This is a genomic window from Actinoplanes sp. NPDC024001 (genome assembly GCF_040638955.1).
GTDB lineage: Bacteria > Actinomycetota > Actinomycetes > Mycobacteriales > Micromonosporaceae > Actinoplanes.
Genome location: NZ_JBEZZB010000095.1, coordinates 1 through 40,761 on the forward strand (window position 1 = coordinate 1; position 40,761 = coordinate 40,761).

A 40,761-nucleotide genomic window follows, 5' to 3' on the forward strand; every position below is an offset into this window, starting at 1 on the left:
GCGCTGGCGACGGCGGCGGCGAGCGGCGGGAAGGGGTGGTCGGCGGGCAGGCCGGTGCGCTGCGCGACGGCCTCGGCCAGCCGCTGCTCGGCGGTGGCGGCCGCGGCGATCAGCAGGGGCAGCAGCTGCGGGTTGTCGTTGATCACCCGCATCCGGAGGAGCCAGAGCTCGCGGTCCTCCTGGATCTGGGTCATCGCCGGGCCGAGCGCGGTCAGCAGGGCGTCCAGCACGGGGGTGCCGGGCGGCATGGCCGGGAGCAGCTCCGCGGGGTCGGTGCGGCCCTCCAGGGGGTCGCCGACGAGGGCGTCCTCCTTGGTCGGGAAGTAGTTGAAGAACGTGCGCGGGGACACCTCGGCCAGCGCGCTGATCTCGTCGACGGTCACCCGGTCGGCGCCGCCGCGCTCGTCCACCAGGTGCAGCGCGGCGGTGATCAGAGCGAGGCGGGTCTGCCTGCGCTTGGTCTCGCGCAGGCCGGCCGGGCGTTCGGGTGAGGAGGGCACCCGGCGAGGCTACGCGGGATCTTGCAGTTCCTGCAAAGTTTTAATCGTTGAGCTGGCTGCGCTCGATCTCGGCGAGCGCCGCGGTCAGCCAGGGCGCGACCGGGCGGCCGGCCAGCAGGTCGGCGATCAGCACGGCGGCCTGCCGGGCCAGGACGTCCGGTTTCGGCGCCGGGGCGCCGTCCTCCTCCAGCACGCCCAGCGCGCCGGCCAGCAGCCAGAGCACCACCTGCGGATCGGCGGCCGGCCACGACCGTACGCAACTGGCGAGCGCCGCCCGTACGTCGTCGGCGGTCAGACCGTCGGGGTGACCGTCCTCCAGCAGCAGCCGGACCGCCGTGCCCAGGATGAGCCCGGTCGGGGCCGGGTCGAGCGCCGCCAGGCGCTCGGTGGCGTCGTCGAGCGCGGCCGCGTTGCCGGCCCGGACGGCCTCGACGGCGGCGGTCGCCGCGGCCGCGATCGGCCGGGCCGGAGCGGGCAGGTGACGCCAGGTTTCGGTCATGCCGACGACCTTAGGCCCGGTTGCTGGCAGGGTGGGTGCAGGGGAGGACGACGAGAGGAATCGCGATGACGAGCCTGGACGCGGTGACGGCCTGGGTGGACAACTACCGGAAGGCGTGGGAGTCCAACGACCCCGACGACGTCCGGAACCTCTTCGCCGACGACGCCGCCTACTTCACCGAGCCGTACGCGAAGCCCTGGGTGGGCCGCGAGGCGATCGTGACGGGCTGGCTGGAGCGCCAGGACGAGCCGGGCACCACGGCCTTCTCCTGGCACCCGCTGATCGTCACCGACGAACTCGCCGTGATCGAGGCGACCACCACCTACCCGGACCGGGTCTACCGCAACATGTGGGTGCTGCGGCTGGACCACACCGGGCAGGCCCGCCAGTTCACCGAGTGGTGGATGCGCGAACCGGACTAGCTCGCCACCGGCAGCAGCAGGTGCGAGCCGGCGAGGTGCAGGGTGTGCAGCGAGGGCGCGAGATGCCGACCGGTCGCCGGATCGCCCGGGGTGCCCAGGTTGCGGGCGAAGCGGGGGAAGGCCCCGCCGGAGACCTGCAGGCGCAGCCGGTGACCGGCCGGCAGCCGGTGGAAGCACTGGTCCAGGGTCAGCGTGAGGCGCTGCACCTGACCGGCCGGCACCTGCGGGTCGAGCCGGACGTGCTGGTCGGAGAAGTTGCGGGAGTGACCGCGCCGGTCCACGTCGCAGAGCCGCACGAAGACGTCCGCGTGCGGGTTGTCGACGTCGACGGCCAGTTCCAGGACCGGTGCGCCGACCACGTCCACGGCGGTGGGCAGCGGGTCGGTGGTGAAGGTGACCACGTCCGCGCGGGACTCCAGCGTGCGGTTGTCGCGCACGCCCATCGAGCCGGTCAGGGTGCGGCCGCCCACCGACGGGGTCGGGTCGGCGGGGTCGTACCGGAAGCCGGTGTTGCCCTCCGGGCGGGCCGGCGCGGCGGTGGTCAGCGAGCGGTCCGCCCGCAGGTGGAAGGTGACCGGCTCGGTCGGCGGCGGCCAGGACGGCAGCTCGTGCCAGGCGCCCTCGCCGGTGCGGTGGACCCGGACCGGCTGCTTGCGGGCCGACGGGCCGCCGGCCAGGTGCTGGTCCAGCCAGGCGACGCTCTCCCGGGCGACCTGCCCGGCAGCCCGGGTGGCGACCTGCAGGTGCGTCCACGGGCCGACGGTCAGCGCCACGTCGACACCGCGCGCCTCCAGCGCCGCGTACTGCTGGAGGGTCTGGTCCAGGAAGAGGTTCTGCCAGCCGCTGATCAGCAGCACCGGGACCGAGGCGCGCTGCAGAGCCGAGCCGGCCCGGTACGGCTCCCACCACGGGTCGTCGCCGTCCGGGTGGGCGAGCCACTCCCGGTACCACGGGGCGCGGCCGCGCAGCACCGGCACGGCGGCGGTGGGCAGCGGCAGCCCGGTCAGGCCCGGCGCGATCCGGCGCCGGGCGGTGGCCATGCTGAGCAGCCGGCGCAGCCCGCCACCGTCCTCCTGGTGGGCCATCTGGTCGCTCCAGCCGAGGAAGTCGCCGAGGGTGAACGCGCCGGTGCCGAAGACCGCCTCGCGGAAGTCGTGCGGCCCGACGTAGATCACCGCGGCGCGCAGCTCCGGCGGTGGATCCTGCATCAGCGTCCACTGTGCCCAGCCGAGGTAGGAGGCGCCGAGCGTGGCGAGCCGCCCGTCGAACCACGGCTGGTCGCGCAGCCAGGCCACGGTGTCCCGGCCGTCCTCGGTCTCCTGGGCCATCGGCCGGAAGGTCCCGCCCGAGCCGAACGTGCCGCGCACGCTCTGCAGCAGCACGTGATAGCCGCGGGCCGCCAGGAGCCGGCCGTTCAGGGCCGAGGTGGGCAGACCCCGCCCGTACGGCGTGCGGATCAGCACCGTGCCGCGCGGCTGGTCACTCTCGGGGATGAAATGGTCACCGACCAGTTCGATTCCGTCCCGCATCGGGGTGCGGACCGATTCGACCCCATACGACGTCAATGCGGGGGTCTGGCCGAGCAGTCTGCTGAGCACCCGGTCGGCCACCCGCTGTCGTTTCGAGATCGGCATTCAACTCGCCCCCTGCCAGGTCGACGGCGGATCTGGCGACGATATCCGGGTGCCCGTGGAATATGAAAGATGAATGGCATTCGGCCCGGCCCGGATGTGCGATTCCCCGAGCATTTCGGCAGACTGCCTCGGGTGGAGGCGGAGCGCAAACTCGGCGGTCGCTACCGGCTGGAGAACGAGCTCGGCCGCGGCGGCATGGCGGTGGTCTGGCGGGCCCGCGACGAGGTGCTCGACCGGCCGGTCGCGGTGAAGGTGCTGGCCGGGCACTATGCCGGCGAGGACCGGTTCCGTGCCCGCATCCTGCACGAGGCGCGGGCGGCGGCGACCCTCTCGCATCCGAACATCGCGCAGATCTACGACTTCGGGGAATCCGAGGAGGACGGCCGGCGGGTTCCGTACGTGGTCATGGAATTGATCAACGGGCCGACCCTGCAACAGCGGGTGAAACGCGGCCGCATTCCGCCGCGCACGGTCTTCCGGATCTGCGGCGAGGTCGCCACCGCACTCGCCGTGGCGCACGAGGAGGGTCTCGTGCACCGCGACATCAAACTGGCCAACGTCATGGTCACCACGGGCGGGGCGAAGGTGGTGGACTTCGGCATCGCCGCGGTGGCCGGGCCGGCCTCGCCCGAGGACGCCCTGCTCGGCACCCCGGCCTACCTCGCTCCCGAACGGCTCACCGGCGGCGCGATCGAGCCCGCCTCCGACGTCTACGCCCTCGGTGTGCTGCTCTACCGCCTGCTCGCCGGGATGGCGCCGTGGAGCGTCGAGACCACCACCCAGATGCTCAGCGCGCACATCTACCTGGAACCGGAGCCGATGCCGCCGCTGCCGGGCGTGCCCGTCGAGGTCGCCGACCTGGTGGAACGCTGCCTGGCCAAGGATCCGGCCGGCCGGCCGGACGCGATCGAGGTGGCCGAACTGCTCGGCGACGCGGCCGAGGCCGCCAGTGTGGACGACCCCGATGAGGTACGGATGACCGGCCGCGACCGTCGATCCCGGGTGGTCGACGCGCTCACGGGGCCACCGACCGTCCTCGCCACGGCGCCGGAACCGTTGGAGGCCCCGGCCACGGGTACGCCTTCGTCCGGCGTACCCCGCTGGTGGAAGCGCAAGAAGGTGCTGGCCGGCGCCGGGCTGGCGGCCGTGCTCGTCGCACTGCCGTTCCTCTGGCCCGGCCGGGACAGCGACCGCGGCGGCGTGCCGGGGATCGCGGCGCCGCCGGCTTCGTCACCGAAGGTGACCAGGAAGGGGAACGGCGACGCGCCGGCCGTCACCCGCTCCGCCACCGGGACCACCCGGCCGGATCGCGCGCCCGGCCCGAGCGCCGGCGTCTCGGCCCTCCCCGCCCCGATGCCCTCGCTCTCGCTGCCGTCGCTGCCCGCCGAGAGCGAGCCGGGACCGAGCACCGCTCCCAGCGATCCGGCCGCCTCCGCGGTCCCGGAGGGCCGGCGGCTGGAGTCGCCGGGCGGTTCGGTGCTGGCCCGGTGTGCCGACGGCAAGGCCGAGCTGATCTCCTGGGAGCCACGCCCGGGCTTCACCGTGGAGCAGGTCGATCCCGGCCCGGCGCTGGCCCCGGCGGTGGTCTTCAGAGGACCCGTGGCGCGGTACCGGATGACCGTGACCTGCATCGGCACGCGTCCGTCCGCTGTGGTGCTGCCGTTGTGAGCGTCTCGCAGCGTTGAGGCCTCGCTAGACTGCCCCGGATGTTCAGGACCAGACTGGCCCGGATCCGGGCCGCGGCGACGGAGCGGTTGCGGACCGCGCCGCAACCCGCGACCCCGTCGGCGCCGACGGTGATCAACCTGGCGCCGGATCCCGGCTTCCGGGGCGCGCTGGACCGGCCGTTCGAGGCCGGCGGTGTGCATGTGCACGCCCACAACTCGTGCGAGGTGGCCGAGGTCCCCGGTCGGTCCGGGGTGTCCGGCGTCCGGGTCGAGGGGGTCGGGCGCACCAACGACACCTTCGTCTCGCCCGGCGGTCACGAGGCGCCCGGCGCGATGCGCCTCGGCATGCGCGCCGGCGCGACCTACACCGCGAGCGTCTCGGTCTTCCTGTCCGCGCCGCTGACCGGCGCGCTGCACCCGACCGCGTTGCGGCTGGTGCCGGGTTGCGTGGCCGGCCAGGCCGGCCGGCGCACGCTCAAGCCGTCGCCGCCGGCCCGCAACGAGTTCGGCCATCACCGGATCAGCGTCACCTTCACCGTCCCGGCCAAGGCCACCAGCGCCTGGATCAGCCTGCACAGCGGCATGGCCCGCGGCGGTGGCGTGGTGCACTGGTACGACTTCGCGCTCACCGAGACCGGTGCGCCGGTCGAGCACTTCGACGGCGACACCCCCGACGACCTGTTCCACACCTACGAGTGGACCGGCGAGCCGAACGCCTCACCGTCCCGCCGCACGCTGCGGGTGTCCGCCTCCGCCGACCCGGCCGCGATCGCGGCCGAGGCGGTCCGCCAGGCCCGCGCAGGCGCCGTCGAAGAGGTTCGTCACCTGCAGAAACACGTCGCCGGTGACCGGTTGGCCGCGGCCCGGGTCGCGCTCGCCGAGGGGCAGGAGGCGGCCGCGGTCAAGGTGCTGCGCCGGATCGTCAAGGCCGGCGACCCGGACGGCTCGGCGGCGTACGAACTGGGCCGCCTCGCCCTGGCCGAGGGAAAGTGGGAGACGGCCGAGAGGCTGCTGCGCGATGCGGTGGCCCGTCAACCGGAGGCGTACGAGCGGGGTTACGCCCTGGCCTCCGCCTACGACCGGCTGAAGCGCCGTGAGGACAGCAAACGGGTCGCGGCCGCCGCCCTGGAGAACGACACCAAACTGCCCTTCGACGGCCTGGCCGTGCTCGACCTCGACGTCCGCTTCTTCGGCGCCCGGCGCGAGCTCGGCGTCTTCGTGGCCGAGCACCTGGACCAGATCCGCCGGCAGGCCGCGCAGCGCCTGGCCGCCCCGATCACCAGCACGTTCGACCAGCCGATCTTCATCTACTGGGCGCAGGGCTTCGCGTCCGCCCCGCCCGTGGTGCAGGCCTGCCTGGCCGCGCTGAAGGCCGGTAACCTCGGCGTGCACGAGCTGTCCGACGCGAACATCAGCGCCTACGTCGACGTGCCGGAGGACGTGCGCCTGCGGCTCGGCGGCGACCGGGCTCGCTTCTCCGACCTGCTGCGGCTGATGCTGCTGGAGAAGTTCGGCGGCGTCTGGGTGGAGGCGTCCTGCTACGTCACCGAGCCGCTGCGCCCGCACATCGACGCGGCGCTGGCCCAGGGCGGCACGTTCGCCTTCAACTACACCGGGCCGTTCATCTCCAACTGGTTCCTGGCGGCCCGCCCGGACAGTTACGTGGTGCACCTGTGGCGCGCGGCGGCGCTGCTCTGGTGGGAGCTGCGCGGCGAGCTGATCGACGACTTCCTGCACCACCACCTCTTCGAGATGCTGCACCACCTGGACGACCGGTTCCGGGCGGAGTGGGACGCGGGGAAGCGGCTGAACGCGAAACCGCCGCACGCGTTGCAGGCGGTGATGTTCGAGCCGTACGACCCGGACATGTTCCAGACGATCCGGGAGGGGGCGTTCGCGCACAAGCTTCGGTATCGCTGTCCGGAGTCGCAGTCGTACAGCGAGTCGTACGCGTCCCGCATCATCCGCGGCGACCTGCCGTGACGCCCCGGTGACCCAGCGCTGTCCATACGGGACTACTGGCTGGTGCACAGTGGCATTACCGTGGGAAGCGTGCGCGAACTGATCGACGTTTCCCACTCTCTCGACCGGCCCGGGTAACCCGGGATGGCGGCGGTCGACCAGCTGACCAAGCTGATGAAGGACTGCCTGGTGATGATCTCCGGGCAGAGCGACGGGAGCGGCTTCTTCATCGCTCCCGGGACGATCCTCACGTGCGCGCACGTCGCTGGACCGATCGGGGCCGAGGTCGAGGTGACCTGGCGCGAGCACACCCGGTCAGGAGTCGTCCGGTGGGCCTCGGAGGTGAGCGAGTCCGGCACCGTGCCCTACCCCGACCTGGCCGTCGTCGAGCTGGGGTCGCCGCCCGGTCATCCGATGGTCTGGCTGGACGACCGGCTGCCGTCGCTGAAGGACGACGTGGTGATCTTCGGCCACGCCCGGATCTATCACGACGAGCCCGACCAGGCCTCCGGCCAGTTCCGCGTCGGCGGGGAGTACGGCGAGATGATCCGGGTCATCGCCGACGAGCTCGTGCCCGGCATGTCCGGCGCCCCGGTGCTCAACGCCACCACCGGCGGTGTCTGCGCCGTCACCAAGGCGACCCGGGGGCGCGGGCATCCCGCCGGCGGGGTGGTGATCCCGTTGCGGGCCCTGCGGCTGGTGATGGAGCCGGCGGCCTACCAGCGGGCGCGGCGGGCCAACCACCTCTACCACCAGGGCAACCCGCAGTGGGACATGATGCTCGACGACGTGCCCGGTGCGGCCGGCCCGCTCAGCCGGGACGCCGACGCCGAGCTGCGCCTGCTGCTCGGCCAGTTGCCGGAGGTCGAGCCCGCCCGGCACCTGGCCACCTTCAAGGCGGTGGTGGGCGAGTTCGCGGTCGAGCCGCGCCACCCGATGTACGACTACGGCGACGTGCTCGTCGAGCTGTCCGAGATGGTGCCGCCGGTGAACCGGTTCCCCCGCGCGCTGGCCTACGTGATCGCGCTGTCCCGGACCCCGTCGCCGGTCGCCGAGCGGCTGCGGCAGTGGGCCCGGGACTTCGCGCCGAGGGAGCACAAGGCCGAGGTGGTGACCCGGCTCGGCGAGGCGCGGGCCGGCACCCGGCCGGACCGGGCCGCCGCCCGGCCGTCGGTGATCGTCTGCGTGCGCCACTTCGGGGTCGACCGGCGGCGCTACCAGTGCGAGCTGTGGCAGTTCTCGGACCAGATCCGCTCGCTGGAGAGCGACGACAAGGACCGCTCGCTGGACGAGCTGCGGGAGTACCTGCAGGACCGGTTGCCGGCCCTGATCCGGGGTCTGCCGGCCGACCAGCATCCGATGATCGAGCTGGTCCTCCCGGTCGAGTTGCTGGACGTCGACGTCGAGCAGTGGCCGGCCGCACCCGGCCGCAACGACTGGGCGGTTCTCGGGCACACCAGCCCGGTCGTGGTGCGTGAGGTCGAGCGGTTCGACGACGAGGAGGGCTACCACCTCCCGGACTGGGCGCGACGCTGGGCGCAACTCGACGGCCGGGACATGAACACCGTGCTGACCACTGTGGAATGCACCGAGCGGCGTACCTCGCGGTCCTGGCACGCCTGGTTCCAGGACGCCGCGACGACCAACGTGGTGGTCCTGCCCCGCTCGCCGCAGGACGCGCTCAGCGACGCCGTGCTCGAGGTCGCGGTCTCCTGCGGCATCCCGGTGATGATCTGGCGACGCCGCGGATGCGTCTCCGGCGCCGCGCGGGAGCCGCACGACTGCCCGGGCAAGCGGCTCTCGGCGGCGGTGACCGAGCAGCTGGCCGGCGCCACCCGGGAAGAGGTCCCGGAACGGATCCGGCAGATGCGCTACCGCGCCGAGGCCGGCAGCGGCCCGGAGAGCGGGATGGACGTGGTGCTGCTCTGGGACGATCCGGGCCGCCGGCCGCCGCGGCCCCTGCTGCTGCCACCGACGGGGGAGCCGCATGCCGACCGATGACGCCGCGCCCGGCCTGGCCGCCCTTGCGGAGAGTGGGCGGCTGCGGCACGCGCTGCGCCGGCTCCCCGGGCGCCCGCCGGCGGATCGCCGGCTGCACCTGACCCTGGTGCTGGACCAGAGTTCGGGCGGCGGGATCTGGAACCAGCTCGGCCAGGAGGTCCGGGCGATGCTCCAGCGGCTCGGCGCGTTCCGGACGATCCGGGTGGTCAACCTGGCGGTGCGGTCCGACGGCACCGTCGGCGTGCTGCGGTTGAACCGCCGGTTCTCCCCGCGATCCCTGACGAAGCTCGCCGACCGGACCGGGGACCATCTGATCCTGGTGCTCAGCGACGGGGTGAGCGGGCCGTGGCGCGACGGGCAGATGTCCGCCCTGCTCGGGCACTGGGCGCGGCGTGCGCCGGTCGCGATCCTACAGCCGTTGCCGGAACGCCTCTGGCGGCGTACCGGTCTGGCTCCGCTGCCCGGCCGGCTCTCCTCACCCCGGCCCGGCGCGGCCACCGCCGAGTACGGCTTCGTCTCCGCCCTGCGGCGCCGGACCCTGCCGGAGGGCGCCGTCCCGGTGCCGATCCTGGAGATCGAACCGCGCTGGCTGCGGTCCTGGGCGAGCCTGGTCGCCGGCCGGGCGCCCGACGGCATCGATGCGATCGTCATGCCGGCCGGCGCGGCGAACGGCCGCGTTGCGACCCCGACAGCTGACGTCACCGCCGATCCGGCCGACCGGCTGCTCAGCCGGTTCCGCGGCGCGGCGTCGGTGCCGGCCTACCGGCTGGCCCGTTACCTGTCCGCGGCGGTGCCGCTCAACCTGGCCGTGATGCGGATCGTGCAGGCCCGGATGCTGCCCCAATCCCGTCGCGCGCACCTCGCCGAGGTGCTGTACGGCGGACTGCTCGAACCGGTGCCCGCGGACGCCGTCGGGGGCGCCGAACAGCACTTCGAGTTCCGTCCGGGCGTCCGTGACGTGCTGTTGAGCACGCTGACCCTGGCCGAGGCGGGCCGGGTGGTCACCGAGGTCACCGGCTACATCGCGCGGCATCTGGAGCAGACCGGCGCGTCCTTCACCGCCGTGGCGTCCGCCCCCGTGAGCAGCCTGCACGCCACCCTGTTGCGGCCGCCCTTCGCCCAGGTGCAGGCCGAGGTGCTGCGCCGCGTGGCCACCGACCCGGAGCCGGCCGTCGACCGGGACACCTCGGCGCGGGCCCGCCGCCGGCGCGCACCCGCCGGTGAGGCGTCCACCGGCCGGCTCATCGTGCTGCTTCTCACCGGGCTCGCCGGCGCCACCAGGGAAACCATCGACGAGATCGTGGCCCGCTGCCGCCGGGACGAGATCACCCCGGACCTGATCGCCGTGCCGGGCGGCGCCGCCTCGCGGGCCACCACGGCGGAGTACCAGGCGGCCTACCGGACCCTGGAGGATCTGCGGGCCGACCTGGACGTGCCGGCGGGGCGGACCATCACGGTCCCCGGCATGTCCGACGTGAACCTGGTGGACTGTGAGTTGTACTTCCTGACCAGTGCGGCCGAGGGCGCCGCGCCGACCTGGCCGTACTGGCCGAAGTGGGAGCCGTACGCCGCACTGACCGCCCAGCTTCCCGGCGCCACCGCCTTCCTGCCCCACCAGCCCTGGCAGCTGATGCCGATCCCGGAACTGCGGACGGTCGTCGCCGCGCTGAACTCGACGATGCCGGTGAGCCACCGCGACGGCGACGCCTACGGTGACCTCGGTGACCAGCAGATCGAGTGGTTCAGCGACCAGCTCAGCGAGTACGAGCAGGGCGGCTGGCTGCGTGTCGGCCTGCTCCACCACGACCCGGCCGGGGACGGCCGCACCGGGCTCCGGCATGCCGACGACTTCGCCCACCGGCTGATCCCGCACCTGGACGTCGTGCTGCACGGCACCGGCGCGGGGGTCCACGAGATCGGCTACACCGGGGTCCCGGGAGTCGGGCCGCATGCCGGATTCCAGGTGGTCGACCTGCGGCCGGGCACGGTGCGGGTGCTGGCGGACACGGCGGAGTCCTACGCGTTCGGCGAGCACTGGTGGCCCGCCGGTCAGCCGGCCCCGGCCGCCGCCGCGATCCCCACCGGGGAACAGCCCACCGACCTGGTGTCGCGGGCCGCCCGGGCCTACCGGGCGCGTTACCGGGAACGGACGATCGACGAGCATCCGCTGCCGCGACCGCTTCCCGGCGATCCGGTGGCCGGCTATCTCGCCGTCGCGCCGGCCGGGGAGACGCCGTTCCGGATCGGCGTCTGCGACGCGGAGCCGAGCCCGGAGGTGGTGCACTGGTTCAGGGAGAACGTGGTCCGGCCGGGATTCCCGGACCGGGACACCATCCTGATCTGCCGCACCCCACCGGGCGACCCCGCGCTGCGGGAACAGGCCCGCAGGCAGGGCGTCGAGCTCCTCGGCTTCGCCGACTTCCAGATCGGCAGCAGGCTGCGCCGCTTCGCCGCGCAGGAGGCGGCCAAGCTGGCCGAGGACGTCGCCTATCCGGCGGCACACTACGCGCCGCAGCCGTACGCCGTACTGCCCCCGGGCGAGGGCAGCGCCTGGTCACCGGAGCCGTCCGCACCCGGCACGGGACTGCTGAACCGGCTCCGGGAGTGGATGAGCGCACCCGAGGGGCAGATGATCGGCGTGGTCGGCGCCGCCGGCATGGGCAAGACCTTCCTGCTCCGGGAGCTCGCCCGCAGCCTGCACGACGACCGCGGCCCGCTGCTGCCGATCCTGGTCCGGCTGCAGGACCTGGACTGGCGGGAGGGGCTCGACCAGCTCGTCGCCTACCACCTGTACCAGGGCGGCGGCGCGCCGGGGATGGACCTGGAATGGAGCCGGTACCTGCTGCGTGAGGGCCGGGTGGCGCTGCTCTGCGACGGGCTCGACGACATGGCCGCCAGCACCACCCGGGACGAACCACGACGGTGGGTGGACGGCTGGGAGGCGGGGGCGAGGGTCGGACCCGGACGGGCGAAGGTGGTGCTGGTCAGCCGGGACGAGACCCTGCTGAAGGACGCGCTGCGGCCGTACGCTGCCGGGGCCGTGCACTGGGCGAAACTGACCAGCCTGCAGCGCGGGGACATGCTGGTCTTCCTGACGCGCAAGCTCGGGGACGCCCGGCGGGCCGAGCGGCGGCTGGCCCTGATGCGGCAGGTCGGCGGCCTGATGGGGCCGGCCCGCAACCCCCGGATGCTCGCCTTCATCGCCGAGATCGAGGAGGACGACCTGCGGACCGCCGCGGTCGGTGACGAGACCGACAACGTGGCGAAGCTCTACCTCCGCATGATCACCAAGTGGCTGGACGGCATCCGCGGCTTCGACGGGATCAACCCGGAGGACAAGGCCCAGGTGGTCGGGCAGGCGGTGTCCTTCCTGGCCCGGCGGCTGTGGGAGTCGGGCGAGCCGGCGCTCGGCGCCGACGCGCTCGGCGCCGCGGCCGACGTGCTGGCCCGTCTCGCCGGCGCCGCGGCGCCGAGCCGGCGGGAGACCGCACGGCTGCTCGGCGCCGGCACCCTTCTGGTACGCGACGAGGAGTACCGCTTCCAGTTCGTCGACCGGTCGATCCTGGAATGGCTGGTGGCCAAGGAGATCGCGGAGCAGCTGGACCCGCAGCGGATCACCGGGCGACTGCGCGGACTGCTGCGCCGTGAGCTGACGCCGCTGGTGGTGGAGTTCCTCTGCCACCTGGTCGGTCCCGCCACCGCGCGCCGGTGGGCGCAGACCGTGCTCCGGCGCGCCGACCTGGAAAACCTGCCCCTGGGCGTCGTCGGGGCGGCCAGCCAGGTGCTGAAACACCTCGACCGCCACCCGGAGCGCTCACCAGAGTCGCGCCCCCGGCGGGACCCGGGCCAGCTCGGATAGGTACGGGTCCAACTCGCCCGGCTCGAACCGGCACATGCCGATGGTGTACCAGTACTCGTCGCTGGTCTGCTCCGGTTTCAGCACGTAACGCCCGTTGTCCAGCAGCACGGCCGAGCCGCCGGCGGACAGCGGGATCAGCACCGCACGGAGCTCATGGTGCAGGGTGTCCCAGAGCCGGACCGCCCGATCGTCGCCGGTGCTGGCCAGCCGCCGCCCGTCCGGGCTGAAGCTCAGCGAGTGGATCCACCCGGAGCGGCCGGGCAGCGTGGCGACCAGCTCGCCGGTGTCGGCCGTCCAGATCTGGATGGTGCCGTCGGTGCCGGCCGAGGCCAGGTGACTGCCGTCCGGCGCGAAGGCGAGGGCGTTGACCGCTCCACTGTGCCCACTGAGCACGTGCTGGGCGTCGCCCGCGACCGTGCTCCGGATCTTGATGGTCCCGTCCCGGTCGGCGCTGGCCAGATAGCGGCCGTCCGGCGAGAACGCGATCGCCCGGACCTTGCTGGGGTGCCGGATGGCGATCTGTTTGGTGCCGGGGCCGAGCGGCCAGACGCGGACCGTGCCGTCGTTGCCGCCGCTGGCGAGATGCTTGCCGTCCGGGGTGAAGGCGATCGACGTGATCGCATCGGGCTGCGCGGCGAAGGCCTTCGCCGCACCCGCCCGGCGGACGTCCCAGAGCCGGATCGTGCCGTCGGTGCCCCCGCTGGCGAGCAGGCGCCCGTCCGGCGTGAAGGCGATCGCACGGACCGGGCCGACGTGCCCGGTCAGCGGCGGACCGGCCATCGTGGCCGTGGTGAGGTCCCAGATCCGGATCGCGCCGTCCTCGCCGGAACCGGCCAGGTAGTGCGCGTCCGCGGAGACCGCGAGGGCACGGACCGCCGACTCCGGATCGCCGCCCTCGCTGAGCAGCCGCGGTGGGTTGCCGGCCACCCGGGTCCAGATCCGCACCGAGCCGTCGTCGGAACCGACCGCCAACCACGGGTCGTCCCGCCGGGGTGAGAAACAGAGCGCCCGCGAGTCGCCGGCGCTGTGCCGGACGGTGCGGGACAGCCGGCCGGCGACCGAGTCCCAGATCTGCACCGTCCGGTCGGATCCGCTGCTCGCCAGCAGCGGGCCGTCCTGGAAGAACGCGATGGAGTAGACGTTGGTGCTGTGCGCGGCCAGCCGGTCCTGCTCCTGACCGGTCTCGTTGTCCCAGATCCGGATGCTGCCGTCGTCGTCGCCGCTGGCCAGCCGCCGGCCGTCGGCCGAGTAGGCGACGGTCCGGATCCAGCCGTTGTGGCCGGTCAGGGTCCGGACCACCTGCTGGCGGGCCACGTCCCAGATGTGGATCTGCCGGTCGTCGCTGGCGCTGGCGACCTGCTCGCCGTTCGGCGCGTAGGCGATCGCGTGCACCGTGCCGATGTGCCCGATCAGGGTGTGCACGGTACGGCCGCTGACGGTGTCCCAGATCCGGACCGTCTCGTCGTCGCCGGCGCTGGCCAGCATCCGCCCGTCCCGCGGCCGGTAGGCGATGCCCCGGATGCCCCCGTAGTGCCCGCTGAGGGTGTGCACGGTACGGCCGCTGACGGTGTCCCAGATCCGGATCATCTCGTCGTCCCCGGCCCCGGCCAGGTGCCGCCCGTCCGGGCTGTAGGCGAGGCTGCGGATGCGGTCGATGTGACCGGTGAAGGTCTGCACGGTGTGGCCGGTGGCGATGTCCCACACCCGGACCTCCGGGTCGTCGCCGGCACTGGCGAGGAACCGGCCGTCCGTGGTGAAGGTGACCGCGCGGACCGGCCCGGTGTGCCCGGGAAGCATCCGCAGCGGGGTTCCCGTGGTGGTGTCCCAGAGCCGGACCACACCGTCCTCGCCGCCGCCGGCGAGCAGTCGTAGCCCGTGGCAGACCGCCACCGCGTTGACGGTCGAGGAGGAGGCGATCTGCGGTTCGGCGGTGGCGGCGTCGGGCAGGGCGGCGCCGAGGGTGTCCGCGGCCCGCAACTCGTCGAGGTCGGTCCCGGTGGCCGCCACCATCGCCGCGCGCCGGAGCCGGACCCGGGTCAGCGTGGCACCGGTCAGGTCGGCGCCGAGCAGTTTCGCCCCGGTCAGGTCCGCGCCGTACAGCTTGACGCCGCGCAGCGAGGCCGCGTCCAGCCGGGCCCCGGTCAGGTTCGCCTCGGTCAGGTCCGCCCCGTCCAGGGTGGCGCCGACCAGCGGGACCCCGGCCAGAATGCTGCCGATCATCTCCGCGTACGCGAGGTTGCTGCCGGTGAAGTCCTTGCCGCGCAGGTCGGCGCCGGACATGCGGAGCCGCTCGAACGGTGCCCGCAGATAGTTGATGATCTCCAGGGCGTTCTGCGCGATGCCGGTGGCGTGCGACTCGTTGGACAGCACGCGTTTCGCCCAGTCCTCCATGAAGTCGTGGCCGGCCATCTGGCAGAGGAACTCGATCATGAGCCGGGGCATCGAGTGGCCGATCATGCCGGAGGGCGAGCCGCCCAGCGGGAGGTCGTCGGCGAGGCTGCGGGCGATCAGCCACTCCCGGATCGAGTGGTGCACGAAGGTGAACCGGCCCTCCCCGGCCCGGACCAGCAGCGTGCTGGAGCCGAGCAGATGGGCGCTCTCCTGCGGTTCCAGGCCGGCCGACGCGCCGGGCGGGGCGGCGGCCACCTGAGCGATCGCGGCCGCGGTGGCGTCCAGGTCCCGCAGGCTCAGGCTGTCCTCCGGCGAGTCCCACAGGCGGAACGCCAGGCGGGTCACGGCGGTCAGCAGTTGTGGCCGGCGCGGTGAGTTGACGCCGAGCCTGGTGAGCCGTTCCGACTCGTGGTCCAGCCAGCGTTCGATCACCCGCTGGTAGAGGCCGGCCGGGGTGAGCGGGAGCGGGCCGCTCTCCGCCGTGCCCAGCGCCTCGTCACCGAGTTCCGTGATGAAGCTGAGCATCCGTGGATTGCGGGAGAGGCTGAGCAGATCCTTGACGCTGCGCAGATGGCTGAGCCGGGTCTGGGCGCTGCTCTCGTCGTGCAGCTGCCGGGTGAGGTAGTCGAGGATCTGGGCATCGTCGAAGGCGGTCAGCCGGACCACCTGGTGCTCCGCGCCGAACTGTGGACCCAGCTCCCGAAACACGTCGTTGTCGGTGAGGAAATGCTGGTCGCGGCTGGTCAGGATGACTTTCGCGTGGCCCTCGGCCGCCTGCACGATGGTGTCCAGATGGGTCGTTGCCCGGTCGTAGCTCACCCGGGCGGCCAGCTCGTCGAAGCCGTCGAAGAGCAGCGCGACCCGGCCCTCCCGCCACAGATAGCGCAACGCGTCCAGGTCGATCTTCCGCTGACCGTGCCGGGAGAACTGGATGGCGACCAGCGCGTCCAGGCTCATCGCCCGCTCGAATCCGCGCAGGTCGATCAGCACCGGAATGGTCCGGGAGCCGTCCGCGTGCATCCGCCGGGCCAGCTCCCGCAGCAGGAACGTCTTGCCGTGGCCGAACGTGCCCAGCACCACCACCAGCCGTCCGCGTGGGGCGTCGACCCATTGGCGGAGCCAGGTCAGCAGGTCGTCGGCGGGTAGCGCGCTGGAGTGCCCCCGCGGACCGCGCAGCAACTCGGTGTAGCGCTGCGGCACGTAGGACGTGGAGGGGTAGACGCGGTCGCGGGCGAGCCAGGCCGCCTGGCTCGCGGCGAACCGCTTGAGGGTGTCGCCGACCTGGTAATCGGCGAAGGTGCGCAGCACGACACCACGCTCGTCCGCCGCCCACTTCACGAGATCCTCGCCGGCCGCCGGCCCGGTGTGCACCAGCACCGCCTGGCGCACCGCGCCCCCGCTGCGGAAACGCGCCAGCACGCCGGCGAACCACTCGATGTCCTCCGCGGTCGGCGTGGCCACGCAGATCCCGACCGGATGCTGCTCGACCGGGCCGCGGTCGCTGCTGGCCGGATCCGGTGTGATGCGCAGATAGGCCACCCGGGTCGCGCCCGGCTGCGCGACCAGGGTCACGTCGTCGTCCGGGAACCGCAGCCGGCACACCTTCTCCACCTGGCCGGTCAGGTGGCGCAGAACGGGGGACAGCGCGGGCGCGGGGAGCCGGCCCGCCGGAGCCGTCCGCGACGGGGGGTGCGGCAGCGGAAAGGCCTCGGTGGCCGGGAGCACCCCGGAGCCCAGGTCGTGCACCAGAACGCGCCCCGGGTACGCCTCCAGGAGCCGCCAGGCTGTGCCGCCGCCGAGAACCGGGGCTCCGGTGCCGGCCAGCAGTGAGGTGGCCGGGTCGTCCGCCCGCCCGTGCAGCACCACGTCGAGGTGGGGCAGCAGGGTGTCGGTGAAATCCTCCGCGTCGGTGAGCCGGCCGGTCTGCGGCCCGTCCGGCCGGTGGTGCACCGCGCCGATCCGCAACCAGTCGCGGCGCGGCCCGGCGCTCAGCCGGTCGGCGAACCAGTTGATCTGCTCCGCGCCGAGGTGCCCGTGCCGTTGCTGGGGCAGATGTGTCATGGCGACCGTCGAATTGAGACCGGCGACCATTATCCGCAGGTCCGGGTATTCGATGAGTGACCAGGGCTGGTCCTTGGGCAGTTCGGAGCTGTGGAATCGGCGGATCATGGTGGCGAACGCCAGCCATTTCTCCCAGTACGGCGGCGCCGGCGCCACGAGGTCCGCCTTGCACCGCAGGAAGTACGCCTCGCAATTCAGCTGATTGACGTCATCGGTGCCGGGGACCACCACGATGCGCTGGCGCTCCAGCCGTAGCGCGTCGCACAGTGCGGTGAGGAACTCCTGGGCGAACTCGTACTCCGCCGTGCGGGCGTGGGCGGCGACGTTGCCGGTGAGCACCACCAGGTCGGGTGCCCGGGGAGCGGCGGACGCGTCGATCCGGTCGAGCAGCTCGGCGATCAGCTCGGTGACCGGCCGGAACTCACCGTCCACCGTTCGTGTCGCGGCGGAGAAGTCGGGGCAGTGCAGGATCATCGCCAGTGGAGTGGCGTTAACCGGCGGTCCTCCCACGTGCGGGCGCCTTCCCCTGGTGCGGCGGCGGGCGGCGGCGCGGTCCGATGACCATGCGCGGTGCCGAGCTTACCAATTGTCGAAGATCCATGACCCGGGCATTCCCTTATGCGGGTGAATCTCGGCAATGTCCTAAATGTACGGGCTGTCGGGTGAAGGGCCGGCGGGATATGCTACGCCGCAGCAGAACAGGGCTATTCCTGAGGGTCGGCCGTTGCGATCTTGGTTGCCTTCGGCTGTTTACCAGGGGGAATTCGAACGGTGGTCGCTGCCCGATGAGACTTCAGCCTCGCCAGGAACTTCTGTCGGTGTGGAAAGCGATATCCAGGTGGTGCGACCCGTCCAGGGAATTCGACTGGAAGGACCGTTCCGGGCGCAATTCCATCAGCGACGCCGAGCTGCTTCTCTGCCTCCTGGTCCCACCGCAGAAGCTGGACGGCATCCGCTTCGACCGGCCGGACGAGACCAAGCCCGACGTCTGCGCGGCGCTCTCGCCGTTCGGTGGCGCCGTCGAGATCCCGCAGCGGATCGTGCAGCTCCTCGGGGAATACCTGGAGGAGTACACCGACCCCGCCACCGGTCTGCCGGTGTTCAGCGGCGGCAGCTACCTGACGCCCGCCCCCGAGGACGGCCGTGAGCTCGAGCCGGAGCAACTGGCCCTCGAGGTGGTGGACTCGTTCGCCACCTCCGTCGTGTTCTCCACGGCCGCCATCCGGTTCCTCCGGGCGTACCGGCCGCAGGTGCAGCGCCGGTCGCACCAGGAGGAGATCGACCGGGTCGAGACCGAGGCGAAGAAACGCCTCACCGCGGCGATGGCCGCGCTCCAGCGCAGCTTCAGCCTCAGCGTGTTCCGCGGCGACAGCCGCGAGGGCAAGGCGATGTGTGCGACGGCCGCGGGGTCCGACAGTTACTCCGCCAACCTGGTGAGCCAGCTGCGGACCGCCCTCAGCGACGTCATGGCCGGCCTGCGGGAGCTGGGCACCGAGCCGGAGCAGGTCGCCGCCCTGCTGGAGAACCGGGACCTGCTCTTCGAGTGCGGCTGGTCCTGGGGCATCGTGCAGGGCGCCGAGCCGGTCAAGACCGCGACGACGGAGTACGCCCAGCCCGGCTGGGCCGAGTCCGCTCCCTACCTCTACTTCACCGTGGTGGCGGTCGACGGCATCCGTGACCTCTTCTCCCGCGAGTCCCGGCTGGCCGGCCTGCTCGACGAGGAGCAGCAGAACCTCGCCCGCACCCTCAACCTCCAGCTGGACCTGGCCCAGCGGTACTGGTCGACGGTCGCGACCTACGGCGGCGACCGCTGGCCGGTGGAGGACCTGCCCTGGCGGACCACCGACGAGGAGGAGAGCGACTACTACAGCCTCCTGGTCGTCTCCCTGGTCCGGCACGCGCTGAACGACCGCGGTGCGCCGGACACCGACCTGGCCCGGATCGCCCGTGTCCTGGAGGACCTGGCCGACCGGGGCCGGATCCGGCGCCGCCCGCTCTCCGACGACTCGGCCATCCGGCTGCACCACCCGGGCGCCTGGGTGCGCCTGGTCGGCGCCGAGAAGGTGGTCGCCGGAGCCCCCGAGGTCGGCTGGCGGCTGGGCGAGCTGCCCACGCTGCTGCTGGGCCGCTCCCTGGCCGTGGCGGGACAGGCCAACGACCACGAGTTGCGGGCCCGGCTGTTGCGTCTCGCCGACGAGGCCTGGCGGCATCTGGAGCGGCGCCGGCTGCGGGACGGCCGCGGCGCCGGCCTCTGGGACGACCCGCACAACGTGTTCCCCTCGCTGCCCCGCCGCACCGAGCCGAGCTGGTACCACACGACGCGCGTGGTGCAGTGCATGGGCACCGCGGCGGACCTGATCAGCGGCAAGCCGCCCCCCGGTCAGGCGCTCTCGGCCGCGGCCGAGCAACTCCTGGTCGAGGCCGAGGACGTCTTCGACGAGGAGCAGTTGCGAGGGTCCGGTGAGGGCGGCCCCGCGCTCAAGGACAGCCTGAACCGTGCCGGCATCAACCTGCGGCGGGCCCGCGGGCTGCTGCCGACGCGCCCCGGCACCGCGGCTGCCCTCCTGGTCGACGTCCTACGCGAGCTGGACAAGCTCGCCGCGGCTCGGGAACACGAGACTGGAGACTAGAGTGCTGGTCTTCGCGGCGTCCGACAAAGGCGGCACCGGAAGGTCGGTCACGAGCTGCAATGTCGTCTACCGGCGTGCACTCGCCGGCGCCGAGGTCTGCTACCTCGACTTCGACTTCGGCTCGCCCACGGCCGGATCGATCTTCCAGATCGCCGACGCGGCTCGGGGCGTCCGCGGCGGCGGCGGGATGCACTCGTTCCTGATGGAGCAGGACCCGGAGCTGATGGTCGAGGAGCCCCGGCGCATCGACGTGTGGAGCGAGTCCGGCCGGGCCAGTCTGCGGCAGCGCCCACCGGGCGCCGGCCAGCTCATGCTGTTCCCCGGCGACCAGGACGGCGGCGAGTTCCGGCACGACAAGGAGGCCCTGCGCCGCTGCGTCCAGCTGCTCCTGGCGCTGGACGAGGAATTCGAGATGTGCCTGATCGACCTCAGCGCCGGCCGGTCGTACGCGACACAGCTGGTGCTGGAGGCGACGGCGCACGAGAAGCTGCGCGACGTGGTCTCCCGTTGGCTGGTCTTCCACCGATGGACCAGGCAGCACATCCCTGCAGCGGCCGGCCTGGTCTACGGCAAGGACGGCATTCTCGACGTCGGGGAGCGGGCCGGGCACGACCGGGAGCGGCTCACCGAATCGATCAAGTTCGTGCGGACCGCGGTGGTCGACCCCGACTCGGCGGAGCTGCGCGGGCTGCGCCCGGCGCAGGTCGCCTGGCTGCGGCATTGTGATCAGGATCTGCGGCGCCTGGCCGCCCGGCACCGGGTGGGCCGGCTGGCGCTGCTCGGCTCGGTACCACTCGATCCGGTGTTGCAGTGGCGGGAACAGCTGATTTCCGACAACGATGTCGTTGCACGGGAAATCGCCAATCTGCAGACCGTGGCCGCGTTCGATCATCTGGCCAGTGGTTTGGTGGACGATGACGTTTGGGCCGACAGATGAAAGCTGATGCCGAGTTCTTCGAGTCGACCGCCGACTCGCGGGTGGAGTCCGTCCCGCTGTCGCATCTCTCGGTCGAGCTGGGTCACTTCTATTCGCCGGATCTCGGCCGGGACGCCGACTTCTTCGTCGACCATTTCCGGAGGATCAACCGGTGGTACTCCGCAGCGCGGGATGCGCTGCAGGACACCTTTCCGGTGCGCAGCCCGCGCATCAGCACGTGCATCCTGATCGACGATTACTTCGGCCGGCTGGAATCGCCGCAGAAGCTCATTCCCAAACTGCTCGGCGCGGCTGCGGAGGGCGGGATCGTCATCGACTACCTGGCCCGGGAGTCCGGCTGTGCCGACTGGGCCGTGCCGATCGACATCGACCCGCCCGATCCGGGCGAGGACCTGCCGCCGGGCCGGTCACTCGCCGAGCTGGTGGAGGCGCGCCTGGTCGAGGACCCGCCGCCGGACACCACCGGGGCGCGCCCGCCGGTGCAGCAGACCGGCTGGCTGTGCAACGGACAGCGGTCCCCGTCGACCGATCACCATGAAGCGATGAAACGGCCCACCGGCTGGGTGCCGCCGGCCGAGAACGCGGCCATGAACCACTCGATCTTCGCGGACATCGAGCTGTGGAACGAGGGCCCCAACGGCCGTGTCTGGTCCTGCGCGATGCTGGCCGCGGTGTGGCAGCTGCTCAGGTTCGGCGCCCTGCGGGACAACGGCCGCCGGGTGGCGGTGCCCCAGCGGCTGCCCGACGACCTGCCGGCCGACTGGCGTGAGCTTCCGGCCGTGTCGCAGGTCGGCGAGCGGGCAGCGCCCTTCAGCGCCTACCGGACGCTGACCGTCTGCGCCCCGTTGTTCCAGCCGATCGAGAACGCGGTCCGCACGATCCTCCAGCAGGTGGCGGTGGAACCGGCCGTGCTCGATCAGATCCAGGCCCGAGCGAGCGACGAGGGACTGATCCTGGCGCCAGCGGTGGTCGATCGCATCGAATACCTCTTCGTGAACACCGGACCGGTGCGTGGTGTTGGTCCTCGGTGAGGTGCAGACCGCCGCGCTGCAGCACTCCGGCAGCGTGTCCCGCGACGTGGCGGAGAGCGCACTGGGGCTGCTGCCGGGCGAGCGGGTCCGGGTCTCCGAGCGGCCGATCGGGTACGCGGTCAGCCCTCAGGTCCTGGCCGGAGTGGACTGCCGGGTGGCCGGCCGCTCGGGTGTCCGGCTGCGGGGGGTGGGCACGCTCACCGGCCGGGCCTGCCTGATCGGGGGCCGCGTGCTGCAGGGGTCCGTGCTGGCCCGGATCGAGCCGGCCGCGGTCAGCCACCGGCAGGTCTGGTCGCACTACCTCTCGCGGCCCGGCGTGGTGGAGACGATCGGGCGGACCGACCTGTCCGCGGTCGCGACCGCGCATCTCGCCCCGGAACGGCGGGCGCTCTCGACGATGGGGATGGGCGCGTTCGGCGCGCGGATCATCGCCGAGGTCCAGGGCTCGGCGGTGCTCGACCGGCGGACGCCGGTTCGCGCCCGGCGTACGGTGCTGCGCTGGGCGGCGCTGATCGACGAGGAGGTCGAGGGGGTCCGGATCCGGTTCACCGTGCGCGACGACGGCCTGCGGACCGTGGAACTGGCGCTCGGGCAGGGCGAGATCGCCGACGTGGTCGACCTCTGTGAGGACCTGGCCATGCACGACTGGTTGCTGACCGCCCTGGTGTCGGTTATCGAACAGAGCCAGATCGGTGTGGAGCAGCCCGCGCAGAGCGTGCAACGGCTCCGGCCGGCAGTCGATCATCTCTTGCATCTCTGGATGCCCGCGGCGCGTCTCGGCGGCTTCGCGCTGTCGGTCTGGGACGCGCTGGAGGGCCGGCCCGGCCTGTCCCGGCAGTGGGACGCGTCGGTGCGGCGCATCCGGGACCAGATGGCGATGGCGGCCGCCCTGGTGAACCGCCCTGCCGAGGCGGCTCCGCTCTTTCCCTGAGCCCGGCATGCCCGGCGTGGTTCACCGGTTTGCCGAGCGGGTACCGACCATGGGAAACGAACACAGTGAGCCGGTAATCGGTACGGTCCGGCGGCATTACCTCGTTCGGGGCATTCCGGCTTTTTCCCGCCTGGCCCGCCGATCGCTGTCAAGATCAAATTGTGGGCTGCTCGATCTTCCCGGGCAGCAGCGTTGTGATGTTGTCACTGTCCGAAGAAGAGGGCCGGGCGAATGGCGGCGCTACGCTACTTGGAGTGCCGTCCGTCATGGCGTAAGGTCGGGCCTCGTTTCCGGGTCTGGAAAACCCAGAATCGGATCTTGGCCATGGCCCCCGGCTCGACAAAGAGCCGCGCTGTGCGTATTCGGCGCGTGAACGGTAGGTAGCATTGAAGAATGCCGGAGGTGCCGTGGTTGACCGGCCGTCCGTGGGGGGCGTGAGCGCCGATTCGGCGGGCTCACCGGACAGTCGTGGTCACCGGCTGCCGGACCCCGGTCCAGAAGTGATCATGCTGGAGACCGGGGATCAGCTGGACTCCGCGGCGAAGCTGCTGTGGGCGGTCTGGGACGCCGCGACCGACGCCGAGCGCAGCGAGGTGATCAGCGCGAGCATGCTGCGCACGCTCGCCCACGCCGGCAACTACGTCGCCGGCGCCTATCTGGACGGCGAGTTGGTCGGGTGCACGGTCGGTCTGTTCGGCCGGCGCGGCAAGGGCGCTGATTACCTGCACTCGCACATCACCGGCGTCCATCAACCCGAACGTAATCGTGGCACCGGTTTCGCGTTGAAACGGCACCAGCGGCTGTGGGCCCTGGAGTGTGGTTATGACACCGTTACCTGGACTTTCGATCCGTTGGTGTCACGCAATGGATACTTCAATTTCTGCAAGCTCGGCGCTACCGTTTCTGAATATGTGAAAGATTTCTACGGTCAGATCAATGACGGCGCCAACAATGGTGATCACACCGACCGATTGATCGTGAATTGGTCACTGCGTTCGGAACGTGTCGAGCAGGCCATGCGAGACGAGCCGGGCTGGCCGAAACACGCCAGGGTGGTGCCCGGCGCGGAGGTGGTCGCCGTTCCGAAGGACATCAGGGCGCTCCGGGACGCCGATCCCCGGCGGGCCTCCGCCGCGCGATTGGAAACGCGCGAGCGATTCCTGCGACTGCTCGACGCCGGCTATCAGATCGTCGGCATGAGCCGGGGCCACGACTACGTCCTGCTTCCGGCGGGGATGACCCCGGAGTACGAGTCGTGAAGGTCGACCGCATCGAGCTCCACCACGTGCGGCTGCCGCTGGTGGCACCCTTCCAGACGTCCTTCGCCACCGAGCACGACCGCGACGCCCTGCTGGTCATGGTCCGTACCCCGGACGGCGACGGCTGGGGTGAGTGCGTGGCGATGCAGACCCCCTGCTACTCCGCGGAATACCTGGACGGCACCGTGCACGTCCTGCGGGAGTTCCTCATCCCGCTGCTGCGGAAACTGCCGGTCCTCTCCGCCGAGGCGGCCGGTGAGGCCTTCACCGAGGTGAAGGGCCACCCCATGGCGAAGGCCGCGCTGGAGACCGCGATCCTCGACGCGCAGCTGCAGACGTCCGGCACCTCGCTGGCCGACTATCTGGCCGGCGGCAAGGAGCACCGGGAGCGGGTTCCGGCGGGGGTCTCCGTCGGCATCATGCCGTCCCTGCGTCAGCTCCTCGAGGCGGTCGACGGCTACCTGGCCGCCGGATACCAGCGCATCAAACTGAAGATCCAGCCGGGCTGGGACGTGGAGCCGGTCCGCGCGGTGCGCGAGAAGTTCGGCGCCGTCCCGCTCCAGGTCGACGCCAACGGGGCGTACACGAAAGTGGACGCCGCCGCGGCGCTCAAGCCGCTGGACGAGTTCGACCTTCTGATGGTCGAGCAGCCGCTGGCCGACGACGACCTGTGGGGCCACGCCGAGCTGGCCCGCCGGCTGAACACCAGGATCTGCCTGGACGAGTCGATCACCTCGCCCGCCGACGCGGTCACGGCGATCCGGATGCGGGCCGCGGCCATCATCAACATCAAGCCCGGCCGGGTCGGTGGCTATCTGCAGGCGAAGCGGATCCACGACATCTGCCGGCAGAACGACGTACCGGTCTGGGTGGGCGGCATGCTGGAGACCGGCGTGGGCCGCGCCGCCAATCTCGCCCTCGCCTCCCTGCCGAACTTCCGCCTGGTCGGCGACCTGTCCGCCTCGGACCGCTTCTTCGAGCGCGACATCACCCCACCGTTCGTGATGACCGACGGCCACATCAACGTCCCCACCGCCCCCGGCATCGGCGTCAAGCCGTTCGAGTCAGTAACCCAAGACTCCACCCCCGTGGTAATCCGCTTCTAACCCCCGACAAGAGCCCACCCGGCCCACCCCGGAGGGCTAGGGGCTAGGACCGAGGCTAGAAGCGCGACTGGCGCCGGCTACCGCTCTCCATGACCCGTCGCTGAGCGACCGGCCCGCCGGACGTCTCCACGTGCCCACCGACGGGGTTCCGCGTATCCCGGTGCTTGAAGCGCGATCAGCGCCGTTTCGCACTCACCATGATCCGTCGCTGAGCGACCGGCCCGCCGAACCTCTCCACGCGCCCACCCGACGGGGCTCCGGGGTATCCCCGGCGTGGGGTCTGGGGCTCGTGCCCCAGGCAGAAAAAGCACGATGGGCACCAGGTTCGCGCTTACCGCGAACACAGGTGCCCTGCTAATCGTGCCCCCGGCAGGATTCGAACCTGCGCTTTCGCCTCCGGAGGGCGACGCTCTATCCCCTGAGCTACGGGGGCCCAGTGGTTCAGAAGCCTAGCAGGCCCGCCGGAGCCCTCGCCAACCGGTTCCGGCGGTGTCGCCCGTCAGCTCTGCTGAACCTGCTTGAGCAGGGAGTCGATCAGCTGGATCTCGCCCTGCTGGGCGGTGACCATGCTCTGCGCGATCCAGTCCACGTTCTCTTCGTCGGAGAGTTCCACGGCCTCCTGGGCCATGTGCACGCCGCCGAGGTGGTGTGCCCGCATCAGGGTGAGGAACTGGACGTCCAGATCCTTGCCGGTGGCCTTGCGCAGCGCCGCCATCTGTTCGCTGGTGGCCATGCCGGGCATCAGGCCGTTGACGATCGAGCCTTCCGCGTCGGGCATCCACGCCATCGGCTCGTCGCTGCCGGTCGGGCCGAGGTCCCAGTCGCGCAGCCAGGACTGCATGTAGCCGATCTGCGCCTGCTGGGTGGTGGCGATGTCCGCGGAGAGGGTGACGATCTGCGGGGTGTCCGAGCCGGCGTGGGCGATCATCGCCATTTCGACGGCCTGGGCGTGGTGGGTGGACATGTCCCGCAGGAAGCCGGCCTCCACCGAGTCGTCGCCGGGCTGGGTGAGCCGGGGCAGGACGAGACCGCCAGCGACGCCGAGGAGCAGGCCGACGAGGAGCAGTGCGACACCGAGGTAGCCGAACCGGCTCCCGGAGGGTGCCGCCTCCCCGGGCGCGGTGCGCGCGCCCGAGGAGGTGACGTCAGTGCTCATCCGGCCGGCTGCTCCATGGTCCCGCCGTTGGCGGCGCCGGCCGTGATCGGGCCGGTGGTGGTGTTGCCGCTGGAGCAGGCCGCGCCCGGCTCCATCGAGGCCTTCACCCGGCCCGCCTTGATGAAGGTGTCGATGCGCTCGTCGTTCGCGTCGTCGACCTTGAGCTGGTAGCCCCAGACCTGCACCGAGACGTTCTTGTCGAGATTGGCGACCGGGGACATGAACATGTAGTCCTGGCCCTGGACCTTCGCCTGCAGCGCCTGCACCTGGTCGGCGGCGAGGCCCTGCTTGTAGGTGATCCAGACGGCGCCGTGCTCGAGGCTGTGCACCGCGTACTCGTTGGCGATGGGCTCGCTGTAGATGTCGCCCATGCAGTTCTGCCAGGCCTGGTTGTGCGCGCCACCGACCGGCGGGTTGGTCACGTAGGTCTGCGCGCCGTCCTTGTGGGTCCGGTCGTCGATCTGCGGGTTCTTCTGCGACCGGTAGTCGACGACACCCTTGATCTCGGCGACCTGCTCGTCCCACGGGCGGGAGCCCTTGACCGAGGCGAAGACGCCGTAGCCGATGATGCCCACGGCGATCAGCACCACCACACCGGCGACCATGATCGGTCCCCAGTTGCGTCCGCCGGCCACCTTGACCGGGGTGACAGGCTTGCGGCCCTTGCCGCCCGGGCGGTTGCCGCCCGGCCGGTTACCTCCGGACTTGCCCGCCGGTGGCTTGCCCTGGCCGGTGGTCTTGCCGACCTTGACCGTGGACGGGACCCGTTCGGGACCCGGCGTGCTCATACTCATCGCGCCTCGTCGATTCTTGAAGATAGGAAGGGGCGGGGCTCGGGTGGCCGCCGAACGCCGAAGTCTACCCCCGATAGCATGGCCGGGTGACTCCCGCCAACCTTGCTGACACCGTTCTCTCAGCTGCTCGTGCCGTATTCGAGACGCGTGGACTCGACGTCGCGGCGCTGCCCGCCACGACGGCGGTGGAGCGACCGCGTAACCCCGAGCACGGCGACTACGCCTCCACGCTGGCCCTGCAACTGGGCAAGAAGGTCGGTGTGGCCCCGCGTGAGCTGGCCTCCGCGCTCGCCGAGGAGCTGGGCCGGCGCGACGGGATCAAGTCGGTGGAGATCGCCGGTCCGGGCTTCCTGAACATCCGGCTGGACGCGGCGGCCGCCGGTGTGCTGGCGCGCGACATCGTGCTCGCCGGTTCAGCTTACGGCCGGACCGACCGCCTCGCCGGGGAGCGGATCAATCTGGAGTTCGTCTCGGCGAACCCGACCGGCCCGGTGCACATTGGCGGGGTCCGGTGGGCCGCGGTCGGCGACGCCCTGTCGCGCCTGCTGCGCACCGCCGGCGCGGACGTCGGTACGGAGTACTACTTCAACGACGCCGGCTCGCAGATCGACCGGTTCGCGCGGTCGCTGCTGGCCAGCGCGAAGGGTGAGCCGGCCCCGGAGGACGGTTACGGCGGGGCGTACATCGCGGAGATCGCCTCCGACGTGGTCAAGCGCTCCCCGGAGGTGCTGGCCCAGCCGGACGAGCAGGCGCAGGAGACGTTCCGCCGGGTCGGCGTCGAGCTGATGTTCGCCGAGATCAAGAAGTCGCTCGCCGAGTTCGGGGTGGACTTCGACACCTACTTCAACGAGAAGGACCTGCACGACCGGGGTGAGCTGCAGGAGGCTCTGGACCGGCTGCGCGAGCAGGGGCACGTCTTCGAGTCCGACGGCGCGACCTGGTTGCGTACCACTGATTTCGGTGACGACAAGGACCGCGTGCTGCGCAAGTCCGACGGCGACTGGACCTATTTCGCCGCCGACTGCGCCTACTACCTGGACAAGCGCAAGCGCGGCTTCGACCGGGTCGTGATCATGCTGGGCGCCGACCACCACGGTTACATCGGCCGGATGAAGGCGATGGCGGCGTGCTTCGGCGACGACCCCGCGAAGAACCTGGAGATCCTGATCGGCCAGTTGGTCAACCTGGTCCGTGACGGCGAGCCGGTGCGGATGAGCAAGCGGGCCGGCACGGTGGTCACCCTGGAGGACTTCGTCGACGCTTTAGGGGTCGACGCGACCCGGTACGCGTTGGCACGGTACTCGAGTGACTCCCCGATCGACATCGACATCGATCTGTGGACCAGCGCGAGCCGGGAGAACCCGGTCTACTACGTGCAGTACGTGGCGGCCCGGACCGCCAGCGTGTCCCGCAACGCCGCCGAGGTCGGGCTGACCCGCGGTGAGCCGGACGAGTTCCGGCCGGAGCTGCTCAGCAACGAGAAGGAGAACGAGCTTCTCAAGGCCCTGGGCGAGTACCCGGAGACGGTCGCGTTCGCGGCGCAGCACCGCGAGCCGCACCACGTCGCCCGGCTGCTGGAGAAGATCGCCGGCGCCTTCCACCGGTTCTACGACGAGCCGGCCTGCCGGATCCTGCCGAAGGGCGAGGAGCCGATCGGTGACGGCAACCGCGCACGGCTCTGGCTCAACGACGCCACCCGTACGGTGATCGCGAACGGTTTGAGCCTGCTCGGCGTCTCGGCCCCGGAGAGGATGTAGGCATGCGCGCACACGAGGCCGGGGCCCTGCACGGTGACCTCGGTAGCCGGGGGCCGGCCTGGCTGCGTACGCCGGAGGACGTGAACGCCCTGGTGCCGCAACTGTGGCCGCGGACCGTGACCAGGAGCGAGGCCGGCGCTCTGGAGATCGGCGGCGTGGGCGTCGCCGAGCTGGCGGCCGACTACGGCACCCCGGCCTACCTGCTCGACGAGGACGACCTGCGGGCCCGGTGCCGGGACTTCGCGGCCGCCTTCGCCGGCGCCGACGTCTATTACGCGGGCAAGTCGTTCCTCTGCAAGGCGGTGGTCCGGGTGGTCGAGGAGGAGGGCCTCTTCCTCGACGTCTGCTCCGGCGGCGAGCTGGCGGTGGCGCTGGCGGCCGGGTTCCCGCCCGAGCGGCTCGGTTTCCACGGCAACAACAAGTCGGTGTCCGAGCTGTCCCGCGCGCTGGAGGCGGGCGTCGGCCGGATCATCGTCGACTCGTTCCACGAGATCGACCGCCTGACCGAGCTGGCGCAGCAGTCGGGCAAGCGGCCGGGCGTGCTGATCCGGGTCACGGTCGGTGTCGAGGCGCACACCCACGAGTTCATCGCCACCGCGCACGAGGACCAGAAGTTCGGCTTCTCCCTCGCCGGCGGCGCCGCCTTCGCCGCGGCCGCGAAGATCATCGACGAGGGCGTGCTCGACCTGCGCGGCCTGCACTCGCACATCGGCTCGCAGATCTTCGACACCAGCGGGTTCGAGGTGGCCGCCCGCCGGGTCCTGGAGCTGCAGGCGCAGATCCGCGACGCCCGGGGCGTCGAGCTGCCGGAACTGGATCTCGGCGGCGGCTTCGGTATCGCGTACACCACCCAGGACGACCCGTCCACGCCCGGCGATCTGGCGAAGCGGATCAACAAGATCGTCGAGTCGGAGTGCGAGCTGGCGTCGCTGCGCGTGCCGAAGCTCTCCATCGAGCCGGGCCGGGCCATCGTCGGGCCTGCCGTGCTCACTCTCTACGAGGTGGGCACGGTCAAGGACGTCGACGGCATCCGGACGTATGTGAGCGTCGACGGCGGCATGAGCGACAACATCCGGACCGCCCTCTACGACGCCTCCTACTCGGCCACGGTGGCGAACCGGCGCAGCGACGCGGAGCCGATGCTCGCCCGCGTTGTGGGAAAACATTGTGAGTCGGGGGACATCGTCGTGAAGGATGAATTCCTGCCCGCCGACGTGCAGCCCGGAGATCTTCTTGCGGTGCCGGGCACCGGTGCCTACTGCCGGAGCATGGCCAGCAACTACAACCACGTTCCTCGGCCGCCCGTGGTGGCGGTGCGCGACGGCGCCGCCCGCGTCATCGTGCGGCGCGAGACCGAGGACGACCTGCTTGCATTGGATGTTGGATGAGCCCAGTGAGATCGGTCCGCCTCGCCCTGCTCGGCTGCGGCACCGTCGGTACTGAAGTGGTCCGGCTGCTGCACGAGCAGGCCGACGACCTGACCGCACGGATCGGCGCCCCGCTGGAGCTGGCCGGCATCGCGGTGCGCCGGCCGGGCCGCGAGCGCGGCGACCTGCCGGTCGACCCGTCGCTGTTCACCACGGACGCGCTCGGCCTGGTCAAGCGGGACGACGTGGACGTGGTGATCGAGGTCGTCGGCGGCATCGAGCCGGCCCGGAGCTGGCTGATCGAGGCGCTGCGGGCGGGCAAGAGCGTGGTCACGGCGAACAAGGCCCTGCTCGCCGAGGACGGCGGCACGCTGCACGACGCCGCCACCGAGGGCAACGCCGACCTCTACTACGAGGCGTCGGTGGCCGGGGCCATCCCGCTGCTGCGACCGCTGCGCGAGTCGCTGCACGGTGACCGCGTGGCCGCGGTCACCGGCATCGTGAACGGCACCACCAACTTCATCCTCTCCTCCATGGCGGCCACCGGCGCGGGCTTCGACGAAGCCCTCCAGGAGGCCACCGAGCTGGGGTACGCGGAAGCCGACCCGACCGCCGACGTGGAGGGGTTCGACGCCGCCGCGAAGGCCGCGATCCTCGCCTCGCTCGCCTTCCACACCCGGGTCACCGCCGCCGACGTGTTCCGCGAGGGCATGACCGGGGTGACCGCCGGCGACATGGCCAGCGCCAAGGAGATGGGCTGCACGATCAAGCTGCTCTGCATCGCGCAGCGCGGCGCGGGCCCGGACGGCGCGGAGACGGTCTCGGTGCGGGTGCACCCGGCGATGATTCCGCTCAGCCACCCGCTCGCCGGCGTGGGCGACGCCTTCAACGCGGTCTTCGTGGAGGCGGAGGCGGCCGGCCCGCTGATGTTCTACGGCCGGGGCGCCGGTGGCCGGCCGACTGCCAGCGCGGTGCTCGGTGACATCGTCGCGGCCGCGCGGAACAAGCTGACCGGCACCCGCGCGCCCAGCGAGAGCAACTACGCCCGGCTGACGGTGCGCCCGATCGGCGAGTCGCTGACCCGCTACCACATCAGCCTGGACGTGGCCGAGCGGCCGGGCGTGCTGGCGAAGGTGGCCGGGGTCTTCGCCGACCACGAGGTCTCCATCGCGACGGTCCGGCAGTCGGGTCGTGAGGATGACGCGAAATTGGTCATCGTCACCCACAGTGCTCCGGACGCGGCTCTGGCGGCTACCGTCGAGGCACTGTCCGGGCTGGACATCGTCCGGTCGATCGCCAGCGTGCTGCGCGTCGAGGGAGGAGCCGGTTAGTGCTGGACCACGTGGGGTTCCAATGTGCTGACCTGGAGCGCAGTGCGGCGTTCTACGACGCCGTGCTGGCTCCGCTGGGTGGCCGCCGGCTGCTCGACTTCAAGGTCGCGATCGGCTACGGGACCGACCACGCGGACTTCTGGATCGGCGAGTTCAACTCCGGTGCGGGCTTCCGTGAGTCCCACATCGCGTTCGCCGCGGCCGACCGGGCCGCGGTGGACGCCTTCTTCCGGGCCGCGGTCGCCGCCGGCGCCGAGGTGTTGCACGAGCCGGGCCTGCACCCGGAGTACCACGAGCACTATTACGGCGCGTTCGTGCGCGATCCGGACGGCAACAACGTCGAGGCCGTCTGTCACCGTCCCGAATAATGGGCAGACGGTCTCAAGAAACGGATGGTTGAGGCACGCTGTGCCGGACCAGCGAGTGAGGAGTGGACCATGTGGCGGGGCTTGATTGAGGCGTACCGGGACCGGCTGCCGGTCACCGACGCCACGCCGGTGGTCTCGCTGCACGAGGGGAACACGCCGCTCGTGCCGGCGCCGGTGCTGTCCCAGCGGGTCGGCGCCGACGTCTACCTCAAGGTCGAGGGCGCCAACCCGACCGGCTCGTTCAAGGACCGCGGCATGACCATGGCCGTGTCGAAGGCGGTCGAGGAGGGCGCGAAAGCGATCATCTGCGCCTCGACCGGCAACACCAGCGCGTCCGCCGCGGCCTACGCGGCCCGGGCCGGGATCACCTGCGCGGTCCTGGTGCCGCAGGGCAAGATCGCGCTCGGCAAGCTGGCCCAGGCGCTGGTGCACGGCGCCCGCCTGCTCCAGGTCGACGGCAACTTCGACGACTGCCTCGCGCTCGCCTCGAAACTCTCCCAGGACTACCCGGTGGCCCTGGTCAACTCGGTGAACATCTTCCGCCTGCACGGGCAGAAGACCGCCTCCTTCGAGATCGTCGAGGCGCTCGGCGACGCTCCGGACATCCACTGCCTGCCGGTCGGCAACGCCGGCAACATCTCGGCGTACTGGATGGGTTACCAGGAGGACCGGGCGGCCGGCAACGCCACCCGGCTGCCGAAGATGTTCGGTTTCCAGGCCTCCGGCGCCGCCCCGATCGTGAACGGTCAGGTCGTCGAGAACCCGTCGACGATCGCCACCGCGATCCGGATCGGCAACCCGGCCAGCTGGACCAAGGCCCTCGACGCGCGCGACGCGTCCGGTGGCCTGATCTCCGCGGTCACCGACCGGGACATCCTGAACGCCTACCGCCTGCTGGCCCGTGAGGTCGGCGTCTTCGTCGAGCTGGGCAGCGCGGCCAGTGTCGCCGGGCTGCTCCAGCAGGCCGCCGCGGGGAAGATCCCGGCCGGTTCCCGGGTGGTCTGCACGGTGACCGGCCACGGTCTCAAGGACCCGGAGTGGGCCATCTCCACCGCGCCCTCGCCGACCATCATCGCCAACGACGCCCTGCTCGCCGCGAAGGCGCTCGACCTCGCCTGACCCGGCGAGGCGGCGCGTAGCGTCGACGGAAACGGATCGTCTACCCTCTTGCGGGTGATTGACGCTCCCGCTGTGTCGCCGGCCACGCCGGTCGCCGCCGAAGCTCCCGTACGGAAAGCCCGCCAGTGGGAGTTCGACGCCCTGCGCGTGGTCGCCATCAGCGGTGTCGTCGCCATCCACGTGGTCGGCCTGTTCCTGGCCAACCGAGAGCTGCGGGGCACCCTGCGGTGGTGGATCGCGGCCGTCATCGACATCGGCGCGATCTGGGCCGTCCCGGCCTTCGTGATGCTCAGCGGGGCGCTCGTGCTGGCGCCGGCGGCCCACGCGGCCGGGCCGCGGGCGTTCTACCGCAAGCGGTTCGTCCGGATCCTGCCGGCCATGATCGTGTGGCACCTGATCTACCTGTTCGTGGTGCGGATCTGGCTGAACGAGCAGGCGCTCACCGTCAAGGGCGTGGCGATCCTGGTGATCGACGCCCGGGTCTACACAGCGCTGTACTTCCTCTGGCTGATCGCCGGGCTCTACCTGGTCGCGCCGGTGCTGGTGCCGTTCCTGCAGGCGGGCGGCCCGCGGCGGGCCTATCTCACGGCGGCCGCGATCCTCGGCTGGACCCTCGTCGTGTGGATCATTCCGCCGGTCTCCGGCCTGCTCGGTGTCGCGCGGCCGATCACCCTGGGCGCCTGGACGATGTGGTGCTCGTACGTCGGCTACTTCGTCGCCGGTTACGCGCTGCGCAACCTGGTGCTGCGCGGGCGTGCGCTGGCCGCGGTGGCGCTCCTCGGCGCGGTCGCGCTCGCCGAGGTGATCTGGCACTACGGCAACCGGGGCCGGTTCCCCGTGCTGGACGCGCTCCTGCCGGTCTCCGCCTTCGGCGCCGCGGTGGCCACGTCGGCGATCTGCATCTTCCTGGTGGCGGCCGGGATCGGCGGGCTGTGGACCCCGGCCGAGCCGGTGCAGCGCGTCTTCAAGCAGCTCTCCGACGCCTCGTTCGGCGTCTTCCTGGTGCACCTGCTCATCCTGGCGCTGGTGCAGCGGGCCGTCCCGGTGATCAAGGCGGGTGACGACCTGACCGCCCTGCTGATCGCCTATGCCGGGATCCTGGTGGCGTCCTTCGCGGTCTCGATGGGCGCGGCCCGCGTGCCCTACCTACGTTCGATCTTCTGAGGCGGCGCGCAGCAGGATCTGCATCGCGTCCGCCACGGTGGCGAGCTCCTCGGCTGAGAGCCGGCTGAGGAGCTCACGCTGATGCGCCGCCCCGGCGGTGATGATGCCGTCGATGACCTCGGTGCCCGCTTTCGTGAGGCCGATCCGGCGGACCCGCCGATCGCGCTGGTCCTCGGTGCGCGTGATCAGCTCCTGCACCGCCAGCCGGTCGACCATGCCGCTGAGTGCCGCGGCGCCGACGCCCAGCATCCGGGCCAGCTCGCCGCCGGAGACGGTGCCGTGCCGGGAGAGCAACAAAAGGATCTTCAGCTGCGACATGGTCAGGTGGGTCTCGACCAGCGGACCTGACCGGTCATCGGCAAACAGGTGCTGCAGCCGGATCTGCGCGCCCATGATGTCTGCGATGAGCTTCTCTTTCTCGCTCAGCGCTTGCTCCTTTGATGACGTGCTGATGGCCGGGGTGCGTCCACCTGATGACGGACGCTACCAGGGGGACCCGATCGAAAACCATTTGTTCGCGTCAGGCAAAATATCAGCATCGACCGAACTTTTCTCGGGGGAGTGCCCATGTCAGCTCTGACACGGCTCAGCCTTGCCAACCGAGGTCTGGTGGCGCTGATCGCGATAGTGATCAGCGGCTTCGGCCTCTATGCGATCCCGTCTCTCAAGCAGCAACTGTTCCCCTCGATCGAGCTGCCCGCCGCGTTCGTCAGCGCGGCGCTGCCCGGCGCCTCTCCGGAGGCCGTCGAGGAGCAGGTGACCAAGCCGATCGAGGACGCGGTCAAGGGCATCGACGGCATCGACAGCGTGACCTCGACCTCCCGGGAGAACGTGTCCAGTGTCGTCGTGCTCTTCGAGTTCGGCACGGACATCGAGTCCGCGGTCAACCAGGTCACCACGTCGGTCAACCGGATCCAGTCCCAGCTGCCGGAGAACGTCGACCCGCAGGTCTTCGCCGGCGGCACCGACGACATCCCGGCGATCGTGCTGGCCGCCTCCGGCGGTGACGGCGAGGCCGACCTGCTCAACCGCCTCAACGAGACCGTGGTGCCGGAGCTGAACGCCATCGAGGGCGTGCGCGACACCCAGGTCACCGGCGCCCGGGCCGAGCAGGTGGTGATCACCCCCGACCTGGCGAAGATGGGCGCGGCCGGTGTCGACCCCACGTCGCTCACCCAGGTGCTGCAGGCCAACGGCATCTCCATCCCGGCCGGCGCGGTCGTCGAGGGCGACAAGTCGCTGACCGTGCAGGTGGGCACCCCGATCACGACGGTCGACCAGCTCAAGGCCGTCTACGTGACCGGCTCGCGCGGGCCGGTGAAGCTCGGTGACATCGCCGCGGTGGAGAGCAAGCTGCCGGTCGCGGAGTCGTACACGCGGACCGACGGGGTGGACAGCCTCGGCATCGCGGTCACCGCCCGGCCGGACGGCAACCCGGTCTCGATCTCGCACGAGGTCCGCGACATCCTCGACGACCTGCAGACGAACTCCGGCGCCACGCTGACGGTGATCACCGACCAGGCGCCGTACGTCGAAGAGTCGATCAAGAGCTTGACCACCGAGGGCCTGCTGGGCCTGGTGATGGCCGTGGTGGTCATCCTGGTCTTCCTGCTCAGCGTCCGGTCCACCCTCGTCACCGCGGTCTCCATCCCGCTCTCCGTGCTGATCGCCCTGATCGCGCTCTGGATGGGTGACTACACGCTCAACCTGCTGACCCTCGGCGCGCTCACCATCGCCGTCGGGCGGGTGGTCGACGACTCGATCGTCGTGCTGGAGAACATCAAACGGCATTTGGAGTACGGCGAGGAGAAGGTCCACGCCATCCTCGGCGCGGTGAAGGAGGTGGCCGGCGCGGTCACCGCCTCCACGCTCACCACGGTCGCCGTCTTCGCCCCGATCGCGCTGGTCGGTGGCCTGGTCGGGCAGATCTTCTCGTCCTTCGCGATCACCGTGACGGTGGCTCTGCTGGCCTCGCTGCTGGTGTCGCTGACCGTGGTGCCGGTGCTGGCGTTCTGGTTCCTGAAGCCGCCGCCCGCCGACGCCGACACCGAGGCGATCCGTCAGGCCGCCGAGGAGAAGGAGCTGCGCAGCCCGCTGCAGCGCGGTTACCTGCCGGTGATCCGGTTCGCCACCACCAAGCGCTGGACCACGGTGCTGATCGGCATCGCGGTGCTGATCGGCACGTTCGCGCTGAGCACCCGCCTGGAGACGAACTTCCTGGACGAGTCCGGCCAGGACAGCCTCACCGTCTCCCAGGAGCTGCCGGCCGGCACCAGCCTCGCGGCCACCGACGCGGCGGCCAAGAAGGTCGAGGCGATCATCGCCGACCGCGACGACGTGAAGACCTACCAGGTCACCGTGGGCGGCAGCGCGGCCAACCCGTTCGCCGGTGGCGGCGGCGCCGGGACCGCCACGTTCAACGTGGCCCTGGAGGAGGACGCCGACGCGGCTGTGGTCGGCGACGAACTGCGCGACGAGTTCGGCAAGCTGACCGGCGCCGGTGAGATCAAGGTCGGTCAGGAGGGCTCCGGGCTGGGCGGCAGCCAGCTCTCCGTCCAGGTGCAGGCGGCCGACACGAAGGTGCTGGCCGACGCAACCGAGCAGGTCCGCGCCGCGATGGCCGGGATCTCCGGCGTCACGGATGTCGACACCACTCTCGCCGCGGCTGTTCCGCGCATCGACGTGGTGGTCAACCGCGAGGCCGCGGCCAAGGCCGGCCTCACCGAGGCGCAGATCGGCCAGGTCGTCGCTTCCCGCTTCCGGCCGGCGCCGGCCGGTCAGATCAGCGTCGACGGTACGGCGCAGGACGTGGTCATCTCGTTCGGTGCCGCGCCCGCCGACCCGGCCGCGCTGCGTGCCCTGCCGCTGACCACGCCGGGCGGTGTGGTTCCGCTGGACCAGGTCGCCGACGTCAAGCAGGTCAACGGCCCGGAGCAGGTGACCCGCACCGACGGCAACCGCACCGCGACGGTCACCGGCACGGTCACCGGCTCCAACCTGTCCGCGGTGAACCAGGACCTGACGAAGAAGCTCGACGCGCTGCAGCTCCCGCCCGGTGCCGAGACCACCGTGGGTGGTGTCAGCGCCGACCAGCAGGAGGCGTTCTCGCAGCTCGGCCTCGCCGTGCTGGCCGCCATCGCGATCGTCTTCATCATCATGGTGGCGACGTTCCGCAGCATCGTGCAGCCGATCATCCTGCTGGTGTCGATCCCGTTCGCGGCGACCGGCGCGATCGGCCTGCTCCTGGTCACCGGCACCCCGCTCGGCGTCCCGGCGCTGATCGGCATCCTGATGCTGGTCGGCATCGTGGTCACCAACGCGATCGTGCTGATGGACCTGATCAACCACTACCGGGCCGCCGGGATGGGCGTCCAGGAAGCGGTGGTCGAGGGCGGCCGGCACCGTCTGCGGCCGATTCTGATGACCGCGATCGCGACCATCTTCGCGCTGATCCCGATGGCGCTCGGCCTCACCGGTGAGGGCGGCTTCATCTCCCAGCCGCTCGCCATCGTGGTGATCGGTGGTCTGATCAGCTCCACGCTGCTGACCCTGGTCCTGGTGCCGACGCTCTACACCATGGTGGAGAACCGCAAGGAGAAGTCGCGGGCCAAGCGCGCCGCCAAGCGGCTCCGCAAGGGACAGGGGGCCACGCCGGTCGGCCCGGCTCCGGAGCCGCCGGCTGCCGAGCCGGTCGCCGAGGACGCGGTGCCCGCCACCGTGCCGGACACGGCGAGGGCGCCGGAGGCGGCACAGCCGGACGGCGACGGGGCCAAGGACAACGGGGCCCTGCGCGGTTACACCGACCAGTTCGAGGTGCTCAAGATGCCTCGCAAGCAGGACAAGCCCGAAGAGTAAGCGATAGCGAACACCCGATGCCCGGCCCTCGTGGCCGGGCATCGGCGTCTCTGCGACCGGTAGGGTTCAGTACGTGCCAACAGCGTTCTCGGTCCTTACCCGCAACCGTGACTTCCGCCGTCTCTTCGCGGCCGAGCTCGTGGTCTTCGGCGCCGACTGGTTCGTCATGGTGCCGCTGCTGGTGCTGCTGCCCGAGCTGACCGGCAGCGGCGCGTGGGGTGCGCTGGTGCTCGCCGCCGACACCGGCATCATCGCGCTGCTGCTGCCCTACACCGGCACGGTCGCCGACCGGGTGGACCGGCGCAAGATCCTGGTGCTGGCGAACCTGGCCGCGTTCGTCTCGGTGCTGCTGCTGTTCGCGGTGCGCTCGGCGGCCACCGCTCCGCTGGCACTGGTCGCGGTCGGCGCCATCGCCGTGTCGAAGGCGTTCTACTCTCCGGCCGCGTCCGCCGCCCTGCCGAACGTGGTCGATCCCGCCGACCTGGCCGCGGCGAACACCGTGGCCGGCTCCGCGTGGGGCACCATGACCGTGGTCGGTGCGTCGCTCGGTGGCGTCGTGAGCAGCGTCTTCAGCCCGTACGTCTGCTTCGGGGTGACCGCCGTCCTCCTGCTCACCGGAACTGTGCTGACCGCCCTGATCCGCCGGCCGCTGCAAGCGGCGCAGGGCGGCGCCGAGAAGGGCCAGTCGCTGCGCGCGATGTTCGAGGCGCTGCGGTACATCGCGGCCCGGCCGCGGGTCCGGGCGCTGGTCACGGTGAAGTCCGCGGTGGGTCTGGGCAACGGCGTGCTGACCGTGTTCCCGCTGATCGCGGCCGCGCACGGGGCCGGGGCGATCGGCGCCGGCCTGCTCTTCGCACTGCGCGGCGCCGGCGCGCTGGTCGGCCCGCTGGTGATGCGCCCGGTGCTGAACCGGCCGGCCTGGCTGCTGCCCGGCCTGGCCCTGTCCATGGGCCTGTACGGCGTCGGCTATCTCGGCGTGGCCTTCGCGCCGTGGTTCCCGCTGGTGCTGGCCCTGGTCTTCGTCGCGCACTTCGCCGGCGGCACCAACTGGGTGCTCTCCAACTTCGCGCTGCAGGCCGAGATCCCGGACGAGCTGCGGGGCCGGATCTTCGCCGTCGACATGATGCTGGCGACGCTCGCCATCGCGATCAGCCAGCTCGGCGCCAGCGTGTTCATCGACCGGGTCGACTCGCGGATCATTCTGGCCACCTGTGCGCTGATCACGCTCAGCTACGCGGTCGGCTGGCGGATCGCCACCCGGCGGCTCGCCCCGGTGGCCCCGGCGCCGGAGGCGAGCGACCGTCCGGCGCCGCGTGAGTGACTGTTCGGCGTCCCGATTACCGGGACCGGGGCACATCAGTTGAGATGATCAAGCCCTAGCATGTGGCGATGAGCCTGTCCTTCGTCACCGATCCCGTCTCGGTCAGCACGCCGGCGACCAGCGCCAATCTCGGTCCCGGCTTCGACTCGCTGGGTCTGGCGCTCACGCTCTACGACGACCTGACCGCAACCGTCAGCGGTACGTCGTACACGGTGACCGTGAGTGGCGAGGGCGCCGGTGACCTGCCGGGCGACGAGAGCCATCTGGTCGTCCGCGCCATGCTGGCGACCTTCGACGAGGTGGGCGGGCGACCGCCGGGCGTGGCGGTGGAGTGCCTCAACCGGATCCCGCAGGCGCGCGGCATGGGCAGCTCCTCGGCGGCCATCGTGGGCGGCGTGCAGCTGGCCCGCGGCCTGATCCGGGACGGCCGGCGGCTCATCGACGACGCGGCCGCGCTGCGCATCGCGACCCGGCTCGAGGGGCACCCCGACAACGTCGCGCCCTGCCTGCTCGGCGGCTTCACCATCGCCTGGATCGACGCGGACGGTGGGCGTGCGGTCAAACTGACCCCGGCCGAGGGCGTCCGCCCGACGGTTTTCGTTCCCGCCGAGCGTGGGTATACCGCGACCGCGCGCGCCGCGTTGCCGGCCGAGATCCCGCACGCGGACGGTGCGTTCAACGCGGGGCGGGCGGCGCTGCTGACGCACGCCCTCACCAGCGATCCATCCCTGCTGTTCCCGGCCACCGAGGACCGGCTGCACCAGGGGTACCGTGCCGCCGGCATGCCGGCCACCACCGCGCTGGTGGCGGCGTTGCGTTCGGCCGGTGTCGCCGCGGTGGTCAGCGGGGCGGGGCCGACCGTGCTGGCGTTGACCGAGGTCCCGGCCGATTTCACGCCGGGTGCGCACTGGCACAGCGAAGTGCTGGGCGTGGATGACGCCGGTGCTCGTGTGAAAGGGGGTATGGTGGAACACGCCGAGCGGGGTCCTGTTGCCGCAGGTCGCACGAGTTGACTACGCTCAAGACCTAGCACTGGGCTTCAAGAACAACCGCGAAGCAAGCGATTCTGTGCGGTTCGGCGCACCCCCGAGATTTCTGGGCCCTGGTGGCCTGTCTCAACTCTCATCAAGGCACACGCCGGGCAGCAGTCGATGGATCGCTGCACTCGCCGAGACCTACCCGTCAAGCCCTGGCGGGCAGGGATACCGTCGAGCTGCCGTGCTGCACGAAATTCCCGCGCCGCTTTCGCGAAGCGGGCTCCGAGGGCACCCGGCCCTGGCTGCAAGTTCCGGGTGATCTCGGGTTTTTTCCGACGGAAGGAATCCATTGAGCGACACCACCGACGTGACGTCGGGTGTTTCTGACGTCGCTGACGGCGCCGGCACCACCGCGACCGCTACGAAGCGCCGCCGTGGCGGCACCGGGCTGTCCGCGATGTTGCTGCCCGAGTTGCAGAGCCTCGCCGCTTCCCTCGGCATCTCCGGCACCGCCCGGATGCGCAAGGGTGAGCTGATCGCCGCGATCACCGAGCGCCAGAGCGGCGGCACCGCCGCTGCCGCCGAGCCGGCCCCGCGGCCGCGGACCAACGGCTCCGAGGCCGTCGCCGCAACCCCCGCTCCGGTCCAGGCCGCCCCGGTCG

At 71.4% G+C, this 40,761-nt stretch carries 28 protein-coding genes and 1 tRNA gene; 21 read left to right on the top strand and 8 right to left on the bottom strand.

Features of this window, described 5'->3' with window-relative positions; genetic code table 11:
- A partial coding sequence (locus AB0F81_RS31290; protein WP_360203028.1) for a TetR family transcriptional regulator occupies positions 1–500 on the bottom strand: 500 nt, incomplete at its 3' end.
- A gap of 40 nt (positions 501–540) precedes the next feature.
- Positions 541–999, bottom strand: coding sequence for a hypothetical protein (locus AB0F81_RS31295; protein ID WP_360203029.1), 459 nt, complete (start codon positions 997–999; stop codon positions 541–543).
- A gap of 65 nt (positions 1,000–1,064) precedes the next feature.
- On the opposite strand from AB0F81_RS31295, the gene AB0F81_RS31300 reads away from it, so the two are divergent.
- Positions 1,065–1,421 (top strand): nuclear transport factor 2 family protein, encoded by a 357-nt coding sequence (locus tag AB0F81_RS31300; protein ID WP_360203031.1) that lies wholly within the window; start codon positions 1,065–1,067, stop codon positions 1,419–1,421.
- Here the strand turns inward: AB0F81_RS31300 and AB0F81_RS31305 are convergent.
- Positions 1,418–3,055: a CocE/NonD family hydrolase gene (locus tag AB0F81_RS31305; protein WP_360203033.1), complete on the bottom strand. Its 1,638-nt coding sequence runs from the start codon at positions 3,053–3,055 to the stop codon at positions 1,418–1,420. The genes AB0F81_RS31300 and AB0F81_RS31305 overlap by 4 nt on opposite strands.
- 132 nt (positions 3,056–3,187) lie before the next feature.
- On the opposite strand from AB0F81_RS31305, the gene AB0F81_RS31310 reads away from it, so the two are divergent.
- The 4 genes from AB0F81_RS31310 to AB0F81_RS31325 all read left to right on the top strand — a co-directional run bounded on the left by AB0F81_RS31310 (position 3,188) and on the right by AB0F81_RS31325 (position 12,544).
- Positions 3,188–4,723 (top strand): protein kinase, encoded by a 1,536-nt coding sequence (locus tag AB0F81_RS31310; RefSeq protein ID WP_360203034.1) that lies wholly within the window; start codon positions 3,188–3,190, stop codon positions 4,721–4,723.
- Between the two features lie 38 nt (positions 4,724–4,761).
- Positions 4,762–6,705, top strand: a complete 1,944-nt coding sequence (locus AB0F81_RS31315) for a capsular polysaccharide synthesis protein (protein WP_360203036.1) — start codon at positions 4,762–4,764, stop codon at positions 6,703–6,705.
- Between the two features lie 123 nt (positions 6,706–6,828).
- Positions 6,829–8,685, top strand: coding sequence for a trypsin-like peptidase domain-containing protein (locus AB0F81_RS31320; protein WP_360203037.1), 1,857 nt, complete (start codon positions 6,829–6,831; stop codon positions 8,683–8,685).
- A complete protein-coding gene (locus AB0F81_RS31325; protein WP_360203039.1) occupies positions 8,672–12,544 on the top strand; it encodes an SAV_2336 N-terminal domain-related protein in 3,873 nt (1,290 codons plus the stop codon). The genes AB0F81_RS31320 and AB0F81_RS31325 overlap by 14 nt, the downstream gene beginning before the upstream one ends.
- Here the strand turns inward: AB0F81_RS31325 and AB0F81_RS31330 are convergent.
- On the bottom strand, positions 12,500–17,506 hold the full coding sequence (locus tag AB0F81_RS31330) for a pentapeptide repeat-containing protein (RefSeq protein ID WP_360203040.1): 5,007 nt from the start codon (positions 17,504–17,506) through the stop codon (positions 12,500–12,502). The genes AB0F81_RS31325 and AB0F81_RS31330 overlap by 45 nt on opposite strands.
- A 275-nt stretch (positions 17,507–17,781) precedes the next feature.
- On the opposite strand from AB0F81_RS31330, the gene AB0F81_RS31335 reads away from it, so the two are divergent.
- From AB0F81_RS31335 to menC, 6 genes are all read left to right on the top strand, one after another.
- Positions 17,782–19,626, top strand: coding sequence for an SCO2524 family protein (locus tag AB0F81_RS31335; protein WP_360203042.1), 1,845 nt, complete (start codon positions 17,782–17,784; stop codon positions 19,624–19,626).
- Between the two features lies 1 nt (position 19,627).
- Positions 19,628–20,563 carry an SCO2523 family variant P-loop protein gene (locus AB0F81_RS31340; protein ID WP_360203044.1) on the top strand — a complete coding sequence of 312 codons (936 nt, stop codon included), beginning with the start codon at positions 19,628–19,630 and terminating at the stop codon, positions 20,561–20,563.
- Positions 20,560–21,594 carry an SCO2522 family protein gene (locus tag AB0F81_RS31345; RefSeq protein ID WP_360203046.1) on the top strand — a complete coding sequence of 345 codons (1,035 nt, stop codon included), beginning with the start codon at positions 20,560–20,562 and terminating at the stop codon, positions 21,592–21,594. Before AB0F81_RS31340 ends, AB0F81_RS31345 begins: the two co-directional genes overlap by 4 nt.
- Positions 21,575–22,525 (top strand): SCO2521 family protein, encoded by a 951-nt coding sequence (locus AB0F81_RS31350; RefSeq protein WP_360203048.1) that lies wholly within the window; start codon positions 21,575–21,577, stop codon positions 22,523–22,525. Before AB0F81_RS31345 ends, AB0F81_RS31350 begins: the two co-directional genes overlap by 20 nt.
- Positions 22,526–23,025: 500 nt before the next feature.
- Positions 23,026–23,784, top strand: a complete 759-nt coding sequence (locus tag AB0F81_RS31355) for a GNAT family N-acetyltransferase (RefSeq protein ID WP_360203050.1) — start codon at positions 23,026–23,028, stop codon at positions 23,782–23,784.
- Positions 23,781–24,890, top strand: coding sequence for an o-succinylbenzoate synthase (menC, locus tag AB0F81_RS31360; RefSeq protein WP_360203051.1), 1,110 nt, complete (start codon positions 23,781–23,783; stop codon positions 24,888–24,890). Before AB0F81_RS31355 ends, menC begins: the two co-directional genes overlap by 4 nt.
- Before the next feature lie 361 nt (positions 24,891–25,251).
- Here menC and AB0F81_RS31365 read toward each other — a convergent pair.
- From AB0F81_RS31365 to AB0F81_RS31375, 3 genes are all read right to left on the bottom strand, one after another.
- Positions 25,252–25,323, bottom strand: a tRNA-Arg gene (locus AB0F81_RS31365).
- A 66-nt stretch (positions 25,324–25,389) separates the two neighbouring features.
- A complete protein-coding gene (locus tag AB0F81_RS31370) occupies positions 25,390–26,046 on the bottom strand; it encodes a DUF305 domain-containing protein (RefSeq protein ID WP_360203053.1) in 657 nt (218 codons plus the stop codon).
- Entirely contained in the window at positions 26,043–26,840 is a 798-nt protein-coding gene (locus AB0F81_RS31375; RefSeq protein ID WP_360203055.1) for a DUF3105 domain-containing protein, read from the bottom strand. The genes AB0F81_RS31370 and AB0F81_RS31375 overlap by 4 nt, the downstream gene beginning before the upstream one ends.
- An 86-nt stretch (positions 26,841–26,926) precedes the next feature.
- On the opposite strand from AB0F81_RS31375, the gene argS reads away from it, so the two are divergent.
- From argS to AB0F81_RS31405, 6 genes are all read left to right on the top strand, one after another.
- Positions 26,927–28,597, top strand: a complete 1,671-nt coding sequence (gene argS / locus AB0F81_RS31380) for an arginine--tRNA ligase (protein ID WP_360203056.1) — start codon at positions 26,927–26,929, stop codon at positions 28,595–28,597.
- 2 nt (positions 28,598–28,599) lie between these two features.
- A complete protein-coding gene (lysA, locus tag AB0F81_RS31385; RefSeq protein WP_360203058.1) occupies positions 28,600–29,985 on the top strand; it encodes a diaminopimelate decarboxylase in 1,386 nt (461 codons plus the stop codon).
- Positions 29,982–31,295 (top strand): homoserine dehydrogenase, encoded by a 1,314-nt coding sequence (locus tag AB0F81_RS31390; RefSeq protein WP_360203060.1) that lies wholly within the window; start codon positions 29,982–29,984, stop codon positions 31,293–31,295. The genes lysA and AB0F81_RS31390 overlap by 4 nt, the downstream gene beginning before the upstream one ends.
- Positions 31,295–31,663, top strand: a complete 369-nt coding sequence (locus AB0F81_RS31395) for a VOC family protein (RefSeq protein WP_360203062.1) — start codon at positions 31,295–31,297, stop codon at positions 31,661–31,663. The genes AB0F81_RS31390 and AB0F81_RS31395 overlap by 1 nt, the downstream gene beginning before the upstream one ends.
- A gap of 69 nt (positions 31,664–31,732) precedes the next feature.
- Positions 31,733–32,782, top strand: coding sequence for a threonine synthase (gene thrC / locus AB0F81_RS31400; protein WP_360203063.1), 1,050 nt, complete (start codon positions 31,733–31,735; stop codon positions 32,780–32,782).
- Between the two features lie 54 nt (positions 32,783–32,836).
- On the top strand, positions 32,837–33,946 hold the full coding sequence (locus AB0F81_RS31405) for an acyltransferase family protein (RefSeq protein WP_360203065.1): 1,110 nt from the start codon (positions 32,837–32,839) through the stop codon (positions 33,944–33,946).
- On the opposite strand, the gene AB0F81_RS31410 is transcribed toward AB0F81_RS31405, so the two are convergent.
- Positions 33,929–34,339, bottom strand: a complete 411-nt coding sequence (locus tag AB0F81_RS31410) for a MarR family transcriptional regulator (protein ID WP_360203067.1) — start codon at positions 34,337–34,339, stop codon at positions 33,929–33,931. The two genes, AB0F81_RS31405 and AB0F81_RS31410, sit on opposite strands and share 18 nt — an antisense overlap.
- 174 nt (positions 34,340–34,513) lie before the next feature.
- On the opposite strand from AB0F81_RS31410, the gene AB0F81_RS31415 reads away from it, so the two are divergent.
- From AB0F81_RS31415 to AB0F81_RS31430, 4 genes are all read left to right on the top strand, one after another.
- Positions 34,514–37,801, top strand: coding sequence for an efflux RND transporter permease subunit (locus AB0F81_RS31415; protein WP_360203069.1), 3,288 nt, complete (start codon positions 34,514–34,516; stop codon positions 37,799–37,801).
- A 73-nt stretch (positions 37,802–37,874) separates the two neighbouring features.
- Positions 37,875–39,122 (top strand): MFS transporter, encoded by a 1,248-nt coding sequence (locus tag AB0F81_RS31420; RefSeq protein WP_360203071.1) that lies wholly within the window; start codon positions 37,875–37,877, stop codon positions 39,120–39,122.
- Between the two features lie 68 nt (positions 39,123–39,190).
- Positions 39,191–40,135: a homoserine kinase gene (gene thrB, locus AB0F81_RS31425; protein WP_360203073.1), complete on the top strand. Its 945-nt coding sequence runs from the start codon at positions 39,191–39,193 to the stop codon at positions 40,133–40,135.
- 313 nt (positions 40,136–40,448) lie between these two features.
- Positions 40,449–40,761, top strand: a 313-nt coding sequence (locus AB0F81_RS31430; RefSeq protein WP_360203074.1) for a Rho termination factor N-terminal domain-containing protein, incomplete at its 3' end; no start/stop codon positions are given.

Excerpts from the sequence above, each read along its gene's own strand:
- AB0F81_RS31295 (WP_360203029.1), bottom strand. The coding sequence starts at position 999 with ATGACCGAAACCTGGCGTCACCTGCCCGCTCCGGCCCGGCCGATCGCG.
- lysA (WP_360203058.1), top strand. The coding sequence starts at position 28,600 with ATGCGCGCACACGAGGCCGGGGCCCTGCACGGTGACCTCGGTAGCCGG.
- thrC (WP_360203063.1), top strand. The coding sequence starts at position 31,733 with ATGTGGCGGGGCTTGATTGAGGCGTACCGGGACCGGCTGCCGGTCACC.
- AB0F81_RS31375 (WP_360203055.1), bottom strand. The coding sequence starts at position 26,840 with ATGAGTATGAGCACGCCGGGTCCCGAACGGGTCCCGTCCACGGTCAAG.
- AB0F81_RS31345 (WP_360203046.1), top strand. The coding sequence starts at position 20,560 with ATGAAAGCTGATGCCGAGTTCTTCGAGTCGACCGCCGACTCGCGGGTG.
- AB0F81_RS31320 (WP_360203037.1), top strand. The coding sequence starts at position 6,829 with ATGGCGGCGGTCGACCAGCTGACCAAGCTGATGAAGGACTGCCTGGTG.
- thrB (WP_360203073.1), top strand. The coding sequence starts at position 39,191 with ATGAGCCTGTCCTTCGTCACCGATCCCGTCTCGGTCAGCACGCCGGCG.
- AB0F81_RS31415 (WP_360203069.1), top strand. The coding sequence starts at position 34,514 with ATGTCAGCTCTGACACGGCTCAGCCTTGCCAACCGAGGTCTGGTGGCG.
- AB0F81_RS31300 (WP_360203031.1), top strand. The coding sequence starts at position 1,065 with ATGACGAGCCTGGACGCGGTGACGGCCTGGGTGGACAACTACCGGAAG.
- AB0F81_RS31390 (WP_360203060.1), top strand. The coding sequence starts at position 29,982 with ATGAGCCCAGTGAGATCGGTCCGCCTCGCCCTGCTCGGCTGCGGCACC.
- AB0F81_RS31315 (WP_360203036.1), top strand. The coding sequence starts at position 4,762 with ATGTTCAGGACCAGACTGGCCCGGATCCGGGCCGCGGCGACGGAGCGG.
- AB0F81_RS31305 (WP_360203033.1), bottom strand. The coding sequence starts at position 3,055 with ATGCCGATCTCGAAACGACAGCGGGTGGCCGACCGGGTGCTCAGCAGA.
- AB0F81_RS31370 (WP_360203053.1), bottom strand. The coding sequence starts at position 26,046 with ATGAGCACTGACGTCACCTCCTCGGGCGCGCGCACCGCGCCCGGGGAG.
- AB0F81_RS31335 (WP_360203042.1), top strand. The coding sequence starts at position 17,782 with ATGAGACTTCAGCCTCGCCAGGAACTTCTGTCGGTGTGGAAAGCGATA.
- AB0F81_RS31325 (WP_360203039.1), top strand. The coding sequence starts at position 8,672 with ATGCCGACCGATGACGCCGCGCCCGGCCTGGCCGCCCTTGCGGAGAGT.
- AB0F81_RS31410 (WP_360203067.1), bottom strand. The coding sequence starts at position 34,339 with ATGGGCGCGCAGATCCGGCTGCAGCACCTGTTTGCCGATGACCGGTCA.